This window comes from bacterium (assembly GCA_028821235.1).
In the GTDB taxonomy this organism is placed as follows: domain Bacteria; phylum Actinomycetota; class Acidimicrobiia; order Spongiisociales; family Spongiisociaceae; genus Spongiisocius.
The window spans coordinates 6,383-64,053 of record JAPPGV010000027.1 but is presented as its reverse complement, the minus strand read 5'-3'; the positions used below and the strand labels follow the sequence as shown (position 1 = coordinate 64,053).

Here is a 57,671-nt window from a genome sequence, read left to right as displayed (position 1 = left end):
GGAAGCGCAGGGATCCGATCCGCGAGACGATATCCGTGTACTTGGAGAAGTTCTCCTCCATGCGCTTCTCTCGCAGGCGCCTGCTCTCGGGTAGCTCGATCAGGACCGACTCGACACGCTCCGGCCTCAAGTCCATCGCCTCACACGCCTGCTTGGTGGTGTCGAGGATGCCGGCGTTCAGGTTGCTGGCCCGGTATTGCTTGACCCGGGCTTCTGTGATGCGGAAACGGGATCCCAGGGTGGCGAGGTTCTCGTCGATCTCGGCCGGAATCTCCTGGAGGAGGGTCTGGTAGAGGCCGAAGTCTCCTTCGATCATGCTCGGCGCGGCCGGGAAACCCGACTCGGCCAGTACTGCTGCGAACACCCCGGCCTGGCACTCCCACGGGTACACCACCCAGATGAACCGGGTGCCTTCGATCAGGCCCAGCGCGCCGTGGCAGGCTAGGCCCAGGGCATTGACCGTTCGTGGCTCGGAGAGGCCCAGCAGCCGGGCGGAGGTGGCGGCCACCGCAACCGGCCCGAAGATCGCATTGGGTCTCCGCGGCGCGGGAGCGGTCCAGGCCCAGGTCCCCGCGCTGAGGACCACCGCCACGTCGTAGCCGATGGCGCAGGCCGTGAGGAGTTCCCTGCCGCTCACGGTGCGGTCCTGCGCCAGGTTGAGGGCTGTGGGGTATATGAGCACGCCGGGATGGGTGCCACCCGACTCCGAGTCGTCCTGCCCGCTCTGGTGCATGTACAGGCAGTTGACGAACACGGCATCGAGCAGCCCGAGAGAGGGTTTCTCGCCGATGGCGGAGAAGCGCCCACCGGCCTCGCTCAACCGCGCCGCGGTCTTCCGTGCGTACCCTCCGTACTCGCTGTTGCGGCCCTCGATCCCTAAGGCGACGTGATGGACGAGGTGATCCTTGACGCGCTCCACGATCTCGGTTGGCAGGTCCTCGAAACGAAGCGAACGGATGTAGCGAGCCAACCGCTCGCTGATCGACGGGCCGCTGTCGGTCATGCGGGTTCGGTCTCCCTTGATCCTGATCTCGGTAACCGATATCGTAGTCCGATGTCAATACCGACAGCCGATGCGCGGGCCGAAGAGGACGGCGCTCCCCTGATCCACCGGCTGGCAGAACACGTCTCCGGCCTCGCGTTCGAGACGATCCCATCGGAGATCGTCGGGCTGGCCAAGGACCACCTCGTCCATCACGTCGGTCTGGCCCTCGCTGCCGTGGACTACCCGCGTCCCCGGCGAGCCCGCGCTGTGGCTCGCAGGCTTTCCGGTCAGGGAGGGCGGCACCGCATTCTCGGAACACCCGGCCGGTACGGCCTGCTCGAGGCAGTCTTCGCCAACTCCCTCCTCATGGGTGCGGACGCGCTCGACGACGCGGCTCTCGGTGGCACCCATCCGGGGGTGCTTGTATTCCCCACGGCCATGGCGCTACCGGAGACCCGGACCGTCAGTGGCAGGGACCTTCTGGCCGCGGTGGTAGCCGGCTACGACGTCCTGGTTGCCACCGCACGGGGTGGCTGGACCTGGGGGGTGAGCACCCCGCGCCGGTCCGGTTGCGTGGTGGGCCCGCTCGGTGTGGCAGCAGTAGCGTCCCGTCTGCTGGGCCTCGGACCGCAGAGAACCGCCCACGCGCTGGGGCTGGCCGCCAACGGGGCAGTCGGCCTCATCGAGGGAACTCCCTTCGCCGGCATCCTGTATCCCCATGTGACCCGGAGCGGCGTCATGGCGACCTTCCTGGCCGCGGACGGACACCGTTCCACCCCGAGCGTTCTGGATGGCCCGTACGGGCTGTACGAGACCTACCTCGGGGCCGTTCCGGGCGAGGTTGTGGCGGCCATGGACGCGTTGGGGAGCGACTACGGGCTTACGCACGCGTTCCGCAAGCGTTACGCGTGCAGTGGCTTCAACGTGGTGCCCGTGGAGCTGATGGACGACCTGGTCCGCAGCACGGGGGTGACCGTGGAGGACGTGGCCTCGATCCGGCTCGCCCTCCCCGAGGAACGGCGGCCCCGCGAGGAGGACTTCGACCGGAACTTCCGCCGCTACCGGGACGACGATGAAAGCCTGTACATCACCCGCTACGCGTCTCCCCGATTCCTCGTGGCCGCCTGGTTGTGGGACGGCCGTCTGAACCCGGCCCGTTACCGCGAGGACATGCCGGCGGGCTTCGTGGACCTGCTCGCCCGGACGTCAATGGACTTCGTGGAGGGGCTACCCCTGCGCTCGGCCCGCCTCACGGTTGTAACCACCGACGGCCAGGAGCACGTCCGGGAGGGTCATGACCCGTCCCCTACCCCGCCCATGGACTACCGGGAGTGGTTGGCCGACCTCCTTCCGGCAGCCCCTCCATCCGCGATCGAGGGCTTCGTCACCTCGGTCGACCGGCTCGAGGAGTCCCGCGATGCCTCCGAGCTGTGGACAGCGCTCGACCGGTTCGCCGAGCGGCCTGCTGCCTCCCCGGCGATATCTCCGGGGCTCGACCGGGAACCCGGCTCGACCGCATCCCAGCGGATCGCCGCTTATGTCACCGGAGCCAGGTACGAGGACTTCCCGCCGGCTGTGATCGAGCGGGGCAAGGATCTGCTCGTCCACCACCTCGGGTTGGCATTGGCGGATCGGCCTCCCGCCGGCGCCCGCCCGGGCAGGCCACCGGGCAACTACTCGGCCATAGGCCGGCTGCCTTCTCTCCGCCTGCTCGACGTGGTGTTCGCCAACTCGCTGAGCATGCAGACCAGGGGTCGGCAGGACAGCATGGCCGGAGGGATGCGTCCGGGGGCGTTGATCATTCCTGCTGCTCTGGCGCTCACCGAGGAACGCGCGATCACAGGGAAGGAGCTCCTGGTGGCGATCGCGGTGGGGTACGACGCCGGCCTCGCTCTGTCGGCCGGTACCTGGGCTTGGGGCGCCGCGACCGCCCGCCGGGCCGACTGCGTGTTCGGTCCCGTGGCCGTGGCCTGCACAGCGGCCCGCCTGCTCGGGCTCGACGAGGAGCGGACGGCAGATGCCATCGGGCAGGCCTGCCACCTGACGATGGGACTGATCGAGGGCGTAGAGGAAGAGGCGCTCATCAATGCGCAGTTGGCACGCAACGGCGTGTACGCCGCCATCCTCGCCGAGGCGGGATTCCCGGCGGCCGATCTCATGATCGAGGGAGAGTTCGGGTTGTACAGATCGACACTCGGGACAGTTCCGACAGATCTGGATCGGTCGCTGTCAGGACTGGGGACCAGGTTCGGGCTGGAACGGGCCGTGGTCAGCCGCCATGACCTTGATCCCAACCATCTTGTCCCGGTGGAGCTGACCTCCCGGCTGGGCGCGAGACTGGCCGGCGATGCCGGGGAGCCGGTTGAGGTGGAAGTGCTGCTGCCCGAGACCCGCAGACGCTGGGACCACGTCGCCCGAACCCGCCTCCGAGGCTCAGAACACCAAGTATCCCAAGCCGCAGCCCTGCGCCGCGCCCTTGCGAAGGTGTTGGCAGGCGGTCCCCGCGAAGAGGACCACAGGGCCAACGGGGCCCTGGAGGGCGCGGAGCCGGCGGACGGTGTCGCTCTCCGGTACGAGCCGGGAAGGGACCCATGGTTCGCCCGGGTCACGGTGACCACGGCTTCGGGCCACACCGAGAGCCTCGAAGGAGATCGCTCCATTCTCCCGCTCCACCTCCCGGACAGGCGGGCCCTGTTGCTAGATTCGATAGGCGGCGGTAACCGCAGCAAGGTTGACGAGGCGATCCGTCTGGTCGGGACACTCGAGACGGTGAGAGACGCTTCGACCCTCCTGGAAGTGATGGTGGACTTGTGCGGATAGCGATTCTGGGAGCGGGCAACGGTGGCCAGTCCACCGCTGCGCGCTGCGGTCGGGCAGGTCACTCCGTGAGGCTGTACGACCGATTCCCGGAGGTTGTCGAGCCTCTGGCGTCCTTGGGCGAGATCCGGGCAGGCGGGGCGGTGGAGGAGACCGGTCCCATCGAGCTGGCCACCACCGACATGGCCAGAGCCGTCTCGGGCGCCGACCTGATACTCGTGTCGGTCCCCAGCTTCGCCCACCGCTACATAGCCTCGGAACTGGCCGGGGTGCTGCGAGGTGATGAGACGGTGGTTCTCCATCCGGGCGGCTTCGGCGGAGCCCTCGAGGTGCGAAAGACCTGGTCGGATCTCGGAGTTCCGGCCGGCGTCCGGCTGGCCGAAACCAACACCCTGGCCTATGCCTGCCGGGTCGTCGAGCCCGGAACGGTCCATATCGGCGGGGTCAAGCGGGCCTTTTCCGCGGCGGCCCTCGGAGCCTCGGGGACACCTGAAGTCCTCGGGGTGCTCCAACCCGTCTTCCCCAACGTCGAGCCGGCCACCTCCGTGCTCGAGACCAGCTTCGACAACATAAACCCGGTGGCCCACCCTGTGGTGGCGGTGCTCAACGCCGGACCGATGGACGGGGGCGACTTCGACTTCTACGCCGACGGGATGACGCCCTCGGCGGTCCGGGCCATGGAGGCCCTTGATGCCGAGAGGATGGAGATCGCCGGCGCGTTGGGGATCCCCTTCCGGAGCCATCCCGCCTGGCTGGAGCGCTCCTACGGTATCGTCGGATCCGACCCGATGGATACGGAGCGGCAACTGGCCTCCAACGTGATGCGGGGCATCGGCGTCCCGGGAGGAATGCGCGGACGCTACGTGACCGAGGACGTGCCGCTCGGCCTGGTGCCGATGACGCGGATAGCCCGGCTGGTGGGAGTTCACACTCCCGTCATCGACTCGGTCATCACCCTCGCGGGTGCGGCTACCGGGAGGGACTACCGGAGCGAGGGCCGCTCCCTCGAGGACATGGGCATCGGTAACCTGACCCCCGACGAGATCTTGGAGGCTGTGGCGTGAGCCGGCTAAGCGAATCGTCACAACCGAGTCCGGCGGACACGTCGGCTGGGCTCGTGCCTGTCGGGCTGATCTCGCTTCTCCAGATCCAGAGGGAAAAGCTCATCGGGGACACCCCGGACGGCCAGGTCTACCGAACCACATCACTCATAAAGGTGGGAGAACTGAAGGTGGGCCGGGCCGGCGTCATCGCCGAGGTGGACGGCGATTGGGTTCTCGACCGCCATCACTCGGCGCATCCCGCCGAGGCGCGAGCACATCGCCCCGATCGGATCCTGAGCATCGGGTTCAGCGGGCATTACAAGCTGATCGAGTGCGAGTTCGGGTGGGCGCCCCCGGGTGTGGCAGGGGAGAACATCATCGTCGACACGGCGGAGCGGTTGCACCACCAGGATGTGGCGGGTGGGTTCGTGATCCGCACTTCCGGTGGCGATGTGGAGCTGGACCCTCCAGATGTGCTCGACTCGTGCGTACCTTTCAGCAAGTTCCTGCTGAGGGACAAGGGGACGCCGGTTCGCCGGGTGGTACGGGCCCGGAAGTTCCTCGGCGGCGGCATGCGGGGATACTCCATGGGCGCGAGCCGGATCCCGAAGTATGCGACGGTGCGAACCGGCGATCTACTACTGCGAACGGTCGGAGAGTGAGAACCCGACCCGACCGAGAGGGGGGTCAGGCATGCTGAAGCTGGTCAAGTGGCTAGCGCTGGTGCCGATGGGATTGGGGATCGTACTGCTCTTCTTCGCTCTCATCTGGCGCACGTGGGGACAGGCGGCCTTCGGTAGCGGGCTGATCCTCGTGGCTGCGCTGTGGATAGCCGGGTTCGCACGAGCCGAACGCCGCCGCCAGCCGCTTCCCTTCTAGTTCCGAGGCTGCCCCGGGCGCGACGGAGGGTGGCCCGTACGCCACCCTCCGCAGTCGCTGTGTATCAGCTCTTCCAGTAGAACGCGGGAGGAAGGGCGTTCGATGGCGCCCGCTGGTCCAGCGTGTTGGATATCCGGGCCGGGATGTTGCCGAGGTTGGTGTTCGCCAAGTACATCCCGTAGATTGCCAGGCCGTCGCCGACCACCCCGATCGACCAGACCTGATCGACATGGAGCTTGTAGATCTCCTTCGCGATCCGGATCCGCTCCGCATCGTCCGGTTCGACCAGACCGGCGTCAAGCAGGGCCCAACCCTCCTTGATCATCAGCTGATCGGGTGGCTCCACGCCGTCGGCGCCGTCGGTGGCCCGCCACTTGGCGTAGGGGATGCCGATCAAGCCCGGATAGTTGTTGGTCCTGGTGGGCATGATCCCGTCCTGCTGCCGGAACGGATCGGGGGATGAGACCGTGTGGCCCGAGAACATGATCTCGTTGGCCTCGGCCTTCTCCACGAGCAGGCCGCCGGTAACCGCCGGACCAGCGCTCAGGTCGATCCCGATCTCGCGCCAGTGTTCCCGGATCAACTGTCCGGCGGCCGGGAAGTCGGCGAAGCTGGCCGGCGCTTCGTAGACCAGCACGAGCCGGTCGCCGCTGCCGTCGGGGCGCAGCCGGTAGCCTTCTCCGTCCTTCTCGGTCAGACCGATCCCGTCGAGCAGCGCGTTGGCCGCATCGACATCGAGCGTGGCCCACTTCTCGACCCACTCCTGACCCAGGGCGTAGACGCTCTGCTCCGACGGCGCCGAAGACGTCGTCTGGCTCGTTCCCAGGAAGATGGCCTCATTGATCTCGTCCCGGTCGATACCCATCGACAGGGCTCGCCTGAAGTCGGCCGTACGGATCAACTCACCGATCACCGGGTCGGCGTCGTAGGCAAGGTTGATACGCACCCCGAAGTCCGACCCCACGCCGGGAGTGCGGTGGATCATGTACCCGCTGCGCTCCTGGTTCTCGAGCAACACCGGGAGGCTCGCCACCTGGAGGTGCCGGTCCTGGAAGTCGTACTCCCCGGCGACGGAGTTGAGGATCAGAACTTCCCGGTCCTCTGCTCCGGCCATGCTGATCTTGTGGATGTACGGCAACTGGTTACCCGCCGTATCCACCCAGATGCTGTACGGGTTGGCCTCGAACTCCCATGGAGGATCGTTGATCGGCCGTGTCATCACCCACGGGGTGACGGTCGGCAACTCGGGGTTGAATTGCCACGTGTTCCGGTTCTTGAGGTAGGCGCCCCAGTTCTCCTGGCCGGCATCCTGGGCCAGCGCGTCGGCGTCAGGATTGAAGTCGGCGTGGAACTGCTGCAGGTAGTGGGCAGGCGCGAAGCCCCCGTAACCGAACTGACCGGTGATGGTCTGCCCGTTGATGGAACCCCATCCCGCCATGATCTGCGGCAACAGGGGGTAGGGTGCCACCGCGGTTAACGTGACCGTGTAATCGTCCACCTTCTCCACGGCCACCTGCTCCCCACCGACGCGCAACTGTCCCGGGGGAGCCGCGACGTTGGAGTTCAGGCTCATGTGCTGGCGCCACCAGACAATGTCCTCGGCGGTGAACGGCGCTCCGTCGGACCACTTCATCCCTTCACGCAGGTAGAGCGTGAGCACGGTGGCGTCGGCATTTACCTCGAACCCGGCCGCGATGTTGGGGATTACCTGCCGGTGGGCGTAGTCCCAGTAGATCAGGTTGTCCGGCCCACCGTTGAACCGGTTGGCGTTCTGGCGATCATTGACCGTGGAGATGTACCCGCGGCGCAGCTCGCGCCCGCCGTAGGTGCCGATCTCATGCACCGGCTCGACCACCAGGGGATTCCGCGGAACGCGCTGGTCAACCGGCGGGAGCTCGCCCGCCGCCACCCGAGCAGCCATCTCCGGCGACTCGTTGTACGTGGTGGGGTACTGGGCAGGATCGGTGATCACGATGTGACCCTCGATCGCCGGCAAGCCCCTTTCGATGGCGCGGGTCGTGGTCGTCGTGTCCGCAGCCGCTGCTGCCGTGGTGGTCGGCGCGTCGCTTGCTGCGGCTGTCGTGGTCGGCGCGTCCGCAGGGGCCGCGGCGGTCGTCTCCGTGGTAGCCGCCTGGGTCGTCGCCGGGGCGGCTGTGGTTTGCGTGGGCGCGGCGGTGGTCTGAGCCGGCTCGTCGTCCGCGCCGCAAGCGGCGATGACGATGGCACCTCCAACACTGCCGCCGGCCAGCTTCAGGAAACGGCGCCTCGAGACACCCTTGTCGCCCTGGTGCTTATCGTCCGCCATCAACGGAACCTCCTCCGCCCACGTGTCAAAGGTTGTGATCGGTCGGGTTGTCCGCCCTCTCCGCAGGCCTCGTGCTGTTGATATCAAGTCCCGATAACGCTTCACGATATCCGCACAAGAACCATTGTGTCAACTGGTTTCGCAGGGTTGCTGGAAGCCCCGCCGGAGACCCGGCATGCGTGAGGTTGCCGGTTCGGAAGGTGTGTTCAGCCGGTGGTGACGCCTGGTAGTTCCAACTCCGCGACTCGCAGGCATTCGACCCGCCGTTCCCCGTCCACCACCTCTGCCACAGGGGTCTCGGCACCGCACCGCTCGATGGCGTAGGCGCACCTGGGATGGAAGTAGCACCCGCTGGGTGGGTCGGCCGGATCCGCCACCTCGCCGCGCAGCGGGATCCTCGTGCGGCTGGCACGGGGGTCCGTGCGGGGCACGGCATTCAGGAGCGCCGCCGTATAGGGATGTTTCGGGTTGAAGAACACCTGGTCGCGCTCCCCGATCTCCACGATCTTGCCGACGTACATGACCGCAACCCGATCGCTGATGTGCTTGACCACGCTCAGGTCGTGCGCGACGAATATGTACGTGAGGCCCAGTTCCTCCTGGAGCTCGAGCAGCAGGTTGAGGGTCTGCGCCTGCACGGAGACGTCGAGGGCGGACACCGGCTCGTCGGCTATCACCAGGCGAGGGTTCAGAGCAAGGGCGCGCGCGATGCCGATCCGCTGCCGCTGGCCGCCGCTGAAGGCATGCGGGAACCTGCGCATGTACTCGGGGCGCAGGCGAACCAGGCGGAGCAATTCCTCGACCCGGTCGATGCGGTCATTGCGGTTGTTCATCCCGTTGAGCAGCAGGGGTTCGCCGATTATGTCGAGCATGGTCATCCTGGGATTCAACGATGAGCGCGGGTCCTGGAAGACCATCTGCATCTGGGGCCGCAGCGGACGTAACTCCCGCCGGCTGAGGTCGCTCAGGTCGATCCACTTACCCGTTTCGGTACGGAAGCGGATCTCGCCGGCGGTCGGATCCAACGCCCGGACCAAGCAGCGGACCGCGGTGGTCTTGCCCGATCCGCTCTCGCCCACCAGCGCCAGGGTCTCGCCCTGGCGGACGTCGAAGCTGATCCCGTCGACGGCCCGGACGTGACCCCTGACCCGGTTGGCGAAGCCCACCCTGATCGGGAAGTGCTTCTTGAGGTTACGGACCTCGAGGATGTTCGAGGACCCGTTATCGGGAGTGGGGCTCTCGGCCGCGCCGGGCCCGGTCATGACCCTCGTCCTTCGATCGAGACCGCCGTCTCTTGATCGCGGAATAGATGGCAGACCACCTCCCGGCCGGGGGCAGTCGTCCAGGTCTCGGGTTCTTCGACCGCGCACAAGCCCTCGATGGCCTCCGAGCAGCGGGGATGGAAGCTGCATCCGCTCGGGCGGTCGAACGGATGGGGCACGGATCCGGTGATGGCGGGCAGCTTGGCCTTGGGCGCCGCGTCCAGGGCCGGGATGGAACGCAACAGGGCTCGGGTATATGGATGCTGGGGGTCGTAGAAGATGTTCTCCACGGAACCCTGCTCTACCTCGCGGCCCAGATACATCACCACCACATCGTCCGCCGTCTCGGCGATGACGCCGAGGTCGTGCGTGATCAGCATTACCGCCATCGACCGTTCCTCCTGCAGGGACATCATGAGATCGAGTATCTGGGCCTGGGTGGTCACATCGAGCGCGGTGGTGGGCTCGTCCGCGATCAGCAGCCTGGGATCGGGCGCCAGCGCGTGGGCGATCATGGCCCTCTGGCGAAGGCCGCCGGAGAGTTCCCAACTGTACTGGTCCAGGGTGGCGGCGGGACGGGGGATTCCCACCATCGTGAGAAGGTCCGCTGCCCTCTCCCTGGCCTCCGCCTTGTTGAGCCGCTCGTGGAGGCGTATGGCCTCGGTCAACTGGTTGCCGATGGTGTGGACCGGGCTGAACGATGTCATCGGTTCCTGGAAGACGAGCCCGATCTCGCCTCCCCGCACCGAACGCATGTACTTTCCGTTGGGTCGCCGCTTCACGAGGTCGACGGGGGTCCCGTCGTTCCGGGTGAGGAGTATCTCGCCGTCGACGATCCGGCCGGGGTCATCCACTATCCGCAGGATCGACAGCGCGGTGACGCTCTTGCCACACCCGCTCTCTCCGACTATCCCCAGCGTCCGGCCCGCCGACACGTCGAAGCTCACCCCGTCGACCGCTTTGGTGACCCCCTCGTCGGCGATGAAGTAGGTCTTCAGGTTCCGCACGGAGAGCAGCGAGCGGTCGGTTCGCACGTCAGCCTCCATAGGGGTCGGCCGCGTCTCGGACACCGTCGCCCAGGAAGTTGAAGGCCAGTACGGCCAGGATCACCGGAGCCACGGGTATGAGCATCCAGATCGCCTGGGCGACCGTCTGGACGTTCTGGGCGTCCTGGAGCATGACACCCCAGGAGATGGCCGGTGGCCGGAGGCCGAGGCCCAGGAAGCTGAGGGAGGTCTCCGCGATGATCATGAGGGGTACGGCCAGGGTGGTGGCGGCGATGATGTGGCTGGTAAGCAGGGGCACCATGTGGACTCGGATGATGCGCCCGTCCCTGGCGCCGCACAGCCTCGCCGCCATTATGAAGTCCTCGTGCCGCAGCTGGAGGAACCGTCCCCGCACCTCCCGGCCCAGGGTGGTCCACCCGATCAGGGAGATGATGATCGTGATGGAGAAGTAGATGCGGGTGGGACTCCAGGTGAGAGGCAGGGCTGCGGCGATTCCCAGCCACAGGGGGATGACGGGGACGGAGCGAAGTATCTCGATGATCCGCTGGATGATCGAGTCGGGCACACCCCCGTAGTAGCCGGAGATACCTCCCAGGGTGACCCCCAGGACGAGGCTCAGGAAGACGCCGACCAGCCCGATCGTCAGGGAGGTCCGGGTGGCGAGGACCAACCTGGAGAAGATGTCCCGACCGAAGTTGTCGGTCCCCAGCAGGAAGATGGTGGATTCAGATTCGTACGCCTCGGGCACGCCTATCAGGTGGATGTCGGTGTCGAACAAGCCCAAGAGCTTGTACTCGTAGCCGCGGGCGAACAGCTGGATGGGAATGGACACGGTCTCGTCGGCTTCCCACACCTTCTTGAAGGTCTCGAAGTCGCGCTCGCCCACCAGCGGGTGAACGTAAGGGCCGAACGTACCGTCCTCCGAAAACCAATGGATGGGCGAGGGGGGTATGAAGGACTGGGCCGGGCGGGAGTCGTCGGGATCGGAGTAGGCGAAGAAGTTCGCCAGCAGGGCCACGAGGTAGAAGGCGGCAATGACAAAGCCCGCGCTCACCGCAACCTTGTGCTTGCGGAACCTCCACCACATGAGCTTCCACTGCGGGGCGACCGAGATCCGGTCCTCCTCCACTAGTACGGCCACGTTCCCCTCGCCGGTGTCACCCGGCAGCGGAGGTGGTCGTTCAGAGGTTGCCATGCCGGATCCTGGGATCGAGCCACATCAGGGCCAGGTCGGACAGGAACACTCCGAGCACCGTGAACGCGCCCAGCAGGAGGATGATTGCTCCTGCCAGGTACATGTCCTGGCTCAGCAACGAGCTAAGCAGCACGGGACCCATGGTGGGGAGGCTCAGCACCACCGACACGATCACCGCGCCGGAGACGATATTGGGGAACAGGAGGCCCACCGAGCTGGCCACCGGGTTCATCGCCACCCGCACCGGATACTTGCCGATCGCCCTACGGTTGGACAGGCCCTTGGCCCGGGCGGTTGTGACGTAGGGCTGGCGCTTCTCGTCCAGGAGGTTGGCCCGGGTGATGCGGATCAGCTGGGCCGCTCCTGCCGTCCCCAGGACGATCGCCGGGATCGGGAGGTGAACCAGCAGGTCCCCGAGCTTGGCGAGGCTCCACGGCGCGGTGGCGTACTCCACCGAGAACAACCCCGCCAGCGAGACGTCGAGCCAGAGGAACCCGGCGTACAGCATCACCAATGCCAGGAGGAAGTTGGGTGTTGCCAGGCCGAGGAACCCCAGGAAGGTGGCGATGTGGTCGCCGACCGAGTACTGCCGCACAGCCGAGTAGATCCCGATCGGGATGGCGATCAGCAGGGTGAAGACGAGCGCCGACATCGACACCAGCATGCTGAGCGGCAGGCGGTCGCCGATTACCTCGAGAACCGGCTTCTGGTGGAAGAACGATGTGCCGAGGTCTCCCTGCAGCACCCGGCCCATCCAGATGCCGTACTGGACCACGATATGACGATCCAGCCCGTACTCCGCCCGCAACTGGGCCGCGAACTCGTCCGCGGTCTCGGTCCCGCTCTCCGCCAGCTCCGCCAAGGCGGTTGACACGAAGTCGCCCGGCGGGAGCTGGATGATCGCGAACGAGATGATCGAGATGACGAACAGGGTCAGTATCCCGAGGGCGGCTCTCCGCAGGATGTAAGCCCACATAGCTACCCTCCTCTGCTGCCTCTTCGGTGGCGACGTTGGATGGCGATATCGTAGCCCGATACCATCTCGGCACGGTTGGATCGGTCACCTGAATGTACGCAACCGCACCCGCTGTCGCCGTATACAGCCGCCGTCAGAGGTCAGTGCTTAGTGCAAACTAATAGTAACTAGCGACTAGACACGAGGAACGAGTTGGTTCCCTTCGGAGTCGATTACCGACAGGGCATCCACCGGACATGCCTCCGAGGCCACGATGAGGCGCGACCTGTCTTCGCGCTCGGGATGCGCGAACTCGACCACGTCGTAGTCGCCTAGCTCGAAGGCCACGGGCGACTCGTCGGTGCAATGCTCGAAGCCCACGCAGAGGTCTCGATCGATACGGAGGGTCAGATCCCCCACCTTGCGCTCTACGATGTCCGCCATTTGAATCTCCGGTGACCGCTGCAGGAAACGGCTCGGCGCAAACCGGCCGTCCGGCCGACGGTCTCAACATCCGATATCGTGATCCGTTATCGACACTGTAGCCTTCCGCACAATGCACCTCAAGCCTCACCAGGTAATCACACCCGAGGGTGTCCATACCGGCCGGGCGGCGCCCGACATCGACGCCGTCCGGGCCAGATACGGGGCACTTGTAGAGGCGCGCCTCTACGACCATAAGGCTTCGGCGCTCCAGCGCCAGGGTCGGCTCGCCACCTATGCGCCCTACGAAGGCCAGGAGGCCACCCAGGTCGGGGCGGTAGCCCCGCTGGCGGCCAGGGACTGGTTGGTGGCCAGCTATCGGGACGCGGCGGCCATGTATTTCCACGGTTACCCGTGGAAGAACCTGCTTCTCACCAGGATGGGCGACGAGAGGGGAGGCCACCCGCCGGAGGGTGTCAATGCGCTCCCACCCTCGATAACAGTCGGTGGGCACATGATCCACGCCGTGGGCATCGCCTGGGCCGAGCGGTTGCAGGGAACTGACGCCGTCGCCCTGACGATGTTCGGGGATGGCGCTACCTCAGAGGGGGACTTCCACGAGGCGATGAACTTCGCCGGGGTGTACCGCACCCCGACGGTATTCCTCTGCCAGAACAACGGGTGGGCCATCTCCATGCCCCGCTCGCAACAGACGGCGTCCGAGACCATCGCGCAGAAGGCCGTCGCCTACGGCTTCCCAGGGGTCGCGGTCGACGGCAATGACGTCCTGGCGGTCGAGGAGGTCGTGGCCGAGGCGGTCGCGCGTGCCCGAGGCGGCGACGGCCCGACGCTCGTAGAGGCGCTCACCTACCGGATCCACGGCCACACCACGGCGGATGACCATCGACGGTACCGGGTGGACGAGGAGGTCGCGACCTGGCGCGCCAAGGACCCCTTGGAGCGGGTTCGCCTCTGGCTCCATGGGCAGGGCGCCTGGGATGAAACGTGGCAGTCCGAACTGGAGGAACGGGCGTCGCGCCGGATCGAGGCCGCCGTGGCCGAGGCCGAGTCCCTCGTGTCGTTCACCGCCGGTGAGATTTTCGACGCCACCTACCAGGAGCTGACGGCACCGCTGCGCATCCAGCGCTCCCTCGCGGAGAGGGATTCGCAATGAGCGTGATGACCATGGCGCAGGCACTCAACGCGGCGCTCGACGTCGCCCTCTCGGATCCCCGGGTCGTCGTCATCGGCGAGGACATCGGGACCACCGGCGGCGTCTTCCGCATAACCGACGGCCTGGTCGAGAAGCACGGGACGGAAAGGGTGATCGACACCCCGGTCGCCGAGTCGGGGATAGTCGGTGCTGCGTTCGGGATGGCCGTGGCCGGCATGCGCCCGGTCGTCGAGATCCAGTTCATGGGGTTCTCCTACCCCGCCTACGACCAGGTGATCAACCACGTTGCCAGGATCCGGAACCGTTCCCGGCACCGGTTCACCGCCCCCATGGTGATCCGGCTTCCGTACGGGGCGGGGATAGGCGCCGCCGAGCACCACAGCGAGTCCACCGAGGCCGTCTACGCCCACATCCCGGGATTGAAGGTGGTCGTAGCCTCCACTCCCGAGAATGCCAAGGGCCTGCTCCTGGCGGCTGTCGACGACCCGGATCCGGTGATCTTCATGGAGCCCATCCGGCTCTACCGGGCGGCCCGCGGCGAGGTACCCGGTGGCCGGCACACGACGCCAATCGGCTCGGCCGAGGTCGACCGGACGGGCTCGGACGTGTCTCTCGTGTCCTACGGCGCCATGATGCGCGAGACCAGGGAGGCCGCCGATCGGCTGGCCGAAGACGGCGTGAGCGCAGAGATCATCGACTTGAGGACCCTGGTGCCACTCGACGCGGACACGATCGTCGCGTCGGTGGTGAGGACCGGCCGCGCGGTCATCGTGCACGAGGCGCCCCTTACGGCGGGTTACGGCGCCGAGATCGTGGCCCTCATACAGGAACGTGCCCTTTACTCGCTGCGGGCGCCCGTCCAGAGGGTTACCGGATGGGATACGGTGGTACCCCTACGGCTCGCCGAACGGCATTACATGCCATCCGTGGCCCGGATCGTCTCGGCAGCCCGGCAAACGCTGGAGGGTTGAAGTGGCACGCGAATTCCACCTTCCCGACGTGGGAGAAGGGCTGGTAGAGGCCCTGATCGTATCCTGGCACGTCGCCATCGGAGAGACCGTGGGGCTCGACGAGCCGCTTGTAGAGGTGGAGACGGACAAGGCAATCGTCGATATTCCTTCCCCGTACGCGGGTGTGCTGCTGTATCGAGGGGGCGAGGACGGCGACACGGTGGAAGTCGACTCCCTGCTCGCCGTGATCGGGGAGCCCGGCGAGAGGTGGGAGGAGGAGCCCGAGACGCCACCACCAGTGGTCGAGGAGGCGTCGGCGCCCGTCGTAGGTGTCCTCCCAGGGGCGGAACCCGGCGTGTCCGGCCGGCCGCTCGTCCTGCCCATGGTGCGGAAGCTGGCCGGTGACCTGGGCGTCGACCTGTCGGCCGTCTCCGGCACCGGCCCGCTCGGCCGCATCACCGAAGCGGACGTACGGGCAGCAGCTTCCGAACGCCCCTCGGTACGCGCGCCGATGTCCCGCCTCCGCAGGGCCATCTCGGAGAACCTCTCCCGGTCGTGGAGGGAGATACCTCACGTGACCACCTACGGGCACGCCGGCTCGGACCGACTCCTGAGGGACCGGGAACGGCTGGGCAAGCCGCCGGTCGAGGCGCTCCTCATCGCCCGCCTCGTCCCGGTTCTCGTCCGGTTCCCTTCCTTCAACGCGGTCGTGGACGGCAGTGACGTGATCGAACGACGGTTCTACGACATCGGCTTCGCAGTCGACACACCTGAAGGCCTGCTGGTAGCGGTGGTCCGCGACGCCGACACCCTCCCTATAGAACAGCTGGCCGCCGAGGTTCGGAGGCTTGCCTCCGGCGCCAGGGAACGGACGTTGGGTGTCGACGAACTGCGGGGTCAGACCTTCACCGTGTCGAACATCGGAGCGGTGGGAGGGGGTACCGGAACCCCGATCATCCCCTACGGAACCTCCGCCATCCTCTCGGTGGGCCGCGCCGAGCCACGAGCCGTGGTGAGGGACGACACCGTGGTGATCGCCCGGCAGTTCCCTCTGAGCCTTTCCTACGATCACCGCATCATCGACGGCGCCGAGGGTCGCCGCTTCATGGCGGCGGTCATCGAGGCGCTGGAGGCCTGAGCCACTAGCGGGCCAACTCCTCACCGGCTAACCGGGCGATGGCGTCGAGCCAGCGTGCTCCCACCTCGAGGGCCCGCTCATCGAAGTCGAACCGGCTCGAATGGGCCGGCGACGGATCGCCGCCCGGGATCCGGCCGCCGTAACGGATGTAGCACCCCGGAACCCGCTCCAGGTAGCGTCCGAAATCCTCCGATCCCATGTTGACCGTGCGCATCCGCAGCACTCCGGCCTCTCCGACCAGGGCCGAAGCCGCCCGCCGGGCCAGCTCCGTCATTGCGGGCCCGTTGACAACGGGAGGGTTCCCCTCTCGCACCTCGGCATCCACCCCGCAGCCATGGAGTCGCCCCACCGCCTCGGCCATCCGAAGCACCGAGTCACACAGGTGCCGGCGCACCTCGGGGTTCAGGGTACGGATGGTCCCTGTCAACCGAGCCGAGCCGGCGATGATGTTCTCGGCCGTTCCGGAGTTGAAACTCCCCACCGTCAGCACCGCCGGGTCGGCGGGGTCCACCTCCCGAGAGACGACCGTCTGGAGCGCGTTCACCAGCGATGCTCCGATCACCACCGCGTCCACCGCCTCATGTGGCCGGGCAGCATGACCCGTCTTGCCTGTGATATCGATCGTGAAGTAGTCGGATGCTGCATTGACCGCGCCTTCGGTGACGACCAGCGTGCCGACCGGGTAGTTGATGTCAAGGTGGCCGCCGAACACAGCCGACACTCCGTCGATAGCTCCGTCGTCGATCATCATCCGCGCCCCGCTCCCCCGTTCTTCCGCGGGCTGGAAGAGCAGGCGCACCGGGAAGGGGGGAGGCTCGGCACTCAACAGGACGGCCGCTCCCGCCAGGATGGCTGTGTGGCCGTCGTGGCCGCAGGCATGCATGACGCCTTCGACCGCGGACGCGAACGGGAGTCCGGTCTCCTCATGAATGGGAAGGGCGTCGATGTCGGCCCGGAGCGCCACTTCGGGCCCCGTGCTGCGACCGCGTACCCGGGCGACCACGCCGTGTCCGCCCACCCCCGCCCTGAAAGGAATGCCGAGATCCTCCAAGAATGAGCAGATGACTCCGGCCGTTCGCTCCTCCCGCTCCGAGAGCTCCGGATGGCGGTGCAGCTCCCGCCGCAACCCCACCATCCGGTCCACGACCGGTGTCGGCGCCGGCGCGGGTCCGGAATGGCTAGGCGGATCCGGCCGCCCTGTGGGTGCCATGTCAGTCGACGTACTCGCGGTCCTCGTTCGCGGGATCGAAGTTGGGAGCGAAGACCGCAGCGATGACCACCCGTGTGGCGGCGTTCATGGTGGCGTGGGCGGTTCCGGCCGGTACGACCGCCACGTCACCGGCCCTCACCCGCCGCATCTCGTCACCCAGGCGGAAATCGGCCTCGCCCTCCAGAAAGATGATGATCTCGTCGTGATGGTGGTGGATGTGGGGACGCAGGCCGCCGCCCACCTCGATCGAGCACACCGCGCTGGTGGATCTCTCGGTTCGCTGGAGGTGGGTGACGCGAAAGGTCTCACCGTCGAGGATCGGATTGTCGGCAATCACCTCGTAGGCGTTCGCGATCAGGTCTTCCATCATGGGGACGCCTCGCCGGATCGGCGTTCAGGTGCCCGGAACGCTACCACCCTAACGGTCCACAACGTCCGGCGCCGAGCGCTCCAGAGGTCACGCTACGCTCCGCATCAGCCCGCCGATGCTGCCCACCGAGTCCAAACGATCGACCTCGGATTCCATCAGTTCTATCCGGGCCGCCGCCGCGTCGCCCGCCTGGTGCATCCTGGCGATTCCGGTCGGTCGGGGCGTCGGCAGGACTTCCGCCCCTCCGGCCACGCAGAACCGGCGTCCGTCCACTGTGCTGACCAGTACCTCGTGATGGAGCAGGTCCCCAGAGGGGGTGGGTTCGAGTCGGATGATGCCCGCCAACCGGGCGGCCTCCTGGGCCAGGTGCGGGTCCTGATGGGACCGCGGGGTCACCGAACCGCTCAGCAGCACCACCGCCAAGTTGAACCGGAGCGAGCTGATCCGGCCGAACTCGGTAGCACGGGGATCAGGATCGTTGATTCCCGGAACGCGGAACGAGTCCCGCGCCCGCCGTACCGTGAGCTGCTCAATCCCTTCGGCGGAGAGCCCTACCCGCCGCACTAGTTCCTCGAGCAACGTGAGCGGGACCACGTTGATGGCCGTGCAGGGGTAGGGCTTGAGAACCGCGGTCATAATCTCCCAGCGCCACCCGATCCCTTCCAGGTCCTCCTCCAGGCCCGGCCGCACTCCACCCACCTGGGCCTCGAAGAAACCGTGGGGTCCTTCGAGAGCGTCCTCTCTGCAGGGTGCCCTTGCCCGGCCGAACTCGGCGGCGGTCATGCCGTTGCGCGCCAGGATTCCGTACTGGTGGTTCTCGAAGCCGTGGGTGATCATTGCGCCGTAGTTGCCGGCGTACGCCAGTGCTCTCCGCGTCTGGTCGGTGTCCAGGCCGAGGAGCCGGGCCGATACCGCGGCCGCCCCGAAGGCGCCGTACACGTGTGATGGGGTTCGGGCACACCGCTCCCACGTCCACTCGGATCCCGCCAGAGCCCCTAGCACGTTGTAGGCGGCGACAACAGCCGCGATCACCTCCCGGCCCGGAAGCCGGCGCTCCTCGGCGAGGGCCAGAGCCGGAGGGATGACGATGGGACCAGGATGGATGAACGAAGGGAGTATCGAGTCCTCCTGGCGGAGGGATCGCATGATCACCGCGTTGGCGAAGGCGGTATCGATCGGCGCAAGCCCCTTCCGGTGGCCGATCACGGTCGAGGCGCCAGAGTTTCCGGTGGACGTGGCGAAGTCCACCGCCCTCTGCGCCTCCCCGGTGCCGCAACCCAGCATCGCTACGGCTAGGTCGTGGCTTATGACGGCCTTGGTATGCCGGATCACCCGATCGGGTATCGCCTCGAAGCCGAGCCCGAGCACGTGGTCGGTTAGGACCTCAAGCACGTTGCCGTCCATGCGACCTCCCTACGCACCTAGCACAGACTCTTGATATCGTGGCCCGATATCGACAGAGGACTATAGTTGCCGGGGCCGTCGACCTTGCCGGAGGCGGCCCGTCAACGCCCACGATCCAAGGTCATCCACAGGAACGATGAGCCTCCGCCATACGCCCGCCGCAGGCGGTTCCAGACCCGGGCCGGGACCGCCGTGACGCTGGACGGCACGGTCACCGCCGTCACGGGCGGAGCCGGCGGTATCGGGATGGCCGTGGCCCGCCACATCATCTCGGAAGGCGGGAAGGTCGCCATCCTGGACATCGACGGTGACCGCGCGCATGACGCCGCCGAGAGTCTCGGATCCACCGGAGTCACGACCGCGGGGATCCGCGCGGATGTGACGGATCCGGAGTCACTGGAGGACGGGTTCCGGACCGTCGTGGACCAGTTGGGACCGCTCTACGGGCTGGTCACGTGCGCGGGTATCCGCCAGACGTCGGCCCCGGTGGCGTCGTTCCCCTACGAGCGGTGGAAGCGGGTCCTAGACGTGGATCTCTTCGGTACCTTCCTATCCAGCCGGAAGGCAGCGGCGCTGATGCTCGAGCGAGGGGAGGGCTCGATAGTCACGATCGGTTCGACTTCGGCCACGCTCCCCCGGATCGGCCAGGCCGCCTACTGCACCGCCAAGGCCGGCGTGGCCGCCTTCACCAAGGTGCTGGCCCTGGAGCTTGCCGAGAGCGGGATCAGGGCCAACTGCGTCAATCCCGGCTCCACCGCCACGGGCATGGTCGACCTCTGGAGTTCACCCATCGAATCGGGCGTGGAGGATCGCATCCACGGAAACCTGCAACGGTTCAGGGCGGGCGTTCCCCTGCGCCGCCTGGCCCGCCCCGAAGAGATCGCCGACTCGGTGGGGTTCCTTCTCTCGCCTCGCTCTTCGTACATCACGGGTCATGTTCTCGCGGTGGACGGAGGGGAGTCGATCATCTGATGGCCCGACACGACCTGGCAATCAGGGGAGGAACGGTCGTCAACGCCTGGGGCAGGCAGGTGGCGGATGTCCTCGTGGATGGCGAGCGCATCTCCGGGATAGTGGATCCCGGCTCCGGAATCCCGGCGAGGCGGGTTATCGACGCAGACGGACTCATGATCCTGCCCGGGCTGGTCGACACCCACTGCCACCACCGCGACCCCGGGTTCACCCACAAGGAGGACGCCACCACCGCCACGCGGGCTGCCGCCGCGGGAGGGGTCACCACCACCTTCGCCATGCCCAACGTGTCCCCGCCCCCAAAGGACGCGGCCACGCTGGCATCGATGATCGAGCACTATCGGGAAGCAGCGACGGTGGACTGGAACATCAACGCGGCTGCCACCGATCCCGACCAGATCGCGACCCTGGCCAGGATGGGCATAGCCGGGTTCAAGATCTACATGGTGGCCGACACGGGGCGTGACTACCCCCACATGCCCGGCCTTGGTGTGCATGACCACGGTCGCTTGCTGGAGATTTTCGCCCTCGTGGAGCGGACCGGCCTTCCCCTGATGGTCCATGTGCACGACCAGTCGATCATGGATGCCATCGAGCAGGACTACTGGAGCCGGGGCGAGCGTGACTACCGCGCCTACGCCCGCGCCTACGCCGAGCACGACGGGATCGTATGGGAGGCCGCGCTGGCGGTGGTGCTCCGCATCCAGCAGGCGACCGGGGCACGCCTCCATGTGCTGCACATGCAGACGGCCGGGATGGTCGACCAGATACGGGCCGCCAAGGCACAGGGTCGCGACGTGACCTCGGAGATAAACCCGTGGGCGGTGTTCCTCGGCAACGACTGGGACACCGTGGAGCGCCTGGGCTCCTACGCTCTGTCCTTCTGGGTACCGCCGGAGCATGAAGGCTCCCTGTGGGACGGCATGCGCGACGGGACGATCGATCTGGTTGCGACCGATCACGCCCCACACCTTGCCGCGGAGAAGGAGCCTGGCTGGGAGGATGGCTGGGCGGCGCACACCGGTACACCCTCCCTCGAGTTCTACGGACCACTGCTCCTGGACGCAACTCGCTCCGGTCGCATCACCCTCGAGGACGTGGTGCGTCTCACCAGCACCAGGCCGGCGGAGATCTTCGGCCTTTCCCGGAAGGGCCGCATCGAGGTCGGACGGGACGCCGACCTGGTCCTGGTCGATCCGGAACGGTCCTGGGTGATCAGCGACGACCACGTCTTGAGCAAGTGCGGCTGGACCCCCTACGCCGGGCGCCGGGTCGTAGGAGCGATCGACGCCACGCTCCTACGCGGACGGATGGTCTACGAGCACGGAGAGGTGGTGGCCGCTCCGGGCGGAGGGAGGATGGCCTCACCGGGCTGACGCGATCACAAGGACCGCTAGCCTTCCATCCCGTGGGCATGTTCAGAACGATCAGGTCCGTAGCGCGCTTCCGGGCCTTCGAACCAGACCCCGACCTGCGGCGCATGCAGTCGTCGGCGAACATAGACGACCTTCGCCGCATCGCTCGCCGCCGCCTGCCCCAAGGGGTGTTCGACTACGTGGACGGCGCTGCCGAGGACGAGATCACCTACCGTCGTAACAGCTCGGACTACCACAAGTGGGAGTTCGTTCCCTCCGTGCTCCGGGACGTGTCGCACATCGATACCTCCACCACCCTCCTGGGCCGGCCCCTCCCGATGCCGGTGGTCCTCGCCCCCACCGGCTTCACCCGGATCGTCGATCCGGGGGGCGAGCTGCCGGTGGCTCGGGCCGCGGCGCGCCGTGGCATCCCCTATTCCCTGTCCACGCTGGGGACCCGCTCCATCGAGGAGGTGGCCGATGCGGGGGCCGGAGGTCGCAACTGGTTCCAGGTGTACGTCTGGAAGGACCGCGGGCTGGTTCGCAACATGATCGAGCGGGCGGCCGCCTGCGGCTACGAAGCACTGTGCATCACGGTCGACCTGGCGGTGCCGGGCCGCCGGGAGCGGGACGTGCGCAACGGGATGACCCTGCCCCCCAAGCTGGGGCTGGACATGCTCCTCGACGGGTTGCGGAGGCCGTCCTGGACCTGGCGTTTCATCACCGCCGAACCGATCACCTTCTCCAACGTTGTGGGCCTCACAGACCATGACGGCAGTTCCGCCGTCGCCCTGGCCAGCCTGGTCCATGACCAGTTCGACGCCAGCCTGTCGTGGTCGGACATCGAGTGGTTCCGGTCGGTCTGGGACGGCCCGATCATCATCAAGGGGATCCAGTCCGTGGCGGACGCCCGCCGGGCGGTCAAGCACGGCGTGGATGCCATCGCCGTCTCCAACCACGGTGGTCGCCAGCTCGAGGGCTCCCCAACACCCATCGGCCTGATCGAGCCGATCGCCCAGGAGGTGGGCGACGAGGCGGAGATCATCTGCGACGGCGGAGTAAGGCGGGGGTCCGACATCCTGAAGGCACTCGCCCTGGGCGCCCGGGCGGTGATGGTGGGTCGCGCCTACCTCTACGGGCTGGGCGCCGGCGGGGAGAAGGGGGTCGACTGGGTTCTCGACTTTTTGGCCGAGACCATGCGCTCTACCATGGCGCTGGCCGGAGTGCGGTCGGTTGGCGAGGTGGGCCGGGACCTCGTGCGGCGCCGACCCTAGGGTCGGGAGTCGCCGAGGAGAAACACCATGGACATCGAGGGTCTGGTAGTCGCTGACGAGCTGTACCAGTTCATCACCGAGGAGGCGCTCCCGGGCAGCGGCGTGGACCCCGGCGCCTTCTGGAAGGGATTCTCCGACCTTGTCCACGACTTCGGTCCCCGCAACCGGGACCTCCTCCTCCGGCGCGCCGAAATCCAGGCCGCTATCGACGGTTGGCATCGGGCCAACCGGGACGGGGCCTTCGATCGGGAGGCCTACCGGGCCTTCCTGGAGGAGATCGGCTATATCGAGCCGAGGGGCCCGGAGTTCTCCATCACCACATCCGACGTGGACACCGAGATGGCCGAGGTGGCCGGCCCCCAACTGGTGGTCCCGATCACGAACGCCCGGTTCGCCCTCAACGCCTTGAACGCCCGATGGGGATCCCTCTACGACGCTCTCTACGGCACCGATGCGCTGGGCGACCCGCCGCCCGCGGGCGGCTACGACCCGGCCCGCGGTCGCCGGGTGGTGGCCTGGTCCCGGAGCTTCCTGGACGATGTGGTCCCGCTGTCCGACGGCTCGCATGCCGACGCCGCCCGGTATTCGGTGGCGGACGGCCGGTTGCAGGTGCGGCTGTCATCGGGCGTCACCGCCGGCCTGGCCCGACCCGACCAGTTGGCCGGTTACCAGGGATCCACCGACGCCCCCACCGCGGTGCTGCTCCGGAACCACGGCCTTCACATCGCCATCGAGATCGACCCTGAGGGTCCCGTCGGCGCCGACGATCCGGCGGGGGTGTCCGACATCGTTCTGGAGGCGGCGGTCACCACCATCCTCGACCTCGAGGACTCCATCGCCGCCGTCGACGGGGCGGACAAGGCGCTCGCCTACCGGAACCTGCTGGGCCTTACCAGGGGCGACCTGACCGCCGAGGTCACCAAGAACGGCCGGACCTTCACCCGCCGGCTGGCACAGGATCGGACCTATACCGCGCCCGACGGGTCAGGCTTCACGCTTCCCGGCCGCTCCCTGTTCCTGGCCCGCAACGTGGGCCACCTGATGACGACACCGGCCGTCCACGATCGAGACGGGAACGAGGCCCACGAGGGTCTGGTGGACGCCATGGTCACCACGCTGGTGGCGTGCCACGACCTCCGAGCGCAGACCGGCAGGCGCAACTCCCGGACGGGTTCCTGCTACGTCGTCAAACCCAAAATGCACGGACCCGCGGAGGCGCGCTTCACGTCCGACGTGTTCGACCATGTGGAGGACGTGCTGGGCCTGCCTCGCGACACGGTCAAGATCGGCCTGATGGACGAGGAGCGCCGAACGACCCTCAACCTGGCCGAGTGCATCCGGGCCGCCCGTTCGAGGATCGTCTTCATCAACACCGGCTTCCTCGATCGCACGGGCGACGAGATCCACACTTCCATGGAAGCCGGGCCGATGGTGCCCAAGACCCTCATGAAGGCCCAGCGCTGGATCCAGGCCTACGAGGACTGGAACGTGGATGTGGGTATCGCCTGCGGTCTGCGGGGCAGGGCACAGATCGGCAAGGGGATGTGGGCTGCGCCTGACCTCATGGCGGCAATGCTCGAGGAGAAGGTCGGCCATCCGCTGGCCGGCGCCGACTGCGCGTGGGTTCCCTCCCCGACCGCCGCCACCCTCCACGCCACGCACTACCACCGGGTTGACGTGACCGGCCGCCAGGACGAGATCGCCGACCGCCCGCCGCGAGACCTGGCAGAGCTGCTCGAGATACCGCTGGCCCCGAGTACCGACTGGACATCCGAGGAGATCACCGCCGAGCTCCGCAACAACGCGCAGGGGATCCTGGGCTACGTGGTGCGATGGGTCGATCAGGGTATCGGCTGCTCCAAGGTTCCCGACATCAACGACATCGGGCTCATGGAGGACCGGGCCACCTGCCGCATCTCGTCCCAGCACATCGCCAACTGGCTTCACCACGGGGTGGTGGACCGCCGCCAAGTCATGGAGACGATGAAGACGATGGCGGTGGTGGTGGATCGCCAGAACGCCGGCGACCCCGGCTACCGGCCCATGGCGCCGGCCTTCGACGGCCCGGCCTTCACGGCCGCATGCGACCTGGTGTTCCTCGGGATGGAACAGCCCTCGGGCTACACCGAACCCATCCTCCACGCCCGGCGCTCCGAGCTGAAGGGCCGGCGGACCACCGGCTGAGCGACCGGCCGGGTCTCCCGAGCCTCCCCGCCGCGTCTCTACTCCACTACAAGCTCTCGCAGCTGCCTCTTCAGCACCTTGCCCTGCGAATCCCGCGGAAGCGCAGGTAGGTAGTGAATACGCTTCGGCACCTTGAATGCCGCGAGCTCCCGTCTGGCAGCGGCCATCAACTCCGTCCCATCCGTTGGTTTGCCGTCCTCTCGCACGATGAACGCGGTGACGGCTTCCGACCACACCGGGTCGGGAGTGCCCACCACTGCCACTTCCCGGACGCCCGGAACCCTCGAGAGAACACCCTCGACCTCCAGAGAGGAGACGTTCAATCCGCCGGACTTGATGACGTCCTTCTTGCGGTCATAGAAGAAGAGGTTCATGTCCTGATCGATCCGGACGATGTCGCCGGTTCGCAGCCAACCGCCTCTCGTGGCCGCAGCAGTCAGGTCAGGCCGGCGGTGGTAGCCCTCCATGACGGCGGGAGAACGGCAGATCAACTCGCCGACCTCGGTCGGCTGATCGGACTCGTCGACCACCCGGACCTCTACCTGTGGCACTGCGCGCCCGATCCAGCGCGGGTCGCGCCCGGGAATCTCAGTCTGGCTGCCGTAGTAACCGATCGCGCCCAGCTGGCTCAACTCTGTTTGCCCCCAGTACGTCGCCCAGTTCAGCCTCGGGACACGGGATGACATCGCATCGGTGACGTGTACGGGGATAACACCGCCATAGGTATGAGCTTGCCGGAGGGAAGAGATGTCGGCTCGGTCGAAATCTCCGTTCTGGGTCAGCCGGACGTAGAAGGTCGGCGTTTGCGACATGTTGGTGATCCGCTCCGACCTGATCAGCTCCAGGCAGTGCGCCGCCTGCGTACTCGCGGCGAGCACGACGGTGGCGCCCACCGAGATCAGATTGGTGACGGTGCCGACACCGGCCATCGTGTGCATGGGGGCCAGAAGCAGGAACCGATCGTCAGGCTCGACATACCGCTCTCCGGTCCACGCGGGAGATGTCGCGATCAGGAAGTTCCGATGGGGTATGCGAACGCCCTTCGGTTCGGTCTCCGTTCCTGATGTATAGATGATCATTGCGAGATCGTGCTCGCCGACGCGCCAATCGCCCGCAAGCGGCTCCTCTTCCTCCAGCATGGCCGCCAGTTCGCTCCCGGAAGTCATGCTGTCACTCGCCGTCCTCGTGGGGATGACCGACTCGACAGAACGGGCAACCACCTGAGCCAGTCGGTTCTCCGCGACGATCAAGCGCGGTCGAGCGCTCTCGAGCTGCCGTGCCGTCTCGAACTCGGTCAGATTCGGGTTGAGGGTTGTGAAGACAGCGCCGATCTTGAGAGCGGCGTAGTAGGTCACGATGTGGTCGAGTCCGTTGCCGGCCATCACCGCCACGACGTCTCGAGCCCCGACACCCTGCCTCTGGAGAGCGCGACCCATCCGGTTGGCGAGACCGTCCAGCCGGCCATAGGTGAGGTCGAGGCGTTGCTGATCACCTGTATGGACGACGACGGCTGGACTGTCTCTGTCGCGAAGAGCCCTACGTTCCAGGACGTCACCGAGCGTGGCGCGTCTCAGGCGGCTGGTGAGGTAATCGGGATGCGGCCCGTCCGGCATCCGCGCGGTCACCCGACCCTGCCGACAAGCCGGTTGGCCGCATCGACGATCTCGGTCAACGGGCTTCCGGGGGGATGGACGGAGACCCCGCGGGAGGCCAGATCGTCGATCGCCTGTGGTGGAATCGTTCCTCCTGCCAAGACCGGGATGTCCGCGAGTCCCGCCTCTTCCAGCGTGTCCAGAATCCGGTGGACCACTTCGATCCTTCCCCCCACGTTCAGGCCGATGATCTGCACGTCCTCGTCGCCGGCCATCTGAGCGATGTCACCGGCTCGGAGCATTCCACCGAGCAGCACATCGAAGCCGGCATCCCTCAATGCTCGGGCGACGACCATAACGCCTCGCCAATGCCCGTCGAGGCTCGTCTTTGCGATCAGAATCCTGGTGTGCGCCATACCGCTCAGAACCGCATCGGAACTTCCCAGACGCCGAACGCGCTCCGGAACACGTCCCCTATCTCGCCGATGGTCGCGTCGGCCTGCACCGCCTGCATGACCCGGGGGATGACATTCTCGGTTGTCCGGCATGCCGCTTCGAGTTCCCTGAGCCTCCGGACCGCCTCCCGTCCGTGCCGCTCCCGCCGCAACGAGGCAAGGCGTTGCATGGCCCTCTCCCAGGTCTCCTCACCGGAGCGGCCCTCGAAACCCTCTATCGGCATGAGTTCTTCGTGTCCGAGGTGTACGTTGCTGCCGACGATCCGCTTCCCGCCGCTCTCGATTGCCGCCATTTCCTCCATCTGGCCGGTAGCGGCTTGGTCGAGGAGCCAGCCACTGTCGATCACCGAGAGAAAACCCCCCTGCTTCTCGATCTCGTCCATGAACGCGAGAGCCCGCCTCTCGAGCTCCTGGCTGAGGTGTTCGACGTAGAAGGACCCCCCGAGCGGATCGGCTACCGCGGTGATGTTCGTCTCCTCCTGGAGGATCTGCTGGATACGGATCGACATCAGGTGCGCATGGTCGGACGGGATGGACATGGCCTCGTCATAGCCCGAGACTCCCAGCGACTGGGTACCGCCCAGCGCGGCCGCCAGTGCCATCACCGTCCCTCTGACGATGTTGTTGAGTGGCTCCTGGTACGCCATGTTGCTGCCGGCCGTGACGACGTGGATGCGGAGGCGAAGAGACCGTTCGTCCGTCACGCCGTACCGGTTAGTCAGCAGGTCATGCCACATCTTCCTCGCCGTTCGCAGCTTCGCCGCGTCCTCGAAGAGATCCATGGAGGTGCGGAAGTTCACGCCGCCGATCATCCGGGCGAAGTTGTCAAACTTGCCGTCCACCTGATCGGACACCGCCTCCAGGTATTCGACCGCATTGGCGAAGACGGCCCCGAGCTCCTGCCAAGCGTTGAGCCCCGAGTCCGCTCCGTTGTATCCGGCAATCGAGACCGGCACCCAATGAGGCATCCGCTCCATACACCAATCGATGATGTCCAGGTTGAGCCGCATCGCGGCATCCGGAGGTATCTGCTCTTTGGTTGGGCATCCGATGTACGTGAGGAAGAAGTCGCTCTGGCCGGTGCCACTCAAATTCTCGAGCGGGATCCCACGACGGCTGGCCGTGGACCAGTAGCACGCCAGGGTGTACGGGGCGCTCTGCGGGACCCCTCCGCCCGGCTTGACGTAGACGGACGCGAGCGGAATCCCGTCCATGATGGTCTCGTAGTCCCTGAGCCCGACGGTGACCGTGCCGGTCAAGCCGACGTCCTCTCGACGCTCGACGATGTCCGGGTGGTCTACGTCATAGAGGTGGTCGTCCGTCATCCGATCGTGCTTGACGATCACGCCCGTCTCCCCGGCGTCCAGCAGGAACCGGATCCGCTTGTTCATGTCGGAGGGGTTGCCGAATCCACTGAGCTGGAAGATCCGCCAGTCCCTGGAGCGGTACATCTCGGGGTATGCGCCTCGCAGGAAGGGAGCTGCGCCGGGTAGGGACCCGGCGGCGCGGCGCTGCCCGTCAGCGACATGATGCGGGCCGTAGACCGGTTCCAACTCGACCCCGGACGCCGACACCCACGCCCGGTCCCGCTCGTTCTCGCGTTGGCTACCCACAGTCGTCGCCCACCGATCCTCCCCGCATCAACCCGGCGTGGGGTCTGCCAACCATTGGTGCGGAGATGCCGCGAACCGCTCGACCATCCTCGTCAATGCCCCGGCGGCCCGGTGCATCGAGGAGAATGCCCCTTCTGAGCCGGCGGCGTCATGCAGCTCGCGCGAGTGCCATGTCACGGGTGACCAACCGACCTCGGTGACGCACACCGTCGGAATGGCCTGGCTGACGTCACCGAGATCGCTGGAGCCCGAGATGTCGTACGTGGTGCCGGCGGGGACTCCCAGAACATCCCAGGCGAGTCGGGCAAGCCCCTCGTGCATCAGATAGGGACGGGCTTTACTCAGAAGGCTCACGGTGACCCCCGTCGCGGTGGTGTGGGCCGATCCCTCGGCAATACGTTGCACGCTCTCGATGAGGCCTTCGAGCAGATCGTCCTTCGGAGCTCGAACGTTCACCCTGAGGCTCGCCCTGTCCGGCAGGACATTGTGGCTACCGGACACGGACTCCACCTTTGCGTGGATCCGGCAGCCGTCACGTTGATACTGGCGTTCCATCGCGAGAGCGTACGCCGCGAGAGTCGCCGCATCGAGAGCACTCCGGCCGTCCCACGGGCGGCTGGCCGCGTGTGACGCCTGTCCCTGAAAGGCCAAGTCGAACAGGGCGGCGCCGTTCAGCGTGCCGAAGACAGCGACCACGTCCGACGGGTGGTAGGTGAATGCCGCGTCTACCCCGTCGAAGGCGCCTGCCTCGAGCATGGGCGCCTTGCCGGCGAACAATTCCTCCGCCGGAGTGCCGATCACCCTGAGAGTGCCCGGCAGATCGGGACGGTCGGCCAGTTCCAGAGCGGCTTCCATGACCCCGCCACAGATCAGATTGTGCCCGCAACCGTGCCCGACTTCGGGCAGAGCGTCGTACTCGACCACCAGCCCGACCGTCGGGCCGTCCCCGCCGAGTTTCTTCTCGGCGACGAAGGCCGTGTCGAGCGAGGCTATACCGTGCCGGATGTCGAATCCACCCTCGCTCAGGAGGCGTACGCAGCGCTCCGAGGCATCGATCTCGGCCAGCCCCGTCTCGGGGTTGGCATGGAGATGGCGAGCGAGGTCCTCCCCACGTTCGGCTGCGGTCGGGCGTTTCTCCATCTCACCCATCGCACCGGCGGATGTGGACGATCCGGCTATGCCGGTGGCGTTGGCACATGACGAGAGCCTTCCGGACTCGTGTCACGTCATCACCCATCCGCCGTTCATGTCGATTGTTGCGCCGGTGATGTATCCGGCGTCGTCTCCGGCGAGATACAGGACGAGCGCGGCGAATTCCTCGGGTGTCGAGAACCGGCCGACCGGCACCTGATCGATGATCCTCTGGCGCCCTGCTTCGTCGAGAAACGCATTGAGTTCGGTGTCGACGGCTGCGGGCGCGACGGCATTGCAGGTGACGCCCCTGCCCGAGTACGCCGTCGCGAACGACTTCGTGAGCGCGATGACGCCGGCCTTCGCCGCGGCGTAGGGCGCGGACGAGAACCCCCCGGTCCGGGCGACGACGCTGGAGAAGTTGATGATGCGCCCCCATCCCTCGGCGGCCATGGATGGTGCGCTCCCTTGACACAGGAGGAACACCGAACGAAGGTTCACGCTCACCGCTCGATCGAAGTCCTCGACGGTTGTGGACTCGATTGCTCGTGGCTCAAGCAAGCCGTGAGCGTTCACGAGGACGTCGATCCGCCCCGCCTCGGCGATTACCCGGTCGCACTCCGACGGATCGCTCAGGTCGGCGCTGATCGTGGCCGTGGCTCCGTTCGAACGCTGCGCGCGGATGTCGACGCCTACCACCTCGTAACCCCGGTCGGCCAGTAACAGGGAGGTTGCGTGTCCGACGCCTCGCGCGGCTCCGGTGACGAGGGCACGTCGAACATTACTCCTCATGACAAGTTGACCTTTCCTCGTGCTTCGCGTTGTTGGTAGTGGGGCTGGTTATAACATATGGGATATTATCTGGGACAATGCAAGCCCCCTTCAGCAGCATTGTCCCCGGCCACGTCGTGCCGCCGACTTTGAGAGTCGAGAGCGAGTTACATGACCTCAGGCTGGACCTTCGCCGATGGTTCGAGAAGAACGACCCCGGCCCCCAGCCATTCGAATACGAAGCCCGTATGGCGGCACTAACTCGATGGCAGCGTCAAATCCATCGGGCGGGTTTCGTCGGGCTCTCATGGCCAACCGAATTCGGCGGTGGAGGGATGGGTCTGGCCGCGGAGGCCGTGCTGTGCCAGGAACTCGCCGCAACCAGCATGCCGCAACTCATCAACCGTCTCGCTCTCTATACCTGGGGGCCCACGATTCTCAGCCGCGGCACGCCGGCGCAAAAGGCTCGTTTTCTCCCCGGCATGCTCGACGCCAGCGAGATCTGGTGCCAGGGTTTCTCCGAACCGGACGCCGGTTCGGACCTAGCGGCGGTCCGCACGAGGGCGCAGGTCTCCGGAGACGTGCTCGTGGTCGACGGCCAGAAGGTCTGGACGAGCCGCGCGGAGCTGTCCAAGTGGAATGCGCTGCTCGTGCGGACCGACCCCGAAGGGGTGCGACACTCCGGTCTCTCCGTTCTGATCGTCGACATGGGATCGCCCGGCGTAACAGTCCGGCCCTTGTTGCAGATGCTCGGCGAGCCCCACTTCAGCGAGGTCTTCTTCGACGGGGTCGAGGTGCCTCTCGAGAACGTCCTGGGCGGGCTCGGTAATGGCTGGGACGTGTCCATGGAAGCGATGGCCTACGAGCGCGGCCTGTTCGTGCTGGAACGGACCACCGGCCTTCGACGCCGGCTCGCCGATCTCGTCGACCGGCTCGATGCGCTCGGCAAGATCGAAGGCGCCGTCGCGTCGCTGGGGGTCCTGGAGTCGAAGCTCGACCTGCTCGACGCGCAGGTCTTGAGGACCTTGGGTCACCAGGAGAACGGAACGCTGGTTCCGGGTTCGAGTTCGGTGGACAAGCTCTTCCTGGCTGACGTATACCAGGACCTCTTCGCCACAGCTTTCGACCATCTGTCCGACGAGGGACTCGACGACGGGTGGATTCACGACCTCCTGGAGTCCCGGTCGGTCAGCATCTACTCCGGTACGTCGGAGATCCAACGCAACGTGATCGCCCGCCAACTCCTGGGCCTCCGATGAGTGGTTCCATGGGTCTGGAAGTAGCGTCCACGCTGGATCATCTACTCGCAGATCATGCTTCGACCGATCGACTGCTCGACGCGGCTGCTTCAGAGACTCCGGACTCGACCCTGCTCACGACGCTGGACGAGGTCGGCCTCACCGAGCTGGCCGTTCCCGAAGAGATGGGAGGCCTGGGACTCGGCCTCGACCAACTCTGCCTGGTGGGCTGGGTGGGAGGCCGCCGTTTGATGCCGACACTGTCGCGCCTCAAGATGACCCTCGTGGGCCCACTGGTGATGGACGGACTATCCGGCCAACCGCCGGCCGGTGCTCCCTGGGGATGCGGATTCCCTGCAATCGGCTCCGCTCCCGCGGATGGGGAGCAAGCGGAGGTCTGGATCGAGGAGAAAGCGAGCGCTGCGCTGGTGGTGGGAGAGAGATCGTCACGAGTCGTCGACCTCGGCCATCCGGACAGTGTGGTCGAACCGGAGCCCGGAGTGGACCCCGGGCAGGGCCGCAGCCGGCTCAGTTTCGACCCCTACGCCTCGACTGTCCTGACCGGCGCCGATCATGCGCGCACAGTGGATCGCTCCCGGGTCCTCGTCCTCGCCGAGCTTTCCGGGGTGGCGGACCGAGTCACGGAAGTGTCGGTGGACTATGCCCGCCAACGGTCCCAGTTCGGGCGGCCGCTGACCGCATTCCAGGCGATCCAGCACAAGCTCGCCGACATGCGGGCGGGATGCGAACTCATTCGCTCCGCGGTCAGCCGGCTGGCATGGCTTGAGGAACCGCGCCCTGAGCTCACTGCGAGCCTCGGCGCGGCGGCTGTATCCGTGGCTCGGCAGGTGGCGGAGGACGCCATCCAGGTTCACGGCGGTATGGGCTTTGCATGGGAGTATGGAATCCACCTGTACTACCGGCGATGCCTGGCGCTGCAGCAACAACTTGGGGGCACGGAGAGCCTTCGCCGTTTCGTCGGCCGGTCGATCATCGCACGGAGGAAGACCCAATGAACGACAACACACCGTTGCTGGTGGAAGACCGTGGACCGGCGAGATGGATCTGGTTCAACCGACCCCGAGTGCACAACGCCCAGAACACCGAAATGCTCCAGGCCCTGGACGAAGCGCTCAAGCTGGTCGGCCAGGACACCGGTGTACGCGTCGTCGTGCTCGCAGGCAAGGGAAGGTCGTTCTGCTCAGGGCATGATCTCAACGAGATCGTGAGGCATGCCGACTACGCCCGAGCGGTCGAGTCGGTGGAGGGCAGGATGCAATGGGAGCAGCGGCTGTTCGTGGACCCGGTGAACCGCTTTCGCGAGCTCCCCGTGCCTACGGTGGTGCTCGCCCATGGCCACTGCCTCGCGGCCGGCCTGATGTTCATCTCGGTCGCGGATTTCGTATACGCGACGCCGGACGCCGTCTTCGGTTCGCCCATCATCCCGGCCATGAGCATCAACGACGCCGAGGTTCCGGCATTCGCCTGGGCCGTGGGTTCGCGGCGGGCCAAGCAAACCCTCTGGCTCGACCAGCGAATGGACGCGCAGACCGCCCTGGAGGCGGGCCTGGTCTCCGAGGTCGTGGCAGCCGATGAGATCGAGGAACGGATCGAGTCGGTCGTCCAATCCCTGGCAGCCATTCCGGCCGAAACGCTCATGCTGTCGAAACTCTCGCTCAGGCAGATGGACGATCAGGCCGGCTACCAGGCGGTCAGTGGCTTCCACTTCCTCTCGCACTCGCTGAGCCATCACACGTCGGGCGCACGGGCCGCGCTCGCGGAACGGCGGCGGCGTCTCTCCGGTTCGGACGAGTCGGATTGACCGGTCCGCGGCACATCGAGGGAGGGATCATCGACACGCTTCCGAACATATACATGGCACGGATGGATGTCGCACCGGAGGGGTTGCCGGCATTCATGGACTGGTACGAACACAAGCACGCACCCGACCTGATCTCGGTCGGGTTCCACAGCGCCCACGGATACCATTGCCGGGCCGGTTCGCCGTTCATCCTCAATGTCTACGAGATCGACAGCTCGGAGATCTTCTACTCGGAGCCCTACAACACGAAGCGAACGCCGGCCTCGGACCCGGAACGCCCGGCGATCCTCGCCGGCGTCACGAACCGATCGAATACCGTCTACCGGCAGATCCACACGCTCGGTGTCGAGGTACCTGACCGGTCGTGGTCGGAAGGTAGCCGGTCCGGCGCGGTGGATGCCCCGGTTGTGACTTCGGTCCGCTTCGACCTGGAACAGGGCTCGAACCGGGATGCCTTGGTGGACTGGGTTCGCCATGTCGAGTTTCCCCGGGCTGCGAGTCGGTCCGGGTTCCTGGCTGCCCGACTCCTGAACCGTACCGGACGCCAGCACCACGCCAACCCGTGGCTGTCGTCGTGGGCGACGCTGATCGAATGGGAGGATCAGGTGGCGGCGGAAGCCGCCGGGGACGAGGTGGACACGCTGGAGCGACTCGCCGGAACCGGCCTGGGCGTCACCGAGGCCGCCTTCCACCTGGCAGTCCGGGTCCTGTCCGTAACCACCGGTGGAGGAGAGCCCCCAACCAAGAGATCATCGGGCGCCGTTGACTGACGCTATGTGGACGGATCAGGTCCGGCCGTCCTCGAAGTGGGGCATGACCTCGGAAGCGACCATCCGCTGACCCTCGAGTGCGGTGTCGAGTCCTGGACCGTGGAAGTAACGGAGGCGGAGGATGATCTCTTCCGGATCGAGTATCTCCCTCCACTCCTCCAGCATCTCTATCCACGTGGCCGGTGAGCCGACCAGGGCCCTGTTGCGGAGGACATGGTCGAGGGTGATGTCGTCTGCCGAGCCGACTTCCTCGATCCAGGGCTCCCATTTCGGCTTGTAGTAAGCGTTGCCGCGCCGGTAGTAGATCCGGTGGTAGTCCAGGATGTACTTGCCTAGGAGCCCTCGCGCAGCCTCGTCGGTGGGGGCGATCGCCGCTTCACGGAGGATGGCGATCCGGGGGGTCTTTCCCAGCTTCGCGCACTCCTCCCTGTACAGCCCGGCGAGGTGTGAGAGGTGCGCGGTGGAGCTGATCGGACCGGTCTCCCAGCCATCGCCAAGCGCAGCGATCTTGACACCGACATCGCTCCAGGCCCCGACCCAGACCTCCGGAACGAGATCACCCATCGCCGGATCGCGAGGAGGAACCGAACCCCGCCACGGGTCGTCTTCGGCGAAACGGAAGGGCTTGCCGGAGCGGAATGCGTTGATAGCCTCCAGGCCTCTGCGCATCCTCAGGGGTCGCTCCGACAGGTCCAATCCATAGACGTCGAAGTCGTCCTGCAGGTAACCGGCGCCGACCGTGAGCCGGTACCGGCCCGGATACATGGCGTTGATCATCGCCGCATCCTGGATCACGGTCACCGGGTGATAGAGGGGGAGGAGCACCACACCGCTTGCGAACTTGAGCCGCTCCGTTTCCGCCAGTCCGAACTGGGCGATGAGTTGCGCGTTGTTCACGACCCCGTGCGTCCCGGAGTGAGGGCCGTGCCCACGCCGCTCGCCCTTGTACGCAAACTCGAAACCGAGCGCGTCGGCCGATTCGCACTCCGCCAGGTAGCCGTCGAGGTCCCACCGGCGCTCTCCATCCCGGACGCTGACGACGGTCGTGGAGATCGAGAATTTCATGAGGGAACTTCCGGTGTGAGGCGTGACGCACGGTAGCCGATCTCACTGATGGGAATGCGTCTGGACAAACGCTCGACAGAGCACCGCTGCGGGGTGGACGCCGGTGGGATCATCGCCTCGGGTGTGCCTGCATCGTCCGCCAAAACGCTCAGAACACGGCCAGCGGGTTGACCGCCGACCCCGTTCCTCCCGGGAGTCGGAGAGGAGAGATGATGTAGAGGAACTCCCATCTGGATTCCTCGGCACACACAGCCGCAAGAGCCTCTAGATCGACGTTGTCCAGCAAGATCAAACCCACGGACGCCTGGGCGATCTGATGGAACGCCCAGGGATGCTCGGTGTACGGGAGGGGTAGGCGCTCGAAGCAGTCTCCTCCGTAGACCGCCACGTCCCGCCTGCGGAGCCAGCGGACGCAGGCGGGGGAAAGTCCGGCCCGTCGATTTATGTCCTCCACGCCGGATGCCGCCTCGCGCGCTCCCAGGCCTGACCGGACAAGCACGACATCGCCCGCGCCGACGTCGAGGCCCGCCCACTCGGCGGCCGCGTCCAGGTCGGCCTCGGTTATGTACTCGTCGGGCTCCAACCAGTCTCGTCCGAGAGACGCGGGGACGTCGAGCAGCACGCCTCGAGTCACGATGCCATCCTTGGCGGCCAGGACGGAGCCGGACTGCAGGCCGGTCCGCTGCACGACGGCTTCAGCGGCGCGGCCGTTGTAGAGGACGCCTCCGTAGTTGGAGTGCGACACCGCGTCGATGTGCGTGACGGTGAACGAGTGCGGCACGATGGTCACCTGGTCCACTGCCGTGGCAGGTCGATCGAAGCCCTTGAACAACATCCTGTGGACCGTGGGGAAGTAGTTCTTGGCGGAGCGTTCGGTGTCCAGGTCGAAGGCGGTGGAGACGACCCGTCCGGTGCGAACGAGGCTAATGGCTCTGAGCGTGTGGGCCGGCGTCACATGGTTCAGCGTCCCTTTCTCGTCATCCCAGCCCCAGCGCCCCCAGTTCTTCACCTCCTCGAACAGGGCACCGAGTTCTCCCTCGCTCGGGACGCCGCCGGAGTCGTGGGAGGTCGCCGTCACGGTCCGGCCTGACCGAAGGAGTGGTCCACGGCGTTGTAGCCGGCCAGACGACCGAAGACGAGTCCGCGGAGCACCGAGGTCGCGCCCACGTACTTGTCACGGTAGATGCCCGTCATCTCACCGGCAGCGTAGAGGCCGGGGATCGGGTTTCCTTCCGCGTCGATGACTCTGGCCGTGTGATCGGTGCCTATGCCTCCCATGGTGAACACGTTCGAGCAGGTCACCGGGTAGCAGTAGAACGGTGGGGTGTCGAGCGAGCGCGCCCAATTCGACTTCGGCGGAGTCAGGCCATCCGTCGAGAGTCCGTCGAGCCTCATCGCGTCGAACGGCGAGTCGTCCTGAGGGACGGCGGCGTTGTAGGAGGCGACTGTCGCAGCCAACGCCTCGCCGTCGACTCCGATGAGCGTCGCCAACCCCTCGACCGTATCCGCCTGATGAGGCTCATGTACCTTGTCTCTCAGCACCGCCTTGCGGTAGTGCGGCAGATCCATGGTCTTCGAGTCGAACACGGCGTACCCGATCTGGCCCGCCTGTTGCTGGACGGCGCGTCCGACCAGGTCGTAGAGGTAATCCATGGACGTGGCGCCCTCGTCCATGAAGCGGTCCCCTGAATCGTTGACCATGAGGCCGTAGGGCACGGTTTCCATGACCGCCGCAAACGTCATCAGCCCGGACCTTGCCCCTGCCGTCCGCGGGTCGGCGGGAAGTGGGTGGAACTGACTCCACTGCCCGGTGGGTCTCGCTCCGGCGTCAAGCGCCATCTGGATTCCCTCTCCGCGGTTGTGGGCGCCTCCCCGCGACACGGTAGGGAGGTCGAATCCGACGTAACGGGTCATCATCTCGGCGCTCCCCTCGAAGCCTCCACTGGCGAGTATCACGGCCGGCGCACGGAAGTGCGAGAGCTTCCCTGCCCGATCGCGTGCCCCGACGCCGGCTACGGCGCCTTCCCCGTCAGCCAGGAGGCGGACCGCGGTCGTCTCGTAGAGGACTTCGACGGCGAGTGCCCGGTCATTGTCCGGTCCGTAGAACCGGCCCTGGGAGGCGTCCTCGACCCGCGAGAAGAAGTGCCGGACAATGGCCGCTCCGGCGCCTTCGGGTTGGATCCGGGCGTCGTTCGACGTGAGGAAGACCCGCGGCCCCGGCGCGAACTCGAGTCCGTGGCCCTCGGCCCACAGGACTGCTTCCGGCGCTTGCCGCGCGAGCACCTGGATGTAGTCCTCCGAGGCGTCCGTCTTGGCGCGGAGCCTGTCGATGAAGTCGTCGTTGATCGTTCGGACGTCCCGCATGCGGAAGGTGGCAGTGCTGTACCGGGTGTTGCCGCCGCGATCGGCGCGGGAAGCGCGCTCGAGCACCGCAATCCGCGCGTCGTGGGTGCCCCGCTCCACGATGCGCTCGATCGACGCGAGCGACGCGGAGAGTCCAGCTACACCGGCACCGACGATGATCACGTCGTATCTCTCGGCTATGACCCCGCTCCCTGGTCGTGCGGGTTGCGGCGCCGCGCCTCGGGGCCAGGCATCCGGCCGGCTCTGATCCGGTCATTCCACCTCGGCGTCATGGCGCTCCGGGGACTTCGACCTCGTCATGGGGGAACCCGACCATGAAGGCGAAGTCGCCGGGGTTGACGATCGTCGGCGTGGTCACCGCCATCAGGAGGATGCCGGGACGGTCGATCTCGAACTCCTCCCAGACCTCCCCCGTGGCGGGGCTGGTGATCCATCCGAGGCGACCCGCCGGGATCTCACTGCCGACCGAGTCGGTGGACACGCCGCTCTGGAGTATGCCGCTCGTGGAAGCGAGGAACAGCGGCCGTTCGCGGATGACGGGCAGTCGCGGCGGGCCGGTGGGAGTACCGCCTAGGTGGCCCCGGTAACGCAGCGTGTTCAGGCTGCCTTCGACGCCGGCGGCCGGGGAGGGCAGGCTCGCCCCTCCGAACTCGGGAAGGAAGCCTGAGAGGCCGCGCTCTACGGCTGTCGCGCTGACCTGGCCTCCCGGCCGGAAGTCCACTACGACCGGCAGGTAGCCGAAGGAGGATGTGAGTTCGAGATCTCCGGCATCGTAGGAATACCACAATGCCATGTCGGGCGTCCCCGAGTGCAGGTCGATGACGCACTCCGCGTGCTCGTAGACGACGGTCGCGACGGCGTGGGCGACCTGGTCGGTGAGAAAGCCGGTCGGCGTCCCCGGAAAGCGCCGGTTCAGGTACAGATGGTCGGGTGAGACTCGGGTGCCCACCTGGAGGGCGGGGAGGTTCACGGCTGCCGCCAGGAGAACCGTGCCCTTCAGTTGCTCCCGCATCAGGTGTCTCTCCAGATCATGCACCGCGATCGACCCGAGGGGCTTGTCACCGTACAGCCCTGAGACTATGGCCGTCGCCGGTCCCGGCGTGGCGCCGCGGAGTTCGACGAATCGGACCTGCCATGGTGCGCCGTCGATCCGGCGTCCTACGGGTACGCTCCACTCTCTACGTGTCGTGGCCGAGGTCATGCGATCCTCAAGTCGATTGTCGTCATAACGTCTGATGGACCTTTGCGGGCACTGTGTTCGTCAGGTCGGGAGCCTTCGGATGCTAGGAGGGTGCTGAAGAATGTCCAGATCGCCCGGCCGGCGGCAACGGCGGGATCAAGGTCGACCGGCGTGGGACGACCCTGAACGGGTGTCCTTCCAGATCCGGTCGGCGATGGGGTGGGACGCCTCCTCCATGACGTGTGCGAGGAGGCCCGCCGAGCGAGCGACGATCGAAAGGCCCCTGGCGAACCGCGGCGGCAGCCCCATGTCGGACACTATGGCGCCGATCGCTCCGGCGGCGTTCATCGGTACGGCCCTGCCCTTGGCCTCGCTCAGGGCACTCTCCACCAGGACCGCGGTGAGGAAGTGCTCCTCCGGGAGCCCCTGATCGGTCTGGACACGTCTGAGCGCCGCAACCCGAGCATCGCCGTCTCGGTGAATCGGGTGGCCGAAGCCGGGGATCACCGCCCCCTCCTTCAACCAGGCAGCCACGCTCTGAGAGACGACTTGCTCGCGCGTCTCGGCTGTGGAGTCGCTCACCAACCGCACCAGCATCCCGGCAGCCTGCTCCGCCGTGCCGAGCAGCGCAGGACCGGCCCCGAGCAGGCCGGCGGCAACCGCACCCTGGAGGCTGTCCGGCGCACCGCGATAGGTGAGACGCGCCGTGATAGCGGATGGAGTGAGGCCGTGCTCAGCGACCGTCACCAGCATGGCGTCGATCATCGATTCCACGGATCGCTCGGGCATTTCTCCGATCGTGAGAAGGTAGAGCATCGAAGCGAAGCTGGTACCGCCGATCAACTCCTCGGCCAGGTCGCGTCCATGGATAGTGATCCGGTCTCCGCTCGCATCGGCCAGTCCAGCCATTCAGTCCTCTTCCTGGATTGTCACGGGCACCTCAGTTCACCTGGCGCGACTGTCGATCCCAGTGCCGACTCCTGAGTACCGACTTGAGGATCTTCCCGGTCGAGCCCTTCGCCAGCTCCTCCACAACCCACACCTCTCGCGGCTTCTTGTAGCCGGCCAGCCTGCGGGCCACCTCTGCAGTGACCTCCCCGGGGCTGACGGTGTGCCCGGGCCGTGCGACCACGTACGCCACGACGCGTTCTCCCCATCGCTCGTCGGGCACTCCGATCACGGCTGACTCTAGAACGCCGGTGTGGTTGGCGATCGCCGCCTCGACTTCCGCAGGGTATACGTTCAACCCGCCGCTGATGACCATGTCCTTCTGCCGGTCGATGATTGTCAGGTAACCCTCATCGTCAAAGTATCCGATGTCCCCGGTTCGGTAGAACCCGTCGACGAATGCCTCTCGAGTCGACTCCTCGTTCTTCCAGTATCCGATCATCACGCTCTCTGCTCGAGCCTGTATCTCACCCTCCGGTGAGCCGGAAGCGCCTGTCGGGACGAGGCGGAGCTCGACCGATCGCGTCGCCTTGCCTGCTGACGCGAGACGCTGATCGGATGCATCTACATGATCGGAGCGCGAGAGCACGGTGAGCGGGTGTGGCGCCTCCGCCGCCCCGTACACCTGCACGAATACCGGGCCGAAGACATCGACGGCTCGTCTGATCGTGTTCGGATCGATGGGGGAGCCTCCGTACGAGACGTGTCGCAGGTTGAGCGCCGGTCTTTTCCGTGACTCGGCCTCCTCGGTGAGCACCGTGATCATCGTGGGCACGACGAACGAGGCGGTCGCCCGCCGATGCAGCGCTTCATCCAGGAAGCGGCCCGGATCAAAGGAGGAAACCACGATATTGCGCGCTCCGCTGAGGGCATACGCGATCACCTTCGAGCCGCTGCCGTGTGACAGCGACCCCGCGTGCAGCATGCCGTCCCCGGGCCTGACGTCGATCAACTCATCGAGCAGCATGTTCCAGGTTGCAGCCATCCGACTTCGAAAGGTGGACGTTGCGCCCTTTGGGCGGCCGGTGGTACCGGAGGTGTAGAGGATCACGCTCGGGTCGTCCGGTCGCCATGTGCGCCCCGGGGGGCGGTTCGCAGCTGCGAGTACATCTTCGTAGTCATGGGTTCCCCCGCCGCCCACCGACACGACGGTATCGAGTGCTTCAGCCTCGTCTACCAGGGTCAGGGCAGATTCGGCCGATGTAGCTTCGGTGATCAGGACGGCGGCCCCGGAGTCGCTCACCAGATGAAGGCGTTCGGGCTGACTCAGGCGCATGTTGATCGGGACTTTGGGGTGGCCCGCCTTCACCAGGGCAATGTCGGCTTCTATGTACTCCATGCGATTGGAGGCGAGAATGGCGACCGGTCTACCCGCGGGATTCAGTTCCAAGAGAGCCGATGCGAGGCGGTCTGACCGGTCGGAGAGTTGAGAGAACGTCTCGGTTCGCTCTCCGTCTTCCACGGCGACTCGTGACGCGTGCCGTCGGAATGACCGGTCCAGCAGGGCACCGAGGTCAGCCGTCGTAGACCTCACCTGTAGGTTCCCCACTCGTCCCGCAGCACGGAGGTGATCTCGCCGACGGTGGCGTAGGACTTGACTGCTTGGAGAATCGACTGCATCGTGTTACGGCCCGTGGCGGCCGCGTCCCTCACCTCCGCGAGCGCGGCGTCCACATCCGCTCTGTTGCGATCGGCGCGCAGTCTCCGCAGTTTCTCGACCTGCATCGCCTCTCCTTCGTTCGCGATCGCAAAGGCGGCGGTGGGTGTGGGAGCACCGCCGGCGAATCGGTTCACACCGATACGGGGCCGCGTGCCGTCGTCGATGCTGCGCTGGAGCGCATAGGCCTCTCGCTCGATCTCCGCTCCGATCCAGCCGCTTTCCAGAGCCGCGAGCGCTCCGCCCTGATCCGCGATCTGGTTCATGTACTCGAGGATCTTGCGGTGGAGTTGGTCGGTCAGCCACTCCACGAAATAGGACCCGCCTAGGGGATCGGCTGTACGGGGGACGCCGGTCTCCAGTGCGATGATCTGCTGGGCGCGGAGAGACAGGTTGGCGGCTTCCGCCGAGGGAAGGCCGATTGCCTCGTCGTACGACGACGTGGCCAGGGTCTGAACACCTCCCAGTACCGCAGCGAGCGCCTCGAACGCGACCCTCGAGAGGTTGTTCATATGCTCCTGCGCCGTCAGAGATCCGCCGAGCGTGTACACGAAGATGTTGAGGGCCTGGCTCTCCGGGTCTGCAGCCCGGTAGCGATCGCGCATGAGATGGGCCCACATCCGGCGGGTCGCTCGATACTTCGCCACCTCCTCGAAGATGTCGAGATCGGCGGAGAGGAACATAAAGAGATTGGGGGCGAAGTCGTCCACCGAGAGCCCTCTCCTGAGGGCAGCTTCGATGTACTCGATGCCGTTCGCAGCGGCGATGGCCACCTCTTGGATGGCATTGGCGCCCGAGTCTCGAATGTGATACCCGCAGAATTCGATCGGCTCCCAGTGGGGGAGATGTCTCGCGCAGTACTCGACGAGATCGATCGAGAATTCCAGGCCGCGTCGGGGTGGGAAGATCTGCGTGCCACGCGCCACGTACTCCTTCAACACGTCGTTCTGGAACATCACTCGGAAGCTGTCGGGCGTGCCCCCCATCCTCTCCGACGCGGCGATGATGAGTGAGGCGGCGATCGGGCCTATAGAGTTCGCGGTCGTCCGTATCTGGTGGAGTTGATGGAGTGGTATCCCATCGAGCAACTCTTCCATGTCGGCCAGGGAGTCGATCGGTACCCCGACCTTGCCGACCTCGCCCTTGGCCAGCGGGTCGTCGGAGTCGAGGCCGTTCTGCGTCGGCAGGTCGAGAGCGATGGAGAAGCCCTTCTGACCTTGGGCCAGGAGCGACTTGATCCGAGCGTTCGTCTCCCGAGGGGTCGCGTACCCGGAGTACTGTCCCATGACCCAGAGCCCTTCGCGGTACATCCCCTCGCGAATCCCTCTCGTGAACGGGAACTGGCCGGGCGCACCGATGTCGGCCGCCGGCTCCATCTCCTCGAGCGCCTCTGGTCCGTACCATGACTCGAGTGGTATCCCGGACTGGGTTACGGTCGGGAATCCTGGCGGTGGGTGGGGAGACTTGTCCTCTGGGCTTTCGTTCCTCACTTCTTGGAAGCATAATCCGCGGGCATGGAAGCCTCTCAGCCGGACTCGGACCCCGGAACGGCAGCAGGCGCAACCCTTTTCGGAGGGGATCGACGAGCGCTCGCACGGGCGATCAGCCGCTGCGAGCGTGAGCCTGATTCAGTGGGTCAGTTGCTCGAGCGCGCCCACGCCCACGCCACCGGCGCGCTCCGAATCGGGATCACCGGCCCGCCAGGATCAGGCAAGAGCACGCTCACCGACAGGCTGCTCAGCGCCTACCGGCGGGACGGACGCAAGGTGGCCGTCGTCGCCACAGACCCGTCCAGCCCCTACTCCGGTGGCTCTCTCCTGGGGGATCGCGTCCGGATGGGATCTCACGCGGGCGACCTGGGCGTGTTCATCCGTTCGATGTCCACCCGTGGCCGGCTCGGCGGGTTGAACGCGTCGGCCGAGATGGTGGCTGTCCTTCTCGACGCGGAGGGCTACGGACCGATCATCTTCGAGACGGTCGGCGTCGGCCAGTCCGAGGTAGAGGTGATCGACCGTACCGACACCGTGGTCGTGGTCGTGGCCCCGGGCTTCGGCGACGACATCCAGGCGGAGAAGGCAGGCCTCATGGAAGTCGGTGATGTCTTCGTAGTGAACAAGGCCGACAACCCCGGAGCGACCAGAGCGGCGAGAACGCTGGAGAACATGGTGTCGATGTCCCCTGGCCACGGCTGGCGACCACCGGTGCTGCTCACCGTGGCCAAGACCGGTGAGGGGGTGGATGAGGTGGTCGACGCCATCCGGTCGCACCACGAGAGCATGGCTGAGTCGGGCGCGCTGCGATCCAGGCGTCGGGCACGGGCCGAGGCGGAGATATCGCGGATGATCGAGAGGCTGGCGGCACAGGCGACGGAGCCGGAGGTGGCCCGGTATTCGGAGGCTGTGGTGGCGGGCGCCACCGATCCGTGGAGTGCCGCCGCGGAGATCTTCGACTCATTCCGAACCGGAGAGCACCGACCGCGAGGACAGTGATCGCGAGGCCCGGCGTGGACGGCCACGCGGGAGACCTCAGAGGATCCGGCTCCATGCTCGAGCCGGCCGCTTTGCGGTCACGCCAGGTATGCGTCGATTGTCTCCTGCGAGTTCCGTAGGGTCGCCGACGGACCCTCGATTGCGATCGAGCCTCTGTGGAGCAGGTACGTGTGGTCGGAGATGGCCAGGGCGAGTTCGGCGTTCTGCTCGATGACGAGGATCGACAGTCCTTCGGCGTGCAGCCGGGTTATCGAGGCATAGACCTCGTCCACGATGGCCGGAGCGAGCCCGATCGCCGGACTGTCTATGAGCAGCAGCTCCGGGTCGGTTATCAAGACCCGACCGATAGCGACCATCTGCTGCTCGCCGCCGCTGAGAGTCCCCGCGTATTGCGTGCGCCGCTCCTTGAGGAGGGGGAACAGTTCGAAGATGCGGGCGAGCATGTCACGGATGTTGGAACGCCTCGCGGCGGCTCCCAGTGCCAGGTTCTCCTCCACGGTGAGCGGGGCAACTACGGAGGTCGGTCGCTCCATCAGGAACGCGAGGCCGTGGTGGACGAGCTGGTGAGTCGGCCATCCGGTGATGTCGCGTTCACCGAACCTCACGGTCCCGCTGTCGGGACTATGCATGCCCGCGATCGTCTTGAGGATCGTGGACTTGCCCGACCCGTTCGAACCGATGAGCGACACCATCGCCCCCCGGTCGACTTGCAGGTCAACGTTGTTGACTGCCCGTATGTTGCCGTAGCTTGACGAGAGATTCGATACGCGCAGCATCAGCTTTCCTTCCGAAGTAAGCCTCGATCACCGTGGGGTCGGACAGGCAGTCGGCCGGCGCGCCTTCTGCCAGCAGCCTGCCGAAGTCCATCACGATCGCCAGTTCGCAGTAGTTGAGCACGAGCTCGAGGTTGTGCTCGATGACGACCACCGTGAGGCCCCGGTCCGTCAGGCTGAGCATCAGCTCACCGATCGCCTGCGAGCCGAGCTTGTGCATGCCCGCCGTCGGCTCGTCCAGCAGCAGGACCGACGGCTCCATCGCCAGGGCCCGAGCGATCTCGACCCGGCGCTGGTTGGCGTAGGACAGGGTGGCGGCATACTGATCGGGTTGGCCGATCACGCCAACCAGGTCCATCAGCGCTCTCGCCCGCTCGGCCAGGTCCGCCCGCTCGCGCCGGTCGCGAGGTGTCATGAACACGGGATCCCAGAAATTGGTCCGGCGCTCGCGATCGAAGCCGACCATTATGTTCTCCACGACCGTCAGGTCCTCGAACAGCTGCACGGTCTGGTAGGTACGGGCCACTCCCTCGCGGGCGATGTCGGTCTGTTTCCATCCCGTCATGTCCTGGCCGAGAATCCGGATCGTGCCGCGATCCGACTCGTCTCCCCCGCTCATTACCGAGAGCAGGGTCGACTTCCCGGCCCCGTTCGGTCCCACGATCCCGAAAACGGACCCTTCGGGAACGGTGAAGGTGAGATCGCTGATCGCCACCAGGCCGCCGTATGTCTTGCGGAGGCCCTCGACGCTCAGGGCAGTCGGCCGATCCTGCGCCGGGTCGACCTCCGACGCTGTCCGGCCCGTCAGGTTGAGACTCCACAGTTCGTCCTCTCCCTCTTGCCCTCCGTCGGCTGGCGGCTCACCACGGCCGGAGTGGATGTTGGTCGACTGTTTCTTGAGTTCCCTCCGTACCTTGCGGGTGGGATCGACCAGGCCGCGCGGGAGGTAGATCATGATCAGGATCAGGAGCACGCCGTTCACGATGGTCTCGCCCTGGGTGAGGAAACGGCGGAGTATCTCAGGAAGGATCGTGAAGACGAACGCTCCGACAATCCCCCCGAACCAGTGGCGGTTCCCTCCCAGGACCACCGCGGCGAGCATCACGAAGGCAATGTTCACGTAGAACGTGTCGGGCGACAGGAATTGCACGAGGCTCGCGTAGACGACCCCTGCCAATCCTGCGATCGCGCCACTCAACATCCACAAGGACCGACGCGTGGCGTACACATCGATTGCGAGGGATGCGGCGACTTCAGGGTGGCTGCGGACGGCTTCGGCGGCAAGGCCGAGCCGCGACCTACTGTGGCGAGACATGACCCACATCACCGCGCCGAGGGCGGCGAAGAGATGCCACGGCTCGATCAGCCGGGTAATGGGCGCGCCGTCCACACCGCCCGTGACGGAGTCGAGATTCAGCACGACCACCCGCGCCATCAACACGAGAGCGATCGTTGCCAGCGCCACCCAATGGCTATCGAGCCTCGCCAAGGGGATGCTGACCAGGAGGCCCGACAGAAGCCCGACCACAACTCCCGCAACGAGTACGAGTTCGATGGGGACGTTGTGGTCCTCCACGAGGGCGAGGCTTACAAATCCCGTGACCGCCGCCATCGGTGTGCCGGCGAGACTCAGGATGCCGCCTCGAAGCGCTGCGTAGGTGGCGATCGCGAAGAGCGCGAACGCGATGGAGAATTCGACCGTGGACGCGTAATGGCCCAGGAACGCCATCAGGCCCGGAGGCCTACGATGCGGTCGCCCATCAGGCCCTTGGGTCGAGCCAGGAGGACGACGACGAGTAGCCCGAACGTAATGAAGTCACGAAACGAGTTGCTGATGTACTGGGCTCCGAGAACCTCGGCCAACCCGATGAGGATTCCGCCGGCGTATGCGCCTCTCAGATCCCCGAACCCTCCGATGATCACGGCCGCGAATCCTTTGAGAAGAAGCCCTTCTCCTACCGTAAAGCTCACGTTGTTCGTAGAGATCGAACTCAGGATCCCGGCAATCGAGGCAGTCGCGGCGGCGATGAAGGATATGACGATCACCACACGTCGCGGATTCACACCGGAGATCTTGGCCGAGTCGGGATCCCAGCCGACCGCCCGCATCTGCGCCCCCAGGTTCGTCCTCATCATGAACAAGTAGAGGATCAGCAGTAGTAGCAAGGCGACGACGAAGGTAATTATCTGATGATACGGGATCACCAGGTCAATGACCCGCACGAAGCCGCGGGGAAGCGCCTCCCGGGGAAAGGTCTTGATCCGGGCGCCGGTCGCGATGATCGCGAGCTGACCGAGGATGATCCAGAAGCCGATGCTGGTGATGATTGGGCCGAGCAGACCACCTCCACGCCGTCGGATCGGCTCGAATCCCAGTTGATCCACGAGGACGCCGATCAGGCCACCGCCGGCCATCCCGATTGCGAGCGCCGGCACGAGCGGTATCCCCAGGTTGTCGAATGCGGCGAGCGCGAGGATCGCCCCCCATGTCGCGTAGGTCCCGTGAGCGACATTGAGTATTCCCATGGTGGCAAAGACCAAGCCGAAGCCCATGGCGAAGATGGCATAGGAGGAACCCACGGCGAGACCGTTGATCGTTTGTTGCAGGAACAGTGTCATCTCGTGGAAAACACTACTGACCCAAGCCGGATCCGGCGCCGCCCGAGCGTGTGGCGGCGCCGGATCACCGGGTCTAGGAACGTACTCCTAATGGCCCGCTTTGCTCCTACTGGTTGATGTTCGGGAGCACCCCGTCCGCTGAGCCGTCCCAGATGACGAGCTCGCCATCAGGACTCCATTGCACGAACGTCCATGCGTCAATGGTGGCCTCGCCGCGGGCATCCCATGTGAGGGTGCCGAAGACGGTCTCCATGGATTGGATCTGGCGGACACCTTCCAACACGGCGTCGCGAGTGCCTTCGCCCCCGTTCTTGAGCGCATGCGCCATGAACCACGCGACCTGCCAACCCTGCGCGGCAAAGATGTCAGGCGTGGTGTCGTACTCGGCTTGGTACTTGGCTGCGAAGTCCTGCACCATCGGATCGTCCTTGCCGGCGAAGAATGCGATTGGCAGCACGGTACCCAGCAGGGTGTCCCCGGCCTGCTCCCACGTCTCCGCCGTCGCTATCGCGAGGTTCCCGATGATCGGACCCGCGTAACCGCGATCACGGAGTTCCTGCACCATGAGCACCTCGGTATTGCCCAACTGAGCCAGGAAGATGACGTCGGCGCCCAATGAGATCGTCTCGGTCGCGGCGCCGCTCATGTCCGTGTCGTCAGCGAAGGTGTCGATCACGCCCAGGACCTCGACTCCGGAGCTGTTGAGAACAGAAAGCGTGGCGTCCCGGTCGCTCACGAGTCCGTCATTGTCCGCAGTCACGACCACTACTGCGTTGCTAGGAGCGAAAGCGGCCACAGCGGCCTCTGCGATCGCAGCCGTGCTCGGCTGCGACAGCGGGAATGACCTGAAGGCATTGTCCGGATCCGTGATCGTCGGGGCAATCGCAGCGTGATCCACCCAGGCGAGGCCGGCCTCCACGATGTTGGGCTGGATGGCGCCGGCGACACTCGACAGGGCACAGCAGACCAATGCGAGTACGTCGTCGTTGGCGATGTACGCGTCGTTGATTGCGATGGCGGCCGCCTGATCTCCCCCTGCGTCCTCAACCAGGAACTCGATGGTCACGCCCTCGCCGAGGTATCCGGTCTCGTTGATCTCTCGCTCGGCCAGTTGGAGTCCCTGGAGATGGGGAACACCCGCGAAGGCGACCGCGCCTGAGACAACAGCCGTGAAACCGAACTGGTAGTTCCCCGGAGCAAGGCCGGCCACAGGTTCCTCCATGGCCTCGGTGGTGGTCGTGGCCTGCGCCGCCGTCGTCGTGGTCTGCGCCGCCGTTGTGGTGGTCGCTGCAACCGTCGTCGTGGTTGCCGGCGCTGCAGTCGTCGCGGTCGTCGCTTCGCTGTCGCCATCGCCGCATGCAGCGGCGACCAGCGCCATGGCGAGAGCGAGCACCAGGAGTCTGATTCTGGTCATGCCTGCCTTTCGTCGGTAGTCTTGCGGTCTTTGAGCATCTGCCGGCGGAACCGGTCCGCCATCAGGCGCCCGGGCGACAATAACAGACAGATTTGGGCGCGAAATCCATGAAGCCGCAGCAGTTGCGACACCGATAGAGAGGGGTCCGGATGGCACACCGAGTCGGCACGATCGGTGGGGGAATCTTCGGCGAGATGCATATTCGGGCGCTGACCCAACGGGCCAGGCTCGGCGACATCGAGTATGTGGGCCTCGCGGATATCAACACCGATTTACGCCGTGCTCGAGCGGATGAATACAACATCGACGTCTTCGCCGACTTCAACGAGTTGCTCGACGTGACCTCGCCGGACGCAGTGACCATCGCCACCCCCGATCACCTCCATCGAGACATCGTCGTTGCATGCGTCGAGAGGGGAATTCACGTGCTGGTCGAGAAGCCGATGGACACGAATGTCGACGGATGCAGGGAGATGGTCGCCGCCGCCGATGAATCCGGCGTGCTGCTGCAGGTGGACTTCATGAAACGCCATGACCTGTATCACGCTGAACTCAAACGGATCGTGGAATCCGGGGGCATCGGCGACATCCAGTACGGGTATGCCTGGATGGAGGACCGCATCGAAGTTCCGACAGACTGGCTCCCGTCGTGGGCGTCCAACTCGTCGCCGGCATGGTTCGTCGGGGTTCACTACTTCGACCTTGTCCGCTGGCTGGTCGGCCAGGACGCCGTAGCCGTCTCCGCCACCGGGGTCGCTCAGCGGCTGAGGTCGATCGGGATCGACACGTACGACTCGATCCAGGCGAAGATCATGTTTCCCGGTGGCGTGAGCTTTACGGTCGATTCCGCCTGGCACCTGCCCGCCGGCAACGAGGCGATCGTCAACCAGGGGATCAAGGTGGTCGGATCCGACGGATGGATGACGGTCGACAGTCAGGATCGTGGGACTCGCGGCCTCGTGAGCAGCACTCCCGGTGCGCCCGCCACGATGCTGACACCCAACCTGGGTCTCTACCAGGAGCGCACCGAGGCCGGTGTCTCGCGATATTCGGGATATGCCATCGACTCGATCGAGAGCTTCGTCACCAACGTGACGATGCTCGAACGCGGCATCGCCGACCTGGAGTCATTGAAGGGCGCGTACCCGTCCGGGAGGGACGGTCTCGAGGTCACCAAGATCGCGGTAGCAGCGCACCGGAGCGTGGAGAAGGGCGGAGACCTTGTCTATCTCGGCTCGCTGTGAGCCGTCACCGGTTGCGCCGTCCGGCGCCGCGAGTCACCTGGTGGCGGCCCTCATCCCCTAGGAGTCTTCGCTGTGTCGCCGTTCTGCTCCGCATTCGGCAGCCCCCCGGCGGCGGCACGACCAACGGCTTGCCGAGAGGGCCATATACTCCGGCATCCCGAGTCGAACAAGAGGTCTGACGTATGTCTTCAGATACCGTACTGGTGATCGCGCTGGTGGCCGGGCTGGCGGCCCTGGCCCTGGCCGCCTACTACGCCCGGGTGGTGATGGCCGCCGACCAGGGCAACGACCGCATGCGGGAGCTCTCGGCAGCCATCCGGGAAGGCGCCAACGCCTTCATGAGGCGTGAGTACACGTGGGTGGCCGTCTTCGTGGTGGTGCTGGCCGTCCTCATATCGGTGGTCCTCCCCTGGGGGGCGCCGTGGGGTTCGATCGCCTACATCTTCGGAGCGGTGCTGTCGGCAGCCGCGGGCTTCGCTGGTATGCGGATCGCGACGGTGGCCAACTCCCGGACGGCCGAGGCGGCCCGGCTCGGCGGGGTGAAGCGCGCCCTGCCGGTGGCCTTCCGCGGGGGCGCGGTCATGGGGTTCTGCGTAGCCGGACTGGGCCTGCTGGGAGTGACCATCGGCTACCTCCTGTTCGTCGAGGTGCTGAGCATCAGCGACTCGGACCAGTACAACATCATCGCCGCCATCGGCCTGGGAGGGTCGTCCATCGCCCTCTTCGCCCGGGTGGGCGGCGGCATCTACACCAAGGCGGCCGATGTGGGCGCCGACCTGGTCGGAAAGGTCGAGGCGGGCATCCCCGAGGATGACCCCCGCAACCCGGCGGTGATCGCCGACAACGTCGGCGACAACGTGGGCGACGTGGCCGGCATGGGCGCCGACCTGTTCGAGTCCTACGTCGGCTCGATCGTGGCCCCTATCGCCTACGCGGCCATCGTGTTCGCCTCCAGGTCCTTCGCCACCGAGGCGATCATCTTCCCCCTCGCCGTGGCCGCCATCGGCATGTTCGCCGCCATCATCGGCTCCTTCTTCGTGCGGGTGACCGGGGACAACCTGGCCAAGGCCCTGCACCGGGGGAACAACGTGGCGGTCGGCCTCACCGTCATCGGCGTCCTGATCCTCACCAACGTGGTGTTCGGCGGATCGAGCGGGGTGGAGAACCCCTTCGGCCTGTCCCTGGCCGTGCTGGTCGGCCTGGCGGTGGGGATCTGCGTGGGCAAGATCTCGGAGGTATTCACCTCCGACCACTACAAGACCGTCAAGGAGATCGCGCGCCAGTCCGAGACCGGTCCGGCCACTGTGATACTGGCTGGCATATCCGAGGGGATGCGGTCCGCTGCCATCTCGGTGGTGGTGGTCGCAGCCGGGATCGCCGGCGCCTACGCCGCCGGGGACTGGGCGATCGGAGACGGCGGCGGGATCTACGGGGTGGCCATTGCCGCCATCGGTGTTCTCTCCACGCTCGGGATCACGGTGGCGGTGGACGCCTACGGGCCGATAGCCGACAACGCCGGCGGTATCGCCGAGATGGCCCACCTGCCTCCCGAGGTGCGGGAGGCCACCGACGAGCTGGACGCGCTGGGCAACACCACCGCCGCACTGGGCAAGGGCTTCGCGATCGGGTCGGCAGCGGTTACGGCGCTGGCGCTGTTCGCCGCCTTCACCCAGGCCGTCGGCCTGGACGCCATCGACATCACCAACGTGGGTACGACCGTCGGCCTGTTCCTGGGCGGCATGTTCCCGTTCCTGTTCGCCGCGCTCACCATCAAGGCGGTCGGGAGAGCCGCCTTCCGCATGATCGAGGAGGTGCGGCGCCAGTTCCGCGACATCCCCGGATTGCTGGCGGGTGATCCCAACGCACGACCCGAGTACGCCAAGGCAGTGGACATCGCCACCGGCTCGGCCCTGCGGGAGATGGTGATTCCGGGCGCCCTGGCGGTGGCCCTGCCGCTGGTGGTGGGCTTCATCGACGTGGAGGCGCTGGGGGGCCTGCTGGCGGGAGCGCTGGTGACCGGATTCCTGCTGGCCATCTTCATGGCCAACGCAGGGGGCGCCTGGGACAACGCCAAGAAGCTCATCGAGAGCGGCGCCTTCGGGGGCAAGGGCTCGGAGCAGCACAAGGCGGCCGTCATCGGCGACACGGTGGGCGATCCGTTCAAGGACACTTCCGGTCCGGCGATGAACATCGTCATCAAGGTGATGACGATCGTCTCCCTGATCTTCTCCGCCGCATTCATCTGATCTGTTACCACCCACCTCCGTCGTGAAACGGGTGCTGCTGGTCCGCCACGGGGAGTCCGAAGCCAACGCCGGCGAGATCTGGCAGGGTGCAACCTCCTCGCCGTTGACCGCCCGGGGCCGCCATCAGGCCGGATTGGCCGCCGACCGGCTGGCCGGCCGGCGGTTCGATCTGGTGGAGAGCTCCGATCTCGAGCGGTCCCTTCACACCGCCGAGATAGCGGGCTTCCGGCCGCGGGTGGAGACGGTGTGGCGGGAAGGCGACATCGGTGTCTGGGAGGGCCGGCCCGGCGAGTGGGTCGAAGCCCACTACGGCCACGATCTGGTCCGGCTTCAGGAGGACTACGACCTGCGGATGGGCGAGACCGGTGAGTCACCCCGCCAGGTGTCCGAGCGCGGCTGGACGGCCCTGGCAGCCCTGGTGGGCCGGCTCGAGGAGGGGCAGATCGGGCTGGTGTTCACCCACGGCGGCCTGATCGAGCTGGTGCTGTGGCGGCTGCTCGGCCTGCCGATAGGGCGCCGCCGCCTCGGGTTCCTGTCCAACACCTCCTTCTGCGAGCTGGCGTTGGACGGCGAGGAGGCGTCCATCCTGCGCTACAACGACGCCGCCCATCTCGGGCCGGTGTCGTACTGGGCCGACTTCACCCGGGACGGTGGCGGCATCGTGATCGATCTGATCCGTCACGGTGTCACCCAGGCCAACCTGGAACGGCGGGCCCAGGGACGGGTCGACAGCGATCTGCATCCCGTGGGACGGGAACAGGCTCGGCGGTTGGCGTCATGGATCGGGACAGCCGACGAGGTTTTCTCCTCCACGCTGAGAAGGGCGGCGTCCACGGCGGAGTTGGCCTTCGGGCGTCCACCGGTGCTGGTGGACGAACTCGTGGAGATGAGCTTCGGTGAGTGGGAGGGTGAGCTGTGGGAGGAGCTGGAGGCGTCGGGCCGGCTCGGCGGTTATCCCCATGACGGGCAGGACATCCGGCGGGGCGGTACCGGGGAGACATGGAGTGAGGTCCAGGACCGGGTAACCGGGTTCATCAGCAGCCTCACCGATGCCTACGCCGGGCGCCGGTTGGCGGCCACGTCACACGGCGGGGCGATCAAGGCCTATTCCACTGCGATCCTGGGATTCGACTACGGCAAGGCCGGATCGCTGGGTCCCCTGGATAACACCTCGGTCACCCAGGTGGCGGTGGCCCCGGACGGGCATCCCACGCTCGCCACCTACAACATCACCCACCACCTCGAGGGCCGGGAGGGCTAGCTCGGGGAACCTCCCTTGCAGGCACCTTCCTTAACAGTCTGCTCATATTCCCGTGGGATCATGGGTGGCTGTGAGCGGAGCAAGTAAGACCGTCGTCGTGGTGGTGGAAGACGACCCGAATATCGCCCGCCTCGTGGACATGTACCTGCGCCAGGACGGCTACCGGGTGTACAAGGCGGCGGACGGCGCCACGGGGCTCGACCGTATCAAGCAGTACCGGCCCAAGCTGGTCATCCTCGACATCGGGCTTCCGGGCGATATGGACGGCATCCAGCTATGCCGGGAACTGAGGGCCACCTCCGATATCCCCATCATCATGCTCACCGCCCGTGACAGCGAGGTCGACCGTATCGTCGGGCTGGAGCTGGGCGCCGATGACTACGTGACCAAGCCGTTCTCACCGGGGGAGCTGGTAGCGAGGATTCGCGCCGTGCTGCGGCGCGTCGACGCCGGGGCCAGGGCCGTTCTGTCCCCGATCCTGGAGAGCGGGGAAGTCGAGGTGGACACCGCCCGCCGCGAGGTGCGCCTGAGGGGCGGCCTGGTGCCGGTCACCGCGCGGGAGTTCGACCTGCTCCAGTACATGCTCGAGAACACGGGACAGGTCCTCAGCCGTCGCCAATTGCTGGACGGCGTGTGGGGATGGGACTGGGTGGGTGACGAGCGCACCGTGGACGTCCACGTGTTCCAACTCCGCAAGAAGCTCGGCAATGCTCTGCGGGTCACTACCGTGCGTGGCGTGGGCTACCTGCTGGACTGAGGGGGACGGACGTGCAGCGGCGGCTGTCGATCGCGGTGGTGGGAACGGTCGCTGTGGCCCTGGTGCTGGCCGGAATCGTGACCCTTGCCCTGGTGCGCCGGACCGATCGCCACGCGATCCAGCAGGTGCTGGAGCAGGAGGCCGACGTTCTGGCCAGCCTGATGGCGACGGTCCACGTGGAGGATGACGACCACTCGCACCTCGGTTCCCACCTGAGTTCGCACCTGAACCGGGCCGCCGAGAATCTGGATCGTAAGGACGTGGCCGTCCTGCTCCTCGATGGCGGGGAGCTTATCGGCGACCTGCCCGAGAACGTGCCGGCCGAGGGCCTCCACCCGCTGGCCTCGGGAGCCACCGGGTCGATCACCGGGATCCAGGGCTCCACCGCGTGGGCGGCGGCCACGGAACAAGCGGGCTCGGTGACGATCGTCGTGGTTCTGACCGACACCGCCGATCAGTTCCTGGCAGCGGTGATGCGATGGTTGGGGGTGTCGGCGGCCATATCGCTGGCCCTGGGAGTGGTGGTGGCCGTGATGCTGGGCCGCCGGCTCGCCAGGCCGCTCGGCCAGGCCCGTGACGCCACCCGGTTGATCGCGGGCGGCGACCTCAGCGCCCGTGTTCCGGTGGAGGAGCATCGGAGGGACGAGATCAGCGAGTTGTCGACCTCGATCAACGAGATGGCCGCCTCGCTGGAACGCTCCCAGAGCCTGGAGCAGCGATTCTTGATGTCCATCTCCCATGACCTGCGCACACCGCTCACCTCCATTAGGGGCTACGGAGAGGCCATCTCTGATGGCACGGCGGACAACCGGGCGCAGGCCGCCGAGGTCATCGTCTCCGAGGCGATCCGCTTGGAGCGGCTGGTGGGTGACCTGCTGGACCTAGCCCGGCTGGATGCCAGGGAGTTCACACTGGAGAGTCGGCTGGCGGATGTGGGCACGGTGGTGGAAGAGGTGTGCGCCGGATTCTCCCAGGGCGCGGCCGATCGGAGCCTCGAGTTGCGGGTGATCCGCGAGGAGCCCGTCATGGCCTGGTGCGACCCGGTGCGGGTAGCCCAGGTCGTTGCCAATCTGGTTCAGAATGCCCTCAAGTTCGCCGATTCCCTGGTACGGGTCGAGTCTCGGATCGAGAACGAGGGACAGAAGGCCTGGGCCGTTGTCACAGTGGACGACGACGGTCCCGGTATCAGCCGCGAGGACCGGCCCCACGTGTTCGAACGCCTCTACGTGGCGCGACACACGCCCCGAATCGAAGAGTCCGGCTCGGGTTTGGGCCTGACCATCGTGGCGGAGTTGACCGAGGTCATGGGCGGCACGGTGAGCGTGTCCGCCCGCCGGCCCACCGGCACCCGAATCACCGTGCAGCTCCCCGCTACGGAACAGTAGGTCCGCTCCGCGATGAGGAGCACCAGGTTCATCAGGGGAGCAACGGTCGTGATCGTGTGTATGGCCATCGCCGCGGTCGGATGGTGGAGCCTGCGGGCCGACGGACCGGAGCCCGTCAACCTCGAGGAGGCTGTGGCTCTTCTGGAGACCGCAGCCGGCGAGAACGGCGGCTCGTCGGCGTTCGAACCCGAAGGCCGTAGTTTGGCCTCCGCGCCGACCACCGAAGGCCCCGGAACGACATCGAGCGCCGGACCCGATGCTCCCGCCACCGCATCGACCACCTCTGCTAGCCATCACACCCTGCCAGCCGTCATCGAGACGAGATCTTTGGACACCGAGGCGGCCGGATTGGCGGGGGTATGGACCGTAGCTACCACCGAAGGCGCCGATGGGCCGACCGACGAAGCCCCGGTCAGCTTTGCCGGCTACCGGGTGGTGGAGGTGCTGGCCGGCGGTGTTGACGAGTCCACTGTGGTGGGTCGCACCGCCGCGGTGTCCGGTGCCATCGAGTTGAGCGGCGGCGCTCTGGTGGCCGCGACGGTGGAGGTCGCGATGGCCACTCTGCGCACCGACGACAGCCACCGTGACAGCCATGCGCGGGAAGCCCTCAACACCGGGGAGTTTCCGCTGGCCGTATTCAACCTCGTAGAGCCCGTGGAGTTGCCCGCCCGGATACTCGACGGCGAGAGTCTCTCGACTGCGGCCGTAGGAGACCTCACCATCAACGGAGTCACCAACCGCGGCGTGATCGATCTGGAGGCTCAACTCGCCGGGGACACCATCGTGGTCGTGGGATCGGCTCCGGTGATCTTCAGCGACTTCGGAGTGACCGCTCCGATGTCCGTCGCCGTCATCTCGGTCGAAGACCACGGCATCATGGAGTTCCAACTCTTCTTCACCCGTTGAGCTTCGGCCTGTAGTCGCCCAAGTCCGCGCGACGCCCACAGCACCGACGTTGGTCCAGGCCGGTCCCCCGGACGGGCGGCCCCGCCCCGCAAAACCTTATCGCGACCCTGATCCGGGCTTAACGGTCTGCTCACAACCATCCCGGACACTGGTAGCGCTCTTCTGGCTACAACCCCTGAGAGGAGAAGGAATGAGCCCTACAGAAATGCGGACTTGGGACCAATCGAGGGCCGCCGGCCGGACCGGCGCTGCTCGGGTCGGCAAGGGACGGAAAAGGTTCTTGACGCTCGTCCCTGTGGCGATGCTGGCGGTAGCCCTCATGCCGCTGGGTCCGGCCGGCGGCCAGGTGGTGACTGCTCCGGTCGCGCTGGTGCCGGATGCCGCCCCGTCGGCCGAGGCCGGTGGGAAGGTGGTAACTGCTCCGGTGGTCGCCGTCTCCGGCGCGCAGCCATCGACCCGCAGCCAGGTAGGGGTTACCCCCACGACCATCGATCATGCCGCCGACTGTGCTGCCAATCACAGTGCCTCGGGTTCTGAGACCGTGGAGGACTGTGCCGGCGACGGCAGCGGGGACGGCACCGATCACGCCCACGCCCACGCAGAAGGCGATCATGCCCACGCCCAAGGTGCCAATCATGCCGCCGACTGTGCTGCGAACCACAGCGGCCCGGGTTCCGACGATGCGGAGGACTGTGCCGGCGACGGCAGCGGCGACGCTTCTGACCACACCCATACGGAAGGTGATCACGCTCACTCGGCTGGCGTCGACCACGCCGCCGATTGTGCTGCGAACCACAGCGGCTCGAGCTCTGGCGATGCCACGGACTGTGCCTAGGAACGGAGCCTACCTGGCGTGAATCCCAACGGTCCTCCGCCCGCCTCTGGCCAATGCGGCGGCGGGAAGCGCGTGACCGGGAATCCCTCCCCCGGTCACGGGGCCCCCCGGGGGGGGGGGGGGTGGTGGAGGGGGCGGGGGGCGGGGGCGGGGGGGGGGGGGGCGGGGGGGGGGGGGGGGGCGGGCGGGGGGGGGGGGGGGCGCCGGCGCCCCCCCCCCCCCCCCCCCCCCGCG

Annotated in this window: 49 protein-coding genes (1 of these 49 cut by a window edge); 23 read left to right on the top strand and 26 right to left on the bottom strand. The window is 66.5% G+C overall.

The window, feature by feature from the left end; genetic code table 11:
- Positions 1-1,003 carry the 5' portion of an MmgE/PrpD family protein gene (locus OXK16_03180; GenBank protein ID MDE0374951.1) on the bottom strand. Its footprint begins 344 nt before the window's first position, so only the first 1,003 of its 1,347 coding nucleotides appear in the window; it begins with the start codon at positions 1,001-1,003; its stop codon lies off the left edge, out of view.
- Positions 1,004-1,054: 51 nt separating this feature from the next.
- Here OXK16_03180 and OXK16_03175 point away from each other — a divergent pair, with 51 nt between their 5' ends.
- The 4 genes from OXK16_03175 to OXK16_03160 are packed head-to-tail and all read left to right on the top strand — an operon-like array spanning position 1,055 to position 5,724.
- Positions 1,055-3,805, top strand: coding sequence for an MmgE/PrpD family protein (locus tag OXK16_03175; protein MDE0374950.1), 2,751 nt, complete (start codon positions 1,055-1,057; stop codon positions 3,803-3,805).
- On the top strand, positions 3,796-4,866 hold the full coding sequence (locus OXK16_03170) for an NAD/NADP octopine/nopaline dehydrogenase family protein (GenBank protein MDE0374949.1): 1,071 nt from the start codon (positions 3,796-3,798) through the stop codon (positions 4,864-4,866). Before OXK16_03175 ends, OXK16_03170 begins: the two co-directional genes overlap by 10 nt.
- Before the next feature lie 53 nt (positions 4,867-4,919).
- Positions 4,920-5,507 carry a hypothetical protein gene (locus tag OXK16_03165; protein ID MDE0374948.1) on the top strand — a complete coding sequence of 196 codons (588 nt, stop codon included), beginning with the start codon at positions 4,920-4,922 and terminating at the stop codon, positions 5,505-5,507.
- A 31-nt stretch (positions 5,508-5,538) separates the two neighbouring features.
- Positions 5,539-5,724 (top strand): hypothetical protein, encoded by a 186-nt coding sequence (locus OXK16_03160; GenBank protein ID MDE0374947.1) that lies wholly within the window; start codon positions 5,539-5,541, stop codon positions 5,722-5,724.
- A gap of 64 nt (positions 5,725-5,788) precedes the next feature.
- Here OXK16_03160 and OXK16_03155 read toward each other — a convergent pair whose 3' ends face one another.
- The 6 genes from OXK16_03155 to OXK16_03130 form a co-directional block, all read right to left on the bottom strand.
- Positions 5,789-8,029, bottom strand: a complete 2,241-nt coding sequence (locus OXK16_03155) for an ABC transporter substrate-binding protein (protein ID MDE0374946.1) — start codon at positions 8,027-8,029, stop codon at positions 5,789-5,791.
- A 206-nt stretch (positions 8,030-8,235) separates the two neighbouring features.
- Complete coding sequence (locus OXK16_03150; protein MDE0374945.1) at positions 8,236-9,291, bottom strand: ATP-binding cassette domain-containing protein; 1,056 nt, start codon at positions 9,289-9,291, stop codon at positions 8,236-8,238.
- Positions 9,288-10,325 carry an ABC transporter ATP-binding protein gene (locus tag OXK16_03145; protein MDE0374944.1) on the bottom strand — a complete coding sequence of 346 codons (1,038 nt, stop codon included), beginning with the start codon at positions 10,323-10,325 and terminating at the stop codon, positions 9,288-9,290. Before OXK16_03145 ends, OXK16_03150 begins: the two co-directional genes overlap by 4 nt.
- A 1-nt stretch (position 10,326) precedes the next feature.
- The gene (locus OXK16_03140; protein MDE0374943.1) at positions 10,327-11,385 is read right to left on the bottom strand and encodes an ABC transporter permease; all 1,059 of its coding nucleotides are present in this window, start codon (positions 11,383-11,385) and stop codon (positions 10,327-10,329) included.
- Between the two features lie 94 nt (positions 11,386-11,479).
- Positions 11,480-12,469 carry an ABC transporter permease gene (locus OXK16_03135; protein MDE0374942.1) on the bottom strand — a complete coding sequence of 330 codons (990 nt, stop codon included), beginning with the start codon at positions 12,467-12,469 and terminating at the stop codon, positions 11,480-11,482.
- Positions 12,470-12,643: 174 nt separating this feature from the next.
- Entirely contained in the window at positions 12,644-12,892 is a 249-nt protein-coding gene (locus OXK16_03130; GenBank protein ID MDE0374941.1) for a (4Fe-4S)-binding protein, read from the bottom strand.
- Between the two features lie 112 nt (positions 12,893-13,004).
- Here OXK16_03130 and pdhA point away from each other — a divergent pair, with 112 nt between their 5' ends.
- From pdhA to OXK16_03115, 3 genes are read left to right on the top strand one after another with little or no spacing between them, the layout of a single operon-like run.
- Positions 13,005-14,045 (top strand): pyruvate dehydrogenase (acetyl-transferring) E1 component subunit alpha, encoded by a 1,041-nt coding sequence (pdhA, locus tag OXK16_03125; protein ID MDE0374940.1) that lies wholly within the window; start codon positions 13,005-13,007, stop codon positions 14,043-14,045.
- Entirely contained in the window at positions 14,042-15,016 is a 975-nt protein-coding gene (locus tag OXK16_03120) for an alpha-ketoacid dehydrogenase subunit beta (GenBank protein MDE0374939.1), read from the top strand. Before pdhA ends, OXK16_03120 begins: the two co-directional genes overlap by 4 nt.
- A gap of 1 nt (position 15,017) precedes the next feature.
- Positions 15,018-16,133: a dihydrolipoamide acetyltransferase family protein gene (locus OXK16_03115; GenBank protein ID MDE0374938.1), complete on the top strand. Its 1,116-nt coding sequence runs from the start codon at positions 15,018-15,020 to the stop codon at positions 16,131-16,133.
- Positions 16,134-16,137: 4 nt separating this feature from the next.
- On the opposite strand, the gene OXK16_03110 is transcribed toward OXK16_03115, so the two are convergent.
- From OXK16_03110 to OXK16_03100, 3 genes are all read right to left on the bottom strand, one after another.
- Entirely contained in the window at positions 16,138-17,268 is a 1,131-nt protein-coding gene (locus tag OXK16_03110) for a M20 family metallopeptidase (protein ID MDE0374937.1), read from the bottom strand.
- A gap of 76 nt (positions 17,269-17,344) precedes the next feature.
- Positions 17,345-17,713 (bottom strand): cupin domain-containing protein, encoded by a 369-nt coding sequence (locus OXK16_03105; GenBank protein MDE0374936.1) that lies wholly within the window; start codon positions 17,711-17,713, stop codon positions 17,345-17,347.
- A gap of 87 nt (positions 17,714-17,800) precedes the next feature.
- On the bottom strand, positions 17,801-19,117 hold the full coding sequence (locus tag OXK16_03100) for an MmgE/PrpD family protein (GenBank protein ID MDE0374935.1): 1,317 nt from the start codon (positions 19,115-19,117) through the stop codon (positions 17,801-17,803).
- 66 nt (positions 19,118-19,183) lie between these two features.
- Between OXK16_03100 and OXK16_03095 the strand changes: the two genes are divergently transcribed.
- From OXK16_03095 to OXK16_03080, 4 genes are read left to right on the top strand one after another with little or no spacing between them, the layout of a single operon-like run.
- Complete coding sequence (locus OXK16_03095; protein ID MDE0374934.1) at positions 19,184-20,089, top strand: SDR family NAD(P)-dependent oxidoreductase; 906 nt, start codon at positions 19,184-19,186, stop codon at positions 20,087-20,089.
- The gene (locus OXK16_03090) at positions 20,089-21,465 is read left to right on the top strand and encodes a dihydroorotase family protein (GenBank protein MDE0374933.1); all 1,377 of its coding nucleotides are present in this window, start codon (positions 20,089-20,091) and stop codon (positions 21,463-21,465) included. The genes OXK16_03095 and OXK16_03090 overlap by 1 nt, the downstream gene beginning before the upstream one ends.
- A gap of 38 nt (positions 21,466-21,503) precedes the next feature.
- Positions 21,504-22,718 (top strand): alpha-hydroxy acid oxidase, encoded by a 1,215-nt coding sequence (locus OXK16_03085; GenBank protein ID MDE0374932.1) that lies wholly within the window; start codon positions 21,504-21,506, stop codon positions 22,716-22,718.
- Between the two features lie 27 nt (positions 22,719-22,745).
- Entirely contained in the window at positions 22,746-24,902 is a 2,157-nt protein-coding gene (locus OXK16_03080) for a malate synthase G (GenBank protein MDE0374931.1), read from the top strand.
- A 38-nt stretch (positions 24,903-24,940) separates the two neighbouring features.
- On the opposite strand, the gene OXK16_03075 is transcribed toward OXK16_03080, so the two are convergent.
- The 5 genes from OXK16_03075 to OXK16_03055 form a co-directional block, all read right to left on the bottom strand.
- The gene (locus tag OXK16_03075) at positions 24,941-26,527 is read right to left on the bottom strand and encodes a class I adenylate-forming enzyme family protein (GenBank protein MDE0374930.1); all 1,587 of its coding nucleotides are present in this window, start codon (positions 26,525-26,527) and stop codon (positions 24,941-24,943) included.
- Positions 26,524-26,910: a cobalamin-dependent protein gene (locus tag OXK16_03070; protein MDE0374929.1), complete on the bottom strand. Its 387-nt coding sequence runs from the start codon at positions 26,908-26,910 to the stop codon at positions 26,524-26,526. The genes OXK16_03075 and OXK16_03070 overlap by 4 nt, the downstream gene beginning before the upstream one ends.
- Before the next feature lie 5 nt (positions 26,911-26,915).
- Positions 26,916-28,562 (bottom strand): acyl-CoA mutase large subunit family protein, encoded by a 1,647-nt coding sequence (locus OXK16_03065; GenBank protein ID MDE0374928.1) that lies wholly within the window; start codon positions 28,560-28,562, stop codon positions 26,916-26,918.
- 27 nt (positions 28,563-28,589) lie between these two features.
- Complete coding sequence (locus tag OXK16_03060; protein ID MDE0374927.1) at positions 28,590-29,702, bottom strand: amidohydrolase; 1,113 nt, start codon at positions 29,700-29,702, stop codon at positions 28,590-28,592.
- Positions 29,703-29,783: 81 nt separating this feature from the next.
- Positions 29,784-30,485 carry an SDR family NAD(P)-dependent oxidoreductase gene (locus tag OXK16_03055; protein MDE0374926.1) on the bottom strand — a complete coding sequence of 234 codons (702 nt, stop codon included), beginning with the start codon at positions 30,483-30,485 and terminating at the stop codon, positions 29,784-29,786.
- 77 nt (positions 30,486-30,562) lie between these two features.
- Between OXK16_03055 and OXK16_03050 the strand changes: the two genes are divergently transcribed.
- The 4 genes from OXK16_03050 to OXK16_03035 are packed head-to-tail and all read left to right on the top strand — an operon-like array spanning position 30,563 to position 34,294.
- Positions 30,563-31,723, top strand: coding sequence for an acyl-CoA dehydrogenase family protein (locus tag OXK16_03050; protein MDE0374925.1), 1,161 nt, complete (start codon positions 30,563-30,565; stop codon positions 31,721-31,723).
- Positions 31,724-31,731: 8 nt separating this feature from the next.
- Complete coding sequence (locus OXK16_03045) at positions 31,732-32,718, top strand: acyl-CoA dehydrogenase family protein (protein ID MDE0374924.1); 987 nt, start codon at positions 31,732-31,734, stop codon at positions 32,716-32,718.
- Positions 32,715-33,524, top strand: a complete 810-nt coding sequence (locus tag OXK16_03040) for an enoyl-CoA hydratase-related protein (GenBank protein ID MDE0374923.1) — start codon at positions 32,715-32,717, stop codon at positions 33,522-33,524. The genes OXK16_03045 and OXK16_03040 overlap by 4 nt, the downstream gene beginning before the upstream one ends.
- The gene (locus OXK16_03035; protein MDE0374922.1) at positions 33,521-34,294 is read left to right on the top strand and encodes a hypothetical protein; all 774 of its coding nucleotides are present in this window, start codon (positions 33,521-33,523) and stop codon (positions 34,292-34,294) included. The genes OXK16_03040 and OXK16_03035 overlap by 4 nt, the downstream gene beginning before the upstream one ends.
- Before the next feature lie 15 nt (positions 34,295-34,309).
- On the opposite strand, the gene OXK16_03030 is transcribed toward OXK16_03035, so the two are convergent.
- From OXK16_03030 to OXK16_03000, 7 genes are all read right to left on the bottom strand, one after another.
- Positions 34,310-35,359, bottom strand: a complete 1,050-nt coding sequence (locus tag OXK16_03030; GenBank protein ID MDE0374921.1) for an LLM class flavin-dependent oxidoreductase — start codon at positions 35,357-35,359, stop codon at positions 34,310-34,312.
- A gap of 148 nt (positions 35,360-35,507) precedes the next feature.
- Positions 35,508-36,437 carry a cyclase family protein gene (locus OXK16_03025; protein MDE0374920.1) on the bottom strand — a complete coding sequence of 310 codons (930 nt, stop codon included), beginning with the start codon at positions 36,435-36,437 and terminating at the stop codon, positions 35,508-35,510.
- A complete protein-coding gene (locus OXK16_03020) occupies positions 36,434-37,885 on the bottom strand; it encodes an FAD-binding protein (GenBank protein MDE0374919.1) in 1,452 nt (483 codons plus the stop codon). Before OXK16_03020 ends, OXK16_03025 begins: the two co-directional genes overlap by 4 nt.
- Before the next feature lie 106 nt (positions 37,886-37,991).
- Positions 37,992-38,924 (bottom strand): succinylglutamate desuccinylase/aspartoacylase family protein, encoded by a 933-nt coding sequence (locus tag OXK16_03015; protein MDE0374918.1) that lies wholly within the window; start codon positions 38,922-38,924, stop codon positions 37,992-37,994.
- Between the two features lie 135 nt (positions 38,925-39,059).
- Positions 39,060-39,812 (bottom strand): citryl-CoA lyase, encoded by a 753-nt coding sequence (locus OXK16_03010; GenBank protein ID MDE0374917.1) that lies wholly within the window; start codon positions 39,810-39,812, stop codon positions 39,060-39,062.
- Between the two features lie 31 nt (positions 39,813-39,843).
- Positions 39,844-41,385, bottom strand: coding sequence for an AMP-binding protein (locus OXK16_03005; GenBank protein ID MDE0374916.1), 1,542 nt, complete (start codon positions 41,383-41,385; stop codon positions 39,844-39,846).
- On the bottom strand, positions 41,382-42,998 hold the full coding sequence (locus OXK16_03000; protein MDE0374915.1) for a methylmalonyl-CoA mutase family protein: 1,617 nt from the start codon (positions 42,996-42,998) through the stop codon (positions 41,382-41,384). The genes OXK16_03005 and OXK16_03000 overlap by 4 nt, the downstream gene beginning before the upstream one ends.
- A gap of 24 nt (positions 42,999-43,022) precedes the next feature.
- Here OXK16_03000 and meaB point away from each other — a divergent pair, with 24 nt between their 5' ends.
- The gene (gene meaB, locus OXK16_02995) at positions 43,023-43,997 is read left to right on the top strand and encodes a methylmalonyl Co-A mutase-associated GTPase MeaB (GenBank protein ID MDE0374914.1); all 975 of its coding nucleotides are present in this window, start codon (positions 43,023-43,025) and stop codon (positions 43,995-43,997) included.
- 77 nt (positions 43,998-44,074) lie between these two features.
- Here meaB and OXK16_02990 read toward each other — a convergent pair whose 3' ends face one another.
- The 4 genes from OXK16_02990 to OXK16_02975 all read right to left on the bottom strand — a co-directional run bounded on the left by OXK16_02990 (position 44,075) and on the right by OXK16_02975 (position 48,803).
- Positions 44,075-44,773: an ABC transporter ATP-binding protein gene (locus OXK16_02990; GenBank protein MDE0374913.1), complete on the bottom strand. Its 699-nt coding sequence runs from the start codon at positions 44,771-44,773 to the stop codon at positions 44,075-44,077.
- The gene (locus tag OXK16_02985) at positions 44,712-46,499 is read right to left on the bottom strand and encodes a branched-chain amino acid ABC transporter ATP-binding protein/permease (GenBank protein MDE0374912.1); all 1,788 of its coding nucleotides are present in this window, start codon (positions 46,497-46,499) and stop codon (positions 44,712-44,714) included. The genes OXK16_02990 and OXK16_02985 overlap by 62 nt, the downstream gene beginning before the upstream one ends.
- Positions 46,499-47,389 carry a branched-chain amino acid ABC transporter permease gene (locus OXK16_02980; GenBank protein MDE0374911.1) on the bottom strand — a complete coding sequence of 297 codons (891 nt, stop codon included), beginning with the start codon at positions 47,387-47,389 and terminating at the stop codon, positions 46,499-46,501. The genes OXK16_02985 and OXK16_02980 overlap by 1 nt, the downstream gene beginning before the upstream one ends.
- 106 nt (positions 47,390-47,495) lie before the next feature.
- Positions 47,496-48,803 (bottom strand): ABC transporter substrate-binding protein, encoded by a 1,308-nt coding sequence (locus OXK16_02975; GenBank protein ID MDE0374910.1) that lies wholly within the window; start codon positions 48,801-48,803, stop codon positions 47,496-47,498.
- A 149-nt stretch (positions 48,804-48,952) separates the two neighbouring features.
- Here OXK16_02975 and OXK16_02970 point away from each other — a divergent pair, with 149 nt between their 5' ends.
- The 7 genes from OXK16_02970 to OXK16_02940 all read left to right on the top strand — a co-directional run bounded on the left by OXK16_02970 (position 48,953) and on the right by OXK16_02940 (position 57,437).
- Positions 48,953-50,047 (top strand): Gfo/Idh/MocA family oxidoreductase, encoded by a 1,095-nt coding sequence (locus OXK16_02970; GenBank protein ID MDE0374909.1) that lies wholly within the window; start codon positions 48,953-48,955, stop codon positions 50,045-50,047.
- A 182-nt stretch (positions 50,048-50,229) separates the two neighbouring features.
- Positions 50,230-52,293, top strand: a complete 2,064-nt coding sequence (locus tag OXK16_02965) for a sodium-translocating pyrophosphatase (protein MDE0374908.1) — start codon at positions 50,230-50,232, stop codon at positions 52,291-52,293.
- 22 nt (positions 52,294-52,315) lie between these two features.
- Positions 52,316-53,554 carry a histidine phosphatase family protein gene (locus tag OXK16_02960; GenBank protein ID MDE0374907.1) on the top strand — a complete coding sequence of 413 codons (1,239 nt, stop codon included), beginning with the start codon at positions 52,316-52,318 and terminating at the stop codon, positions 53,552-53,554.
- A gap of 64 nt (positions 53,555-53,618) precedes the next feature.
- A complete protein-coding gene (locus OXK16_02955; protein MDE0374906.1) occupies positions 53,619-54,311 on the top strand; it encodes a response regulator transcription factor in 693 nt (230 codons plus the stop codon).
- An 11-nt stretch (positions 54,312-54,322) separates the two neighbouring features.
- A complete protein-coding gene (locus OXK16_02950) occupies positions 54,323-55,696 on the top strand; it encodes a HAMP domain-containing sensor histidine kinase (protein ID MDE0374905.1) in 1,374 nt (457 codons plus the stop codon).
- Positions 55,697-55,708: 12 nt separating this feature from the next.
- Positions 55,709-56,602, top strand: coding sequence for a YceI family protein (locus OXK16_02945; protein ID MDE0374904.1), 894 nt, complete (start codon positions 55,709-55,711; stop codon positions 56,600-56,602).
- Between the two features lie 280 nt (positions 56,603-56,882).
- Positions 56,883-57,437: a hypothetical protein gene (locus tag OXK16_02940; protein ID MDE0374903.1), complete on the top strand. Its 555-nt coding sequence runs from the start codon at positions 56,883-56,885 to the stop codon at positions 57,435-57,437.
- The last annotated feature ends 234 nt before the right edge of the window (positions 57,438-57,671 follow it).

Bases quoted from the DNA above. Each gene is read 5' to 3' on its own strand.
- OXK16_03150 (MDE0374945.1), bottom strand. From the start codon at position 9,291: ATGACCGGGCCCGGCGCGGCCGAGAGCCCCACTCCCGATAACGGGTCC.
- OXK16_03080 (MDE0374931.1), top strand. From the start codon at position 22,746: ATGGACATCGAGGGTCTGGTAGTCGCTGACGAGCTGTACCAGTTCATC.
- OXK16_03175 (MDE0374950.1), top strand. From the start codon at position 1,055: ATGTCAATACCGACAGCCGATGCGCGGGCCGAAGAGGACGGCGCTCCC.
- OXK16_03100 (MDE0374935.1), bottom strand. From the start codon at position 19,117: ATGGACGGCAACGTGCTTGAGGTCCTAACCGACCACGTGCTCGGGCTC.
- OXK16_02965 (MDE0374908.1), top strand. From the start codon at position 50,230: ATGTCTTCAGATACCGTACTGGTGATCGCGCTGGTGGCCGGGCTGGCG.
- meaB (MDE0374914.1), top strand. From the start codon at position 43,023: ATGGAAGCCTCTCAGCCGGACTCGGACCCCGGAACGGCAGCAGGCGCA.
- OXK16_03050 (MDE0374925.1), top strand. From the start codon at position 30,563: ATGCAAGCCCCCTTCAGCAGCATTGTCCCCGGCCACGTCGTGCCGCCG.
- OXK16_03110 (MDE0374937.1), bottom strand. From the start codon at position 17,268: ATGGTGGGGTTGCGGCGGGAGCTGCACCGCCATCCGGAGCTCTCGGAG.
- pdhA (MDE0374940.1), top strand. From the start codon at position 13,005: ATGCACCTCAAGCCTCACCAGGTAATCACACCCGAGGGTGTCCATACC.
- OXK16_03155 (MDE0374946.1), bottom strand. From the start codon at position 8,029: ATGGCGGACGATAAGCACCAGGGCGACAAGGGTGTCTCGAGGCGCCGT.
- OXK16_03045 (MDE0374924.1), top strand. From the start codon at position 31,732: ATGGGTCTGGAAGTAGCGTCCACGCTGGATCATCTACTCGCAGATCAT.
- OXK16_03090 (MDE0374933.1), top strand. From the start codon at position 20,089: ATGGCCCGACACGACCTGGCAATCAGGGGAGGAACGGTCGTCAACGCC.
- OXK16_02980 (MDE0374911.1), bottom strand. From the start codon at position 47,389: ATGACACTGTTCCTGCAACAAACGATCAACGGTCTCGCCGTGGGTTCC.
- OXK16_03120 (MDE0374939.1), top strand. From the start codon at position 14,042: ATGAGCGTGATGACCATGGCGCAGGCACTCAACGCGGCGCTCGACGTC.
- OXK16_02945 (MDE0374904.1), top strand. From the start codon at position 55,709: ATGAGGAGCACCAGGTTCATCAGGGGAGCAACGGTCGTGATCGTGTGT.
- OXK16_03160 (MDE0374947.1), top strand. From the start codon at position 5,539: ATGCTGAAGCTGGTCAAGTGGCTAGCGCTGGTGCCGATGGGATTGGGG.
- OXK16_02985 (MDE0374912.1), bottom strand. From the start codon at position 46,499: ATGGCGTTCCTGGGCCATTACGCGTCCACGGTCGAATTCTCCATCGCG.
- OXK16_03135 (MDE0374942.1), bottom strand. From the start codon at position 12,469: ATGTGGGCTTACATCCTGCGGAGAGCCGCCCTCGGGATACTGACCCTG.
- OXK16_03105 (MDE0374936.1), bottom strand. From the start codon at position 17,713: ATGATGGAAGACCTGATCGCGAACGCCTACGAGGTGATTGCCGACAAT.
- OXK16_02990 (MDE0374913.1), bottom strand. From the start codon at position 44,773: ATGCTGCGCGTATCGAATCTCTCGTCAAGCTACGGCAACATACGGGCA.
- OXK16_03130 (MDE0374941.1), bottom strand. From the start codon at position 12,892: ATGGCGGACATCGTAGAGCGCAAGGTGGGGGATCTGACCCTCCGTATC.
- OXK16_02970 (MDE0374909.1), top strand. From the start codon at position 48,953: ATGGCACACCGAGTCGGCACGATCGGTGGGGGAATCTTCGGCGAGATG.
- OXK16_03085 (MDE0374932.1), top strand. From the start codon at position 21,504: ATGTTCAGAACGATCAGGTCCGTAGCGCGCTTCCGGGCCTTCGAACCA.
- OXK16_03070 (MDE0374929.1), bottom strand. From the start codon at position 26,910: ATGGCGCACACCAGGATTCTGATCGCAAAGACGAGCCTCGACGGGCAT.
- OXK16_03060 (MDE0374927.1), bottom strand. From the start codon at position 29,702: ATGGAGAAACGCCCGACCGCAGCCGAACGTGGGGAGGACCTCGCTCGC.
- OXK16_03055 (MDE0374926.1), bottom strand. From the start codon at position 30,485: ATGAGGAGTAATGTTCGACGTGCCCTCGTCACCGGAGCCGCGCGAGGC.
- OXK16_03010 (MDE0374917.1), bottom strand. From the start codon at position 39,812: ATGGCTGGACTGGCCGATGCGAGCGGAGACCGGATCACTATCCATGGA.
- OXK16_03140 (MDE0374943.1), bottom strand. From the start codon at position 11,385: ATGTGGTGGAGGTTCCGCAAGCACAAGGTTGCGGTGAGCGCGGGCTTT.
- OXK16_03040 (MDE0374923.1), top strand. From the start codon at position 32,715: ATGAACGACAACACACCGTTGCTGGTGGAAGACCGTGGACCGGCGAGA.
- OXK16_02975 (MDE0374910.1), bottom strand. From the start codon at position 48,803: ATGACCAGAATCAGACTCCTGGTGCTCGCTCTCGCCATGGCGCTGGTC.
- OXK16_03030 (MDE0374921.1), bottom strand. From the start codon at position 35,359: ATGAAATTCTCGATCTCCACGACCGTCGTCAGCGTCCGGGATGGAGAG.
- OXK16_03015 (MDE0374918.1), bottom strand. From the start codon at position 38,924: ATGACCTCGGCCACGACACGTAGAGAGTGGAGCGTACCCGTAGGACGC.